This window comes from Levilactobacillus brevis ATCC 14869 = DSM 20054, from assembly GCF_001433855.1.
GTDB classification, from domain to species: Bacteria; Bacillota; Bacilli; order Lactobacillales; family Lactobacillaceae; genus Levilactobacillus; species Levilactobacillus brevis.
The window spans coordinates 215,393-273,063 of sequence record NZ_AZCP01000001.1; the positions used below are offsets into that span (position 1 = coordinate 215,393).

59 protein-coding genes, 1 tRNA gene and 1 pseudogene (1 of these 61 cut by a window edge) are annotated in these 57,671 nt (G+C 45.8%); 48 read left to right on the forward strand and 13 right to left on the reverse strand.

The window, feature by feature from the left end; genetic code table 11:
- Window positions 1-995 carry the 3' portion of a GTPase ObgE gene (obgE, locus tag FC61_RS01215; RefSeq protein ID WP_011668053.1) on the forward strand. The gene continues 301 nt to the left of window position 1, outside the view, so the window shows 995 of its 1,296 coding nt (coding positions 302-1,296); its start codon lies off the left edge, out of view; it ends in the stop codon at window positions 993-995.
- A 46-nt stretch (window positions 996-1,041) separates the two neighbouring features.
- On the opposite strand, the gene FC61_RS01220 is transcribed toward obgE, so the two are convergent.
- Both FC61_RS01220 and FC61_RS01225 read right to left on the reverse strand, forming a co-directional pair.
- Window positions 1,042-1,797, reverse strand: a complete 756-nt coding sequence (locus FC61_RS01220; RefSeq protein ID WP_035464217.1) for a hypothetical protein — start codon at window positions 1,795-1,797, stop codon at window positions 1,042-1,044.
- A gap of 14 nt (window positions 1,798-1,811) precedes the next feature.
- The gene (locus FC61_RS01225) at window positions 1,812-2,087 is read right to left on the reverse strand and encodes a hypothetical protein (protein ID WP_021741137.1); all 276 of its coding nucleotides are present in this window, start codon (window positions 2,085-2,087) and stop codon (window positions 1,812-1,814) included.
- Window positions 2,088-2,259: 172 nt separating this feature from the next.
- Between FC61_RS01225 and rnz the strand changes: the two genes are divergently transcribed.
- The 4 genes from rnz to FC61_RS01245 all read left to right on the forward strand — a co-directional run bounded on the left by rnz (window position 2,260) and on the right by FC61_RS01245 (window position 6,521).
- Window positions 2,260-3,213, forward strand: a complete 954-nt coding sequence (gene rnz / locus FC61_RS01230) for a ribonuclease Z (RefSeq protein WP_011668050.1) — start codon at window positions 2,260-2,262, stop codon at window positions 3,211-3,213.
- Window positions 3,210-3,599, forward strand: a complete 390-nt coding sequence (locus FC61_RS01235; RefSeq protein WP_021741138.1) for a LapA family protein — start codon at window positions 3,210-3,212, stop codon at window positions 3,597-3,599. The genes rnz and FC61_RS01235 overlap by 4 nt, the downstream gene beginning before the upstream one ends.
- Before the next feature lie 64 nt (window positions 3,600-3,663).
- The gene (recJ, locus tag FC61_RS01240; protein ID WP_021741139.1) at window positions 3,664-5,985 is read left to right on the forward strand and encodes a single-stranded-DNA-specific exonuclease RecJ; all 2,322 of its coding nucleotides are present in this window, start codon (window positions 3,664-3,666) and stop codon (window positions 5,983-5,985) included.
- A 17-nt stretch (window positions 5,986-6,002) separates the two neighbouring features.
- A complete protein-coding gene (locus FC61_RS01245; RefSeq protein ID WP_015473849.1) occupies window positions 6,003-6,521 on the forward strand; it encodes an adenine phosphoribosyltransferase in 519 nt (172 codons plus the stop codon).
- Between the two features lie 63 nt (window positions 6,522-6,584).
- Here the strand turns inward: FC61_RS01245 and FC61_RS01250 are convergent, their stop codons facing one another.
- Both FC61_RS01250 and FC61_RS01255 read right to left on the reverse strand, forming a co-directional pair.
- A complete protein-coding gene (locus FC61_RS01250) occupies window positions 6,585-7,040 on the reverse strand; it encodes a universal stress protein (protein ID WP_011668046.1) in 456 nt (151 codons plus the stop codon).
- 37 nt (window positions 7,041-7,077) lie between these two features.
- Window positions 7,078-7,290, reverse strand: coding sequence for a CsbD family protein (locus tag FC61_RS01255; RefSeq protein ID WP_021741140.1), 213 nt, complete (start codon window positions 7,288-7,290; stop codon window positions 7,078-7,080).
- A gap of 350 nt (window positions 7,291-7,640) precedes the next feature.
- Between FC61_RS01255 and FC61_RS01260 the strand changes: the two genes are divergently transcribed.
- On the forward strand, window positions 7,641-8,030 hold the full coding sequence (locus tag FC61_RS01260) for a hypothetical protein (RefSeq protein ID WP_011668044.1): 390 nt from the start codon (window positions 7,641-7,643) through the stop codon (window positions 8,028-8,030).
- Here FC61_RS01260 and FC61_RS01265 read toward each other — a convergent pair.
- Window positions 8,027-8,917 (reverse strand): diacylglycerol/lipid kinase family protein, encoded by an 891-nt coding sequence (locus FC61_RS01265; RefSeq protein WP_021741141.1) that lies wholly within the window; start codon window positions 8,915-8,917, stop codon window positions 8,027-8,029. The genes FC61_RS01260 and FC61_RS01265 overlap by 4 nt on opposite strands.
- Window positions 8,918-9,135: 218 nt before the next feature.
- On the opposite strand from FC61_RS01265, the gene FC61_RS01270 reads away from it, so the two are divergent.
- The 3 genes from FC61_RS01270 to FC61_RS01280 all read left to right on the forward strand — a co-directional run bounded on the left by FC61_RS01270 (window position 9,136) and on the right by FC61_RS01280 (window position 10,498).
- Window positions 9,136-9,534 (forward strand): TIR domain-containing protein, encoded by a 399-nt coding sequence (locus FC61_RS01270; RefSeq protein ID WP_021741142.1) that lies wholly within the window; start codon window positions 9,136-9,138, stop codon window positions 9,532-9,534.
- Window positions 9,535-9,587: 53 nt separating this feature from the next.
- Window positions 9,588-9,675 (forward strand) — tRNA-Ser (locus FC61_RS01275).
- A gap of 385 nt (window positions 9,676-10,060) precedes the next feature.
- Entirely contained in the window at window positions 10,061-10,498 is a 438-nt protein-coding gene (locus FC61_RS01280) for a hypothetical protein (RefSeq protein ID WP_021741143.1), read from the forward strand.
- A gap of 195 nt (window positions 10,499-10,693) precedes the next feature.
- Here FC61_RS01280 and FC61_RS01285 read toward each other — a convergent pair whose 3' ends face one another.
- The 4 genes from FC61_RS01285 to FC61_RS01300 form a co-directional block, all read right to left on the reverse strand.
- Window positions 10,694-10,900, reverse strand: a complete 207-nt coding sequence (locus tag FC61_RS01285) for a hypothetical protein (RefSeq protein WP_021741144.1) — start codon at window positions 10,898-10,900, stop codon at window positions 10,694-10,696.
- 80 nt (window positions 10,901-10,980) lie between these two features.
- The gene (gene ndk / locus FC61_RS01290; protein ID WP_024855595.1) at window positions 10,981-11,445 is read right to left on the reverse strand and encodes a nucleoside-diphosphate kinase; all 465 of its coding nucleotides are present in this window, start codon (window positions 11,443-11,445) and stop codon (window positions 10,981-10,983) included.
- Window positions 11,446-11,587: 142 nt separating this feature from the next.
- Window positions 11,588-11,770, reverse strand: a complete 183-nt coding sequence (locus FC61_RS01295) for a PspC domain-containing protein (RefSeq protein WP_015473842.1) — start codon at window positions 11,768-11,770, stop codon at window positions 11,588-11,590.
- A 12-nt stretch (window positions 11,771-11,782) separates the two neighbouring features.
- Complete coding sequence (locus tag FC61_RS01300; RefSeq protein ID WP_021741146.1) at window positions 11,783-12,445, reverse strand: histidine phosphatase family protein; 663 nt, start codon at window positions 12,443-12,445, stop codon at window positions 11,783-11,785.
- 160 nt (window positions 12,446-12,605) lie between these two features.
- On the opposite strand from FC61_RS01300, the gene FC61_RS01305 reads away from it, so the two are divergent.
- Together FC61_RS01305 and FC61_RS01310 are read left to right on the forward strand one after the other, a co-directional pair.
- Window positions 12,606-13,487, forward strand: a complete 882-nt coding sequence (locus FC61_RS01305) for a polyphosphate kinase 2 family protein (RefSeq protein ID WP_035464222.1) — start codon at window positions 12,606-12,608, stop codon at window positions 13,485-13,487.
- Between the two features lie 151 nt (window positions 13,488-13,638).
- On the forward strand, window positions 13,639-14,802 hold the full coding sequence (locus FC61_RS01310; protein WP_035464246.1) for a hydroxymethylglutaryl-CoA synthase: 1,164 nt from the start codon (window positions 13,639-13,641) through the stop codon (window positions 14,800-14,802).
- 34 nt (window positions 14,803-14,836) lie between these two features.
- Here FC61_RS01310 and FC61_RS01315 read toward each other — a convergent pair whose 3' ends face one another.
- Window positions 14,837-15,427, reverse strand: coding sequence for a hypothetical protein (locus FC61_RS01315; RefSeq protein ID WP_021741149.1), 591 nt, complete (start codon window positions 15,425-15,427; stop codon window positions 14,837-14,839).
- A gap of 226 nt (window positions 15,428-15,653) precedes the next feature.
- Here FC61_RS01315 and FC61_RS01320 point away from each other — a divergent pair, with 226 nt between their 5' ends.
- Window positions 15,654-16,094, forward strand: a complete 441-nt coding sequence (locus FC61_RS01320) for a nucleoside 2-deoxyribosyltransferase (protein ID WP_021741150.1) — start codon at window positions 15,654-15,656, stop codon at window positions 16,092-16,094.
- A 39-nt stretch (window positions 16,095-16,133) separates the two neighbouring features.
- Here the strand turns inward: FC61_RS01320 and lexA are convergent, their stop codons facing one another.
- Window positions 16,134-16,763: a transcriptional repressor LexA gene (gene lexA / locus FC61_RS01325; RefSeq protein ID WP_024855599.1), complete on the reverse strand. Its 630-nt coding sequence runs from the start codon at window positions 16,761-16,763 to the stop codon at window positions 16,134-16,136.
- Window positions 16,764-16,946: 183 nt separating this feature from the next.
- Between lexA and FC61_RS01330 the strand changes: the two genes are divergently transcribed.
- The 4 genes and pseudogenes from FC61_RS01330 (at window position 16,947) to FC61_RS01345 (ending at window position 21,194) form a co-directional block, all read left to right on the forward strand.
- On the forward strand, window positions 16,947-17,195 hold the full coding sequence (locus FC61_RS01330) for a DUF896 domain-containing protein (RefSeq protein ID WP_011668032.1): 249 nt from the start codon (window positions 16,947-16,949) through the stop codon (window positions 17,193-17,195).
- A 99-nt stretch (window positions 17,196-17,294) separates the two neighbouring features.
- Window positions 17,295-17,519: a YneF family protein gene (locus FC61_RS01335; protein ID WP_011668031.1), complete on the forward strand. Its 225-nt coding sequence runs from the start codon at window positions 17,295-17,297 to the stop codon at window positions 17,517-17,519.
- A 131-nt stretch (window positions 17,520-17,650) separates the two neighbouring features.
- Window positions 17,651-19,411 (forward strand): annotated as a pseudogene (locus FC61_RS01340) (ABC transporter ATP-binding protein).
- A complete protein-coding gene (locus FC61_RS01345; protein ID WP_021741155.1) occupies window positions 19,401-21,194 on the forward strand; it encodes an ABC transporter ATP-binding protein in 1,794 nt (597 codons plus the stop codon). Before FC61_RS01340 ends, FC61_RS01345 begins: the two are co-directional and overlap by 11 nt.
- Before the next feature lie 61 nt (window positions 21,195-21,255).
- Here FC61_RS01345 and FC61_RS01350 read toward each other — a convergent pair whose 3' ends face one another.
- Window positions 21,256-21,897, reverse strand: a complete 642-nt coding sequence (locus FC61_RS01350; protein WP_021741156.1) for a lysophospholipid acyltransferase family protein — start codon at window positions 21,895-21,897, stop codon at window positions 21,256-21,258.
- Window positions 21,898-21,983: 86 nt separating this feature from the next.
- Between FC61_RS01350 and FC61_RS01355 the strand changes: the two genes are divergently transcribed.
- The 3 genes from FC61_RS01355 (at window position 21,984) to FC61_RS01365 (ending at window position 24,077) form a co-directional block, all read left to right on the forward strand.
- A complete protein-coding gene (locus FC61_RS01355; protein ID WP_176552866.1) occupies window positions 21,984-22,739 on the forward strand; it encodes a tRNA1(Val) (adenine(37)-N6)-methyltransferase in 756 nt (251 codons plus the stop codon).
- On the forward strand, window positions 22,726-22,995 hold the full coding sequence (locus FC61_RS01360; RefSeq protein ID WP_021741158.1) for a GIY-YIG nuclease family protein: 270 nt from the start codon (window positions 22,726-22,728) through the stop codon (window positions 22,993-22,995). Before FC61_RS01355 ends, FC61_RS01360 begins: the two co-directional genes overlap by 14 nt.
- A gap of 83 nt (window positions 22,996-23,078) precedes the next feature.
- Complete coding sequence (locus FC61_RS01365; RefSeq protein ID WP_021741159.1) at window positions 23,079-24,077, forward strand: D-2-hydroxyacid dehydrogenase; 999 nt, start codon at window positions 23,079-23,081, stop codon at window positions 24,075-24,077.
- A gap of 121 nt (window positions 24,078-24,198) precedes the next feature.
- Here FC61_RS01365 and FC61_RS01370 read toward each other — a convergent pair whose 3' ends face one another.
- The gene (locus FC61_RS01370) at window positions 24,199-24,918 is read right to left on the reverse strand and encodes an HAD family hydrolase (protein ID WP_021741161.1); all 720 of its coding nucleotides are present in this window, start codon (window positions 24,916-24,918) and stop codon (window positions 24,199-24,201) included.
- A 237-nt stretch (window positions 24,919-25,155) separates the two neighbouring features.
- Between FC61_RS01370 and rpsB the strand changes: the two genes are divergently transcribed.
- The 29 genes from rpsB (at window position 25,156) to lepA (ending at window position 57,623) form a co-directional block, all read left to right on the forward strand.
- Window positions 25,156-25,959 (forward strand): 30S ribosomal protein S2, encoded by an 804-nt coding sequence (gene rpsB / locus FC61_RS01375; RefSeq protein WP_011668024.1) that lies wholly within the window; start codon window positions 25,156-25,158, stop codon window positions 25,957-25,959.
- A gap of 149 nt (window positions 25,960-26,108) precedes the next feature.
- Entirely contained in the window at window positions 26,109-26,993 is an 885-nt protein-coding gene (tsf, locus tag FC61_RS01380) for a translation elongation factor Ts (RefSeq protein WP_011668023.1), read from the forward strand.
- 146 nt (window positions 26,994-27,139) lie between these two features.
- Window positions 27,140-27,862, forward strand: a complete 723-nt coding sequence (pyrH, locus tag FC61_RS01385) for a UMP kinase (RefSeq protein WP_011668022.1) — start codon at window positions 27,140-27,142, stop codon at window positions 27,860-27,862.
- A gap of 2 nt (window positions 27,863-27,864) precedes the next feature.
- Window positions 27,865-28,422: a ribosome recycling factor gene (gene frr, locus FC61_RS01390; RefSeq protein ID WP_021741162.1), complete on the forward strand. Its 558-nt coding sequence runs from the start codon at window positions 27,865-27,867 to the stop codon at window positions 28,420-28,422.
- Between the two features lie 26 nt (window positions 28,423-28,448).
- Window positions 28,449-28,871, forward strand: coding sequence for a hypothetical protein (locus FC61_RS01395; RefSeq protein WP_011668021.1), 423 nt, complete (start codon window positions 28,449-28,451; stop codon window positions 28,869-28,871).
- Window positions 28,872-28,973: 102 nt separating this feature from the next.
- Window positions 28,974-29,762: an isoprenyl transferase gene (locus FC61_RS01400; RefSeq protein ID WP_039104486.1), complete on the forward strand. Its 789-nt coding sequence runs from the start codon at window positions 28,974-28,976 to the stop codon at window positions 29,760-29,762.
- A gap of 21 nt (window positions 29,763-29,783) precedes the next feature.
- Complete coding sequence (locus tag FC61_RS01405; protein WP_021741164.1) at window positions 29,784-30,575, forward strand: phosphatidate cytidylyltransferase; 792 nt, start codon at window positions 29,784-29,786, stop codon at window positions 30,573-30,575.
- A gap of 95 nt (window positions 30,576-30,670) precedes the next feature.
- Window positions 30,671-31,948 (forward strand): RIP metalloprotease RseP, encoded by a 1,278-nt coding sequence (rseP, locus tag FC61_RS01410; RefSeq protein ID WP_021741165.1) that lies wholly within the window; start codon window positions 30,671-30,673, stop codon window positions 31,946-31,948.
- Between the two features lie 35 nt (window positions 31,949-31,983).
- On the forward strand, window positions 31,984-33,693 hold the full coding sequence (locus FC61_RS01415) for a proline--tRNA ligase (protein ID WP_021741166.1): 1,710 nt from the start codon (window positions 31,984-31,986) through the stop codon (window positions 33,691-33,693).
- Window positions 33,694-33,785: 92 nt separating this feature from the next.
- Entirely contained in the window at window positions 33,786-38,123 is a 4,338-nt protein-coding gene (locus FC61_RS01420) for a PolC-type DNA polymerase III (protein ID WP_021741167.1), read from the forward strand.
- Between the two features lie 200 nt (window positions 38,124-38,323).
- The gene (locus tag FC61_RS01425; RefSeq protein WP_011668015.1) at window positions 38,324-38,599 is read left to right on the forward strand and encodes a hypothetical protein; all 276 of its coding nucleotides are present in this window, start codon (window positions 38,324-38,326) and stop codon (window positions 38,597-38,599) included.
- A gap of 126 nt (window positions 38,600-38,725) precedes the next feature.
- Window positions 38,726-39,199, forward strand: a complete 474-nt coding sequence (gene rimP / locus FC61_RS01430) for a ribosome maturation factor RimP (RefSeq protein ID WP_011668014.1) — start codon at window positions 38,726-38,728, stop codon at window positions 39,197-39,199.
- 23 nt (window positions 39,200-39,222) lie between these two features.
- Entirely contained in the window at window positions 39,223-40,425 is a 1,203-nt protein-coding gene (nusA, locus tag FC61_RS01435) for a transcription termination factor NusA (RefSeq protein ID WP_021741169.1), read from the forward strand.
- Window positions 40,426-40,451: 26 nt separating this feature from the next.
- On the forward strand, window positions 40,452-40,748 hold the full coding sequence (rnpM, locus tag FC61_RS01440; protein ID WP_011668012.1) for an RNase P modulator RnpM: 297 nt from the start codon (window positions 40,452-40,454) through the stop codon (window positions 40,746-40,748).
- On the forward strand, window positions 40,741-41,043 hold the full coding sequence (locus FC61_RS01445; RefSeq protein ID WP_021741170.1) for a L7Ae/L30e/S12e/Gadd45 family ribosomal protein: 303 nt from the start codon (window positions 40,741-40,743) through the stop codon (window positions 41,041-41,043). The genes rnpM and FC61_RS01445 overlap by 8 nt, the downstream gene beginning before the upstream one ends.
- A gap of 47 nt (window positions 41,044-41,090) precedes the next feature.
- Window positions 41,091-43,433 (forward strand): translation initiation factor IF-2, encoded by a 2,343-nt coding sequence (gene infB / locus FC61_RS01450; RefSeq protein ID WP_021741171.1) that lies wholly within the window; start codon window positions 41,091-41,093, stop codon window positions 43,431-43,433.
- Window positions 43,434-43,452: 19 nt separating this feature from the next.
- Complete coding sequence (gene rbfA / locus FC61_RS01455; protein WP_011668009.1) at window positions 43,453-43,803, forward strand: 30S ribosome-binding factor RbfA; 351 nt, start codon at window positions 43,453-43,455, stop codon at window positions 43,801-43,803.
- An 80-nt stretch (window positions 43,804-43,883) separates the two neighbouring features.
- Complete coding sequence (gene truB / locus FC61_RS01460) at window positions 43,884-44,795, forward strand: tRNA pseudouridine(55) synthase TruB (RefSeq protein WP_021741172.1); 912 nt, start codon at window positions 43,884-43,886, stop codon at window positions 44,793-44,795.
- A gap of 20 nt (window positions 44,796-44,815) precedes the next feature.
- A complete protein-coding gene (gene ribF / locus FC61_RS01465) occupies window positions 44,816-45,763 on the forward strand; it encodes a riboflavin biosynthesis protein RibF (RefSeq protein WP_021741173.1) in 948 nt (315 codons plus the stop codon).
- Between the two features lie 250 nt (window positions 45,764-46,013).
- Window positions 46,014-47,051, forward strand: coding sequence for a heat-inducible transcriptional repressor HrcA (gene hrcA / locus FC61_RS01470; RefSeq protein WP_011668006.1), 1,038 nt, complete (start codon window positions 46,014-46,016; stop codon window positions 47,049-47,051).
- 20 nt (window positions 47,052-47,071) lie between these two features.
- On the forward strand, window positions 47,072-47,656 hold the full coding sequence (grpE, locus tag FC61_RS01475) for a nucleotide exchange factor GrpE (RefSeq protein WP_021741174.1): 585 nt from the start codon (window positions 47,072-47,074) through the stop codon (window positions 47,654-47,656).
- A 39-nt stretch (window positions 47,657-47,695) separates the two neighbouring features.
- On the forward strand, window positions 47,696-49,555 hold the full coding sequence (gene dnaK / locus FC61_RS01480; RefSeq protein WP_011668004.1) for a molecular chaperone DnaK: 1,860 nt from the start codon (window positions 47,696-47,698) through the stop codon (window positions 49,553-49,555).
- A gap of 117 nt (window positions 49,556-49,672) precedes the next feature.
- On the forward strand, window positions 49,673-50,821 hold the full coding sequence (dnaJ, locus tag FC61_RS01485; protein ID WP_021741175.1) for a molecular chaperone DnaJ: 1,149 nt from the start codon (window positions 49,673-49,675) through the stop codon (window positions 50,819-50,821).
- A gap of 301 nt (window positions 50,822-51,122) precedes the next feature.
- Window positions 51,123-51,272, forward strand: a complete 150-nt coding sequence (locus FC61_RS01490) for a teichoic acid D-Ala incorporation-associated protein DltX (protein WP_011668002.1) — start codon at window positions 51,123-51,125, stop codon at window positions 51,270-51,272.
- 39 nt (window positions 51,273-51,311) lie between these two features.
- A complete protein-coding gene (dltA, locus tag FC61_RS01495; protein ID WP_021741176.1) occupies window positions 51,312-52,838 on the forward strand; it encodes a D-alanine--poly(phosphoribitol) ligase subunit DltA in 1,527 nt (508 codons plus the stop codon).
- Entirely contained in the window at window positions 52,838-54,046 is a 1,209-nt protein-coding gene (gene dltB, locus FC61_RS01500; RefSeq protein ID WP_011668000.1) for a D-alanyl-lipoteichoic acid biosynthesis protein DltB, read from the forward strand. The genes dltA and dltB overlap by 1 nt, the downstream gene beginning before the upstream one ends.
- A gap of 37 nt (window positions 54,047-54,083) precedes the next feature.
- Window positions 54,084-54,317, forward strand: a complete 234-nt coding sequence (dltC, locus tag FC61_RS01505; RefSeq protein ID WP_011667999.1) for a D-alanine--poly(phosphoribitol) ligase subunit DltC — start codon at window positions 54,084-54,086, stop codon at window positions 54,315-54,317.
- Between the two features lie 3 nt (window positions 54,318-54,320).
- Window positions 54,321-55,610 (forward strand): D-alanyl-lipoteichoic acid biosynthesis protein DltD, encoded by a 1,290-nt coding sequence (gene dltD, locus FC61_RS01510; RefSeq protein ID WP_021741177.1) that lies wholly within the window; start codon window positions 54,321-54,323, stop codon window positions 55,608-55,610.
- A gap of 180 nt (window positions 55,611-55,790) precedes the next feature.
- Complete coding sequence (lepA, locus tag FC61_RS01515) at window positions 55,791-57,623, forward strand: translation elongation factor 4 (RefSeq protein ID WP_011667997.1); 1,833 nt, start codon at window positions 55,791-55,793, stop codon at window positions 57,621-57,623.
- Window positions 57,624-57,671: the final 48 nt, after the last annotated feature.

Here is a 57,671-nt window from a genome sequence, read left to right on the forward strand (position 1 = left end):
ACCAAGTCATTGGTGATTTGGTGGCACCCGATGATTCCGTCATTGTGGCGCACGGTGGTCGTGGTGGACGGGGAAATATTCACTTTGCCTCGCCTAAGAATCCAGCACCTGAGATCGCGGAAAATGGCGAGCCAGGTGAGGAACGCGAGATTCGTTTGGAATTAAAAGTGCTTGCCGATGTCGGTTTGGTGGGTTTCCCATCCGTTGGGAAGTCAACTTTGCTGTCTACAGTGACGAGTGCCAAGCCCAAGATTGCGGAATATCATTTTACAACCTTAGTACCGAACTTAGGTATGGTGCGGTTGCCAGACGGTCGTGATTTTGTGATGGCCGATTTACCTGGTCTAATTGAAGGAGCCGCTAATGGTGTAGGCTTGGGATTCCAATTCTTGCGCCACGTTGAACGCACCCGGGTCATTCTACATTTAATTGATATGAGTGGTCTCGAGGGACGGACACCTTATGATGACTTTGAAAAGATTAATCAAGAGTTGCAGACCTATGATCCTGACATTTTGAAGCGACCACAAATTGTGGTGGCCAATAAGATGGATATGCCGGATTCTGCCGAAAACTTGGCTCAATTTAAAGAAGATTTGAAGCAGGATACGCTATTAGCGCAAACGCCAGAAATCTTTGCGGTTTCTGCCTTAACCCACGACGGATTGACGCCGCTATTGCAACGTACGGCGGATATGTTGGCAGAAACACCACAATTCCCAGTTAAGCAGCCAGAAGTGGCTACAACGGCGGAATATAACTTCCAGCCGGAAGCCGAATTCACCTTGAATCAGGATGCCGATGGCACATGGATCTTGGGTGGCGACAAGCTGGTTAAGTTATTTAAGATGACCGACGTTAACCATGAAGAAAGTCTCCTACGCTTTGCTCGCCAAATGCGGGGGATGGGTGTCGATGATAGCCTACGTGAACATGGGGCTAAGAACGGCGATTTGGTTAAAATCGACGACTTCACCTTTGAATATATGGCCTAACAAAAAAGACGTGACCGTTGCGTACGGGACGTCTTTTTTGTTTGGGCTAAACGGTTAGTGTTAACCAATCAGTGGGACTAACCACTTGTTTTTGGTTAGCGTAAGCGCCAGCAAAAGCCACTTTAATAGTTTTGAAGGTTGGCTTCGTTTTTTCGCTGGCTAGGCCAGTCGCAAAGGTGGCCAGTTGTCCCTTACCAGCAATCGTTTTACCCGCGCTGGCATCACTTAACTGGTTAGTCGCATTTAGTTGCTGGTTAGCTGATAAGCGAATCGCTTTAATGCCATCGGTTGTGACGGCCTGCTTTCCGTGGTTGTAAATGGTAAACTTAAGTTGAATCGTATAGTAGGGACTCTTCAACGCGCTGAGGTTTAGGGCTTGAGCTGCCATTCGCTTGGCGGCGGCAGTCTCGGCTGTGTTTTTAATCAGGCGTACAGTCGTAATTTTATAAGTTAATTGGCCGCTCTTTAAGGTTGTCTGAGGATGTTTTACTTTGGTTAGTTGTAGTCGTGTGCCGACCTTATCGTAAGTGAACTGTCCCGACTTCTTTAGGTTACCGGACTTTACGTAGCTGGCACGCTTCGTTTGAGAAGCTGCAGGTCGATAAGTTTGTGCTTCTGAGGAACTAGACGATGATGTGGCCGAGACAGCGGCATCGGGATTGGCGGCGCTGTAATGGCGACTGGATTGGCTACTGCTGTTTTTAAAGCTAGTGGTGCTCTTTTGCGCGGATGATTGGCAGCCAGCCAATCCGAGTACTAGAAGACTTAGACCGGCTAACACCAGGGTTTGATGTAATCTCATGAAAAAAACTCCTTTCAACCTAATAAAATAAGATGGGCAACTAAACGATAACCGTATAGTCGTTGTGCTGGGGTGCCGGCGATGAAGAGGGCGGCGTGCGGATCGACTTGCTGACAGCGCGCCCGAAACTGATCGAGTGTTAGGGGACGGCCAGCACGCGTGATTAATAAAAGTTGATGCGGGCCTGTCTGTAGATCAGTAATGGCGAGACGCTGGTCGTGATGCTCCCAGTAAAGGGCCAGTCCGGGATGTAAATCAGCAGTGGAACGGTTAAAGTCAATGAGTTGCATACAACTTCCTCCCCCGAAGCCTGGTTTTTCTTCTTTAAGTATACCGAATTTTGGTGGGGAACCCTAGCAAAATTACTGATTTGGATAAACGGAGCGGGAAAAGTTGCGGTTTGGTCTAAAATCCCCTAAAATAGTGAACGGACTTTAAATATAGAATAGGAACGAAAAAAATATGGAAATTGAATTTTTAGGAACGGGCGCTGGTTCGCCAGGAAAGTTCCGTAATGTAACCAGTACGGCATTACGGCTGTTAGACGAGCGGAATTCCGTTTGGTTGTTTGACGTGGGGGAAGCCACTCAGCATCAGATCTTACGGACAACGCTCAAGCCACGTAAAATTGATAAAATTTTTATTACGCATTTACACGGTGACCATATTTTTGGGTTACCAGGATTGCTAAGCAGTCGTTCCTTTCAGGGCGGCGATGCCCCGCTAACCATTTATGGACCCAAAGGAATTCGAAATTTTGTTGAGGTGAGTCTGCGTGTTTCGGAAACAAAGTTGTCGTATAAGATTCGGTATCAGGAATTAACGACTGATGGCTTAGTTTTTGAAGACGGTAAATTTCGCGTGTATGCGCAACACTTGGACCACCGGATTGAATGTTTTGGTTATCGTATTGAGGAGAAGGATCATCCGGGTGAACTGCAAGTTGAGCAACTTCAAGCGGCTAAAATTCCTTCTGGGCCGGTATATGGGCAATTAAAGGCCGGTAAGACGGTGACTTTACCAGATGGCCGCGTGATTAATGGCGCTGATTTCTTAGGGCCGGCACAACCGGGTCGAATTGTGGCCATTTTAGGGGACACGCGACAAACGCCCAATGCAGAAAAATTGGCGATCAATGCGGATGTTTTGGTCCATGAAAGTACGTTTGCCAAGGGTGAAAGTAAATTGGCCCGATCCTATTACCACTCAACGAATATTCAAGCGGCGGAGTTAGCAAAACGGATGCACGTTAAGCAACTGCTGTTGAACCATATTTCGGCTCGTTACACCGGAAAGATGGCGGCTGAGTTGCAGCATCAGGCGCGTGAAGTCTTTAAACAGACGCGGGTCGTCAAGGACTTTGATGAGATTGAGGTACCATTTGAGAAGCTAACGAAGGAGGGAACGCCATCATGAAAAATCAGTGGCGAATCGTGATCACTATTTTATTGGTTATTGTGGTTGCCGTTTTTGCAATTCTTAACGTGGAGAGTGTCCCAGTTTCATTTGGATTCACAACGGTTCACTGGCCACTGATTCTCATTTTGTTGGTGTCCATTCTGATCGGTGCGGTGCTAATGATCTTGTTCTCCACGATTACGGTTTTTCAGCATAATCGCGCATATAAGGACTTAGAACAAGCCAGTCAGGAGCAGTTAGCTGCTTTACAAAAGGAAAATGATCAGTTGACCAAACGGCTGCAAAACTCTAAGAGTAAGCAGATAACGGGGCAACAAGAAAAGCAAGTGCAGGAACTTCAAGCACAGATTGCTGACTTGCAGAAACAATTAGCAACTAAATAGGTTTATTGAGAAGAGTGGTGCCATTGACACCGCTCTTTACCGTTTTAGAAAGGGTGGTTCGGACGTGATTGCTGCACACTATCATTGGAATATTAAACACGTTGACCGGCCGTCAGCTGAAGCTCAGGCCTTGGCAACTGCGGCGGACATTTCGCCCATCGTGGCCCAAATTTTGTGGAATCGGGGATACCAGACGGCACCAGCTGCACATGATTTTTTAAATCCGGGGCCAGAGCAATTGCATGATCCTTCCTTATTGCATGATATGGATAAGGGAATTGAACGGATTGAGACTGCAATTGGTGAAGAACAACAGATTACAATTTATGGTGATTATGATGCGGATGGTGTTACCAGTACCGCGATTCTATTTGAAACGCTCAATGAGATGGGGGCTAAGGTTAATTACTATATTCCTAATCGATTCAGTGATGGTTATGGGCCGAACGTCGCGGCATTTGAAAAACTAATTGCGGCTGGCACACAGTTATTTGTGACGGTGGACAATGGGGTCGCCGGCAATGAGGCCATTGCAGCGGCTAAAAAAGCTGGGGTTGATGTGGTGGTTACCGATCACCATGAGCTGCCCACAGAATTACCGGATGCTTACGCGATTATTCATCCCCGGTATCCCGGAGCTGAGTATCCATTTGGTGGTTTGTCCGGAGCCGGGGTCGCCTTTAAGGTGGCACAGGCTTTACGAGAAGAAATTCCCCAAGACTTATTGGATTTAGCGGCAATCGGAACGGTGGCGGACTTAGTGCCATTGGTGGACGAGAATCGCGTGCTGGTTTATTTTGGCTTGCAACTACTTAAACAAGATGAGCGACCGGGCTTACTGGCCTTAATGCAAACGGCTGGAATTAAACCCGATGACTTGACGGAACAGTCTATCGGATTTGGGATCGCACCACGGCTGAATGCACTTGGGCGGTTAGATGATGCCAGTCCGGCGGTGGAGTTATTGACAACCGTCGATGAAGCTAAGGCAGAAGAACTGGCCAAGATGACGGAGCAGAAGAATCGGCAACGCCAAGAGCTCGTCCAGTCGATTAGCACCGCGGCTTTACAACAAGCAGTGGATGCTGATCACCAGAACCGGGCCACGCTTGTCATTAGTGGTCATGATTGGCATGAGGGCGTATTGGGAATTGTAGCCAGCAAAGTGGTTGAGGCAACGGGAAAACCGACCTTGGTTCTGAACATTCAAGCAGGTCGTGCCAAAGGGTCTGGTCGAAGTGTGGAAGCCTTTAACTTATTTACGGCTTTAGATGGTCATAGAGACCTGATGACGGCCTTTGGTGGTCATCACATGGCCGTTGGCTTAACGGTCCCTGAAGACCAATTGACAGCCTTAGCCGATGCGTTAGATGATGAGGCTCAAACGCAAGCGCTCGCTCAAAGTGGCCCTAGCGAACTGCCGGTAGCCGCGACGTTACCGGTTGCGGCCGTTACGCCATCCTTATATCAGGAGTTGGCGCAGCTGGCACCGTTTGGGACGGATAATCTACAGCCGTTATTTGCTTTTGAATCGGCGACGGTTACTCAAGTTAAGGTGATTGGTAAAGACCATAGTCATTTGAAATTTCAGTTACAAGAAGGACAACACCAATTGAATGCCATTCAATTTGGCGCGGCAAAGTACGTTGATGATCTTACCGCAGCACCAGATGATGCGGCTGTTTTGGGGACGATTGAGGATAATGTTTGGCAGGGTCGCCATTCATTGCAGGTAATGGTCAAAGACCTCAAAACGAGTGTGGCGCCCATTCAAGATCAACGAACAACGACGTTGCATGCCCAAATGTTTACGACAGTGGGTGTCTACGTTTTCTTTCACCGCAATATCTATCAACAATTGCGGTCACAACTGCCGGAGCAGGCCACGGCAATCCTAGTTGATGGGACGACGCAGGCACCAGTAACGGCTGAACAGCGGGTATTTATCGTTGATTGCCCGGATATGACAGTCGACTTAACGAACGTGCTACAGCAATTACGACCAACTCAGCTGACGGTTTATCTCTATAAGAAAGAAAGTCTTTCGCAATTAGGGATGCCAACTCGCGCCCAGTATGCTAAACTATTTAAGTTCGTTGCAACCCATCAACAAGTTGATGTGGGGCATCAACTGGCCCAATTGGCGACCTTTTTACAAATACCGAAAACCCAGTTGGTATTCATGATTCAAGTGTTCTTCGAGTGTGGCTTTATCACAATCGCACATGGAATGATGAACGGTGTGGCAAACCCGGCGCATAAAGAGTTAACGACGGCACCGAGTTACCAACTACGACAACAACAAATGCAAACGGAAGCAGAACTCTTGCAGTGTCCAACCGCGGCTTTGTTGCAACGTCTACATGCCCCATTTGAACAAAAATAAAGGAGCTACTCAATCTTATGGCAACTGATTTTACGAAATACATTGCAAGTGTTCCAGACTATCCTGAAAAGGGGATTATGTTCCGTGACATTTCACCACTGATGGCAGATGGTCAAGCCTTCCATGCGGCAACTGATGAGATTGTCGCTTACGCTAAGGATAAGGGCGTTGAAATGGTGGTTGGTCCAGAAGCCCGCGGTTTTATTGTGGGCTGTCCAGTGGCTTATGAAATGGGAATTGGTTTTGCACCAGCTCGTAAGGAAGGTAAACTTCCACGGGAAACGGTGAAAGCCAGCTACGATCTAGAATACGGGCAATCAGCCCTATATTTGCACAAGGATGCGATTAAGCCAGGACAAAAAGTCTTGGTCACAGATGACCTGTTGGCCACTGGTGGGACAATTGGCGCAACTATTCAACTAGTTGAAGACCTCGGTGGTATCGTGGTTGGAACGGCCTTTTTGATTGAATTACAAGATCTTCATGGTCGTGACAAGTTAAAGGGTTATGATATTTTTAGTTTAATGCAGTACTAAGTAAAAAAGCGCCAATCAACTTCCGATTAGGAAAGCTGATTGGCGCTTTTGATTAACTTGAAATTATTGGTCGTCTTCTTCGGGAACGTCATTGACAACAAAGACATTCGGCTCGGCGTGCTGAACAATATAGTTAGTGGTTGAACCAATCACTAACCGGGAGAAGGCGTTAGTCCCGGACTTACCAACAACGATTAAATCAATACCTAAATCAGCATCGTTGGCAATCTCCGTAATAATTTGTTTAGGAGCACCCTCCTTGAGGATCATGTCAGCATGAACCCCAGCGTTGTCAGCAACCTGTTTTGCCTTTTCCATCAATTCACGACCGTTTTGCCGCATTGAGGTAACCACTTCGGGATAACCCGCGCCTAATCCGCGGGAGGTAAACTGCGCAATATCAATGACGTGTAAGATCGTAATAGTTGCGTGCCAGTCCTTGGCAAGTGAAACGGCTGTGTTTAAGGCTTCAGCAGCATTGCTGGAACCATCTAACGGAACGAGTAGTCGATTATACATGGTCAAGACCTCCTTGTGGAATTCGGTGGGGGATGAGCTATTTTTTGGCGTTATCTAAATGTTCTTTGGCACTATCGGCAGCACCCTTTAAAGACTCTTTAGCTTGGGCAAATTTGTCTTTGGCCTTACCGGTTAATTGGTCGGCTTTGCCTTCGGTTTCCTTTTGCTTATCACCTGTGACTTTACCTGTGACCTCTTTAGCTTTACCTTGTAATTTATCCTTTGCTGCGTCGCCTTTAGTTGAACTCATAGATATGACCTCCTCTTAATTTACTAATCGTTTGGATTAGCTTATGAGTGTATTATGACAAAATTAATTCGATGTTTCAAGAAATATGCATGGCGAATAATTAACGGTAAGCAGAATAGCAAAAAACCGAGTGGATAGGGCCACTCGGTTTCAAAGGAGACAGTCCGTTGAGGAGGACGGAACTGAAAAAATGGTTACGTTCATCAACGACTAGCAAGTACTTTACAAAGGGGATAATACTGGCAAACTAATTCTAATAATTAGTTTGTAGTTATATTATGCGACAAGTAGTTTTGCGTCGCAATTAATATGCTCAGTGTTAGAATTTAAAAAGGAGAGGGATGATAATCGTGGACTTTATTGATTTAACGCCGATACAACTACGGCATACCCCATTAGGGACGCGTGGACAGCTACCGATATTGCATAATTGGCAGTTGGATTGGCACAAATTGGCGGCTTTGATTCAGGATAATCAGTCGGTGATGGCAGTCGTACAGGCGGGATTAGCCGAAGATTGGTTGAATACGCAAGGGACAATCTGGGATGAACAGATTGGTTATTATCGTTACCCCAATGATAACCGTGAACCGGATGACACGGTCTTTTGGGCGGCTTCCACTTGGGCTACTCCGGCCATATTGGTCACCTTTCACAATGAGCTAACGCAGGCCTTTGCGTGTTATTGTCAGGGGCGAGACCCTGACTTTCATTATCTTGGAAGCCGGGGAATAGATTAGTTCGGGGTCATGACTTGAATGAAATCGGAGCGAATAGCGACTTTGATTGGCAACTTAACACTAGGGTCACCATCAATACGCGTGTGAAGTGGACGATGAGATAAGTTTTCAATGGTAAGCGATGTACTTTTGAAATAACTAACACCGCGAGCATTCTTGAATTTTCCAGCAATGAATAACCGGCCGTAGTTCATGAGCTTACGGGGGGTAAAGCGGCGAAGGACGAAGGTGTGTAGTAAATCATCGTCAAAGCTGGCTTCTTGGTTAAAGGAAATAAAACCACCAACGGAATTAGTCGTGGTTATCAGGATAACTTGTGCCCGTTGGACGTGGGTCTGATCGTTAACAGTTAGCCGAAATTTGTAAGAGCGATTAGTAACTAATTGTTTAAATCCCTTAAATAGATAGATCATGGGTCCCCAACGCTTTTTCTCAGATTGCTTGACGTTTTGAGCGGTTTCGGCTAATTTACCGATGGTGAGACTGCTAACAATTGCTTGGCCAGTATCGGGGAGATAACCTAGGTCAACTGGTCGAGCGGTCCCTGTTAGGATGGTATCAATTGCGGCATCGGCTTCTAGCGGAAGACCTAAGGCTTTAGCAAAGTTATTGACGGTGCCACCGGGGATGATGCCCAAGGTAGTCCCGACGTTGGCTTTTAAAAGGGCCGTACAGGTGGTGTTTAGGGTGCCATCACCACCAATGGTGACGAGACAATCATAGTCTTTGGCGCGTTTTTGAATAGCCTGGAGGGCTTCTTGACGTGATTGTGTGGCTAATAGATCGGCATCCCCATGGGCGGTAGCCTGGCGTTGAAAATGATGGGCAATTTTTTCGTTATCATTGTTACCCGCACTGCCATTGTAAATGACAAGATATTTGGACATGAGGTTCACTCCTTCCGTTCAATTGTGCTGGATAGATGAGTTAATTGTAGGGATTTTTGTGATAGTGGTCAATGAATATACATAATAGGTGAGCGAATGTATCGCTTTTAAGTAAGGCTTGTTATATAGTTTTTATAAGAAATACATATGCTTGTTATGGTTTTGACTTTTGATACCGCTACACTTGTATCAAGTTAATTAAGAAGGGAGTTTGGATAATGAGCGATTTGTTTATTAGCTACCAGTCGGCAGACCCGTTAGCCCAATCATTCCAGGTCCAACTCCATGAATGGGCTGCGCAAAATTGGGCGTTTCCAACAGTGAGCTTTCATGAACAGGTGCCACCAGTCAAATTTCAGGGACGAGGGGCAGCAGCAATTCGGCGGCAGCTACGACGTGAGATTCGACAGACCCATCAATTACTAATTGTGGTTAGTCGTGAAACTTGGCAATCGGAATGGACGGACTGGGAGATTGCGACGGCTCGTCAGGAAGATAAGCGCTTATTAGCGGCAAGGATGGATAGCACTAACATTTCTCCGCTGGGGTTAGTGGATGCCCAAGCGGTGTGGATTGATCCGTTTGATCCGGCCGTCTTGATTCAGGGAGGAATTTAAAATCTAGGCTTGCATTTATGGTCATTATTGGTAAAATATACTAGTAGTGACTTGGAGAGTTGGCAGAGTGGTAATGCACCGGACTCGAAATCCGGCGAACCGGCTAATACCGGCGCGCAGGTTCAAATCCTGTACTCTCCTTTTTAAACCGCGTAAGAAGTATAATAAAAAATAGGAATCCCGTTAAATCAAAGTTTAGCGAGGTTCCTATTTTTTATAACTCGTTAAAAAGTAGGAGAAAATATATGAATTGAGAACGTTTTTAGAACACTCTTACTTGGTCACTTAATAGCTCCTAAAAATTATCCATTAGCGGTAATAAATGGATACACGAGATAATAATCGTTCAGAAGATTACTGTTCTTTAACGTAGCCTACATCCTACACTCATCAGATATGAACGACATTGTTGCATCGTCAAGGACTGATTATTGCAAATGTTATATCCAATATCTGAGAAATCATTGACAACAAAATCTATTTTAGGTATGTTTTAAATAGTAAATCTGTATACAGGGAGATAAGGATGAATAAGATTACGAAGACTATTGTGTTGGTTTTAACAACTGCTCTGGCATTTTGCATGGTGACGGGTTATGTTGCTGAGGCCAGTAGTACGGTTCCTAAGTCACTTAGGCATGAGTGGTATCAGCCGCTAAAAAACGTTAAGGATCCAATGTTCATAAAATTAAAGAGCCATGCGATGGACTCTGGTAGCAAAGCCTTTCATCACAAAATTTCTGGGAAAGATTTACAAGTTATTAAGAAATCCAAGGGATGGTATCAGATCGGTTATACAGGGAACAATAACCCTACTTACAAAGTAACTAGGCGGAAGGTTTCTGGAAAGAAACGAACAGTTCTGCTAAAGAAAAATAGTAGCCACTCTCATTATGCAGATGTCTTTCTCATTGGTAAGAAAACCAAAATGAATTTAGGGGAGTCGTCAGTATATCTTGGTTAAGCAGTACGGCTATATTTGGAAATGGAAGAAAGCAAAGTCTAATTTGAGTGTCAGGCTAGTCAATTAAATGTTCGAAACACACTGGAAATAGGTATTCAGGCAAGCAGCATCACCAAACCGCATTGTTTCAACCCAGTATCACTAAATCCAGATAACTAAAACCGGTCGCCAGCATCAACTAGCGACCGGTTTTAGTTATTTAACGGGTGTTGCGTATAAGATATTGGTTGGATTAATAACAACTGCCGTCCCATTCCAAGTAGTCCCTAACACAACGTCGGTTCGTTCAGCCGCCACACTTCGTAACGTCAAATGCTTCTCAGTATTGGCGAGGTAAACCGCAATCTTATCATTTTCTGTTGCTAATCGATAAAGCTCAGTTACCAGTGGATCTTTTTCCATTATATCAGGCCTCCATTTTTAATAAGTATACACTTTTGGCATATTAAAAAACGGCCAAAGATGGCCGTCGATATTTGAGTTTATTTTTTAGAAGGAGAGGCTTGTTGGTGCGCTTCCACTGCTAACTCAGGGAACCAGATTGCAATTTCGTGGTGCGCGTTTTCGCGACTGTCTGACGTATGCACGATATTTCTTAAAATACCATCAGGATAGGCATGAGCAAAGTCACCCCGAATCGTGCCTGGCTGGGCATCATTCGGCCGAGTTTTTCCAGCCAGATTATGCACAGTTTTGACCACATCAGTTCCTGTTACAATGATAGCAACCAGGGGACCTTCTTGCATATATGTCTGAATTTCATGAAAATAAGGCTTTTCAACTTGCTCACGGTAATGACGTTTGAGTTGATCAGTTGTTGCTGTGACCACCTTTAATGCCGTTATTTGATAGCGCTTACTTTCTAACCGTGAAATAATCTGACCGATATGACCTTCAGCGACACCATCTGGTTTTACCAAGACTAACGTTTTTTCTGAATTTGCCATAATGACGACCTCCTTGTAATTGGGCAAGTGTTGATTCATTGCTCATGGTATAACAAGTTGCTATCTTGAATTGTAGGAGATTCTGTGATGAACGTCAACTAGATCATTAAAAAAGCGCTCGGAAAAACCAAGCGCTTCAAGATTAAGCCGGGTCGCCCATTACCATCCACAAGATTAAATAAGCGATAACTGCTGGAAATGGGGTTAACGCTAAAATAACAAACAGGACGCGAGTAGCGGTTACATTCCAATTGAATTCGGCTGCCAATCCGCCAAGGACACCGGCGAATACACGATCCGTTGCTGAACGATGAATTTTTTTCATGTAGCTTACCTCCTAAGATTGAAAATCAATTTTATTGAAGAAGTCAACGTGAATATTATCGTCGGTAATTTCTAATTTGGTGATGCTACCGTTAATTGTTGCAACACCTTCGTCTAGTTCTGGTGCGTATCGATCAATGATTGAGCGAATGGTCATACCATGGGAGACAACCAAAACTTGGTCACCATCTTTTGAATTAGCCCGTAGCTTATCGAACCCACGATCTAATCGTTGCCAAAACATCTCATTGCTCTCAGCTTCACCGTATAGGTCAGCTTGGTGAATTAAGTCCCGTGCTTTTTCTAAGCCATAAGTTCCCAGCACAGCGGATTCAGAAGTTAACTGTACCTGAGCACCCACGAACTGCCACATCTGGTTTAGATCATTACCTTCAAAATACCCATGACACTGCTCCCGAAATTCAGGGTACTGGTAAGAGACGATATTCATATTTTCTGGATTTTGTTGTAGGGCGATATGTGCAGTTTCAATTGCACGACCTGAATCGCTACTATAGGCTGCAGCAAAGGGGATGTTTTTTAGCTGCTCACCGGCCCGCTTGGCATCAGCCCGTCCCTTCTCAGTTAATGGGGAATCAATCCAACCTTGGACCTTATTATAATGATTCAACATGGTTTGCCCGTGGCGGACAAAGTATGCTGTAATTTTCTTCATGACGTGGCACTCCTTTATAAACGACGTAAGTGGTTACACCTTTAGTATAGCAATGCTGATAAGCTAACGCGACCATTTTGTCGCGGAGATTTAACCCGCAAGTATTTTTTTCTGCGAGAAGTGGGTAAACATGCTATTGTATGGGAAGGAGGCGAGGGTCATGAGTACTGAAAGTCGTTATCGTTATACGGGTGAACCGCTTGAAGATCTGAGTAAGTGGGCAACGCGGGCAGCTCGGGTTCCCGAACAGGCCGTTATTGATGATGCGTTAGCTGCTAATGTGGCAACGCTAAGTGATTTGCAAAGCCGGCTATACGCGCAAAAAGAAACAGGTGTTATCGTTATCTTACAAGGCATGGACACGGCAGGAAAGGATGGACTGATTCGCCACGTGCTGAGTGGGCTTAATCCGGCAGGGACGAGCGTGGTTAGCTTTAAACAGCCAACTAATCGTCAATTGAGTCATGACTTCCTATGGCGGGTTAATCGCGAATTACCCGAACGAGGTGAGATTCGAATTTTTAACCGGTCTCAATACGAAGATGTTTTAATCAGCCGGGTGCACCCAGAGATGCTGCTAACGCAACATATTCCTGGCGTGACGACCCTAGCAGATGTGGGTGATGCTTTTTTTGACCGTCGCTATCGTGACTTGCGTCATTTTGAAACGTATTTACGGCATCAAGGTTTTGTGACAATCAAGTTTTTCCTACACCTTTCACGCGATGAACAAACGCGGCGCTTTGAACGACGGATTGAGATTCCAAGTAAAAATTGGAAATTTTCTCCCAGTGATATGCAGGAACGTGCTTTTTGGAATGATTATCAAGTTGCCTATACCAAGATGCTGACAAATACGGCCACCAAAAAAGATCCATGGTATATCATTCCCGCAGATGATAAGGGGGTCGCTCGGTTAATTGTTTCAAACATTTTAGTCAAGCGTCTTCAAGATTTACGACCGACCTATCCCCAGGTGACACCAGAAACGCAAGCTCAGCTACGGCAGACATTAGCAAAATTAAAAAGCAACGAATTGTAACTAACAAAAAGCCTTATATGTGACTCTAAGGTGAAATCTAAATGTTTAAAATTGTATAATACAATCTTGAAAAAGTTGTCGACCGAGCTTAAAAAATGCTACAGTAGGGCGAGTAACTTTGAACGTTCGAGGAGGCAGTCACATCATGACCGTGAAGGTAGGCATTGACAAAATTGGATTTTACACACCGAATCTGTATCTGGATATGGTGGACTTGGCGCATGCTAGAGGAGCAGACCCGGCAAAGTATCAAGTAGGAATCGGTCAATCAAAACAGGCGGTGATTCCGCCAACCCAGGATGTCGTCACCATGGCGGCCAATGCGGCTGCTCAAATTTTGACACCAACAATCAAAGCGCAGATTGCTATGGTCTTGTTTGGAACAGAATCTGGGATTGATAACTCCAAGGCGACTGCCGTTTATTTGGCCCACCTACTAGAACTTTCACCGCAAACGCGGGCGGTCGAACTTAAGCAAGCCTGTTATGGTGCTACTGCTGGGTTGCAGTTAGCGGCTGACTACGTTCGGGTTCATCCGCAAGCGAAGGTGTTGGTCATCGGTGCGGACATTGCGCGATACGGGTTGCGGACCGCCGGTGAGGTGACCCAAGGCGGTGGTGCCGTGGCAATGTTGGTAGCGGCTAACCCTCAGATTTTAGAATTAGAGGCCACGAGCAGTTATCATACGGCTGATGTCATGGATTTTTGGCGGCCAACTTATCGTACCGAAGCTTTGGTGGATGGTAAGTATTCAACGAATGTCTATCTTGATTTTTTTGCGGCCGTTTGGGCAGATTATCAACGACAGACCAAATTAACAATTGCGGACTTTGCGGCATTTGCATTCCATTTACCATTTACCAAAATGGGGCGTAAGGGATTACGGCAAATTTTGCCAACGGCCACACCTGAGCATCAAGCCCAGTTAACAGCCGCCTTTGAAGCCAGTCAAGCGGATAATCGGGATGTGGGTAACCTGTATACGGGTTCGTTATACTTAAGCTTTTTATCACTATTACGGCATGGTCATTTACAAGCAGGACAACGTATTGGCTTCTTTAGTTATGGGTCAGGGGCCGAGGGAGAATTCTTTAGTGGCCTTATCCAACCCAATTATCGTCAAGGGTTTGACGATGCTGCACTAACGGATCTGTTGGCTAACCGGCGAGCCGTTTCAGTAGCCGAGTATGAACAACTTTATAATCAGCAATTGAGTTCTGACGGCCAAGACGTGCAATTGGCAGTAGGACGAGAACAAGCGCCTTATTATTTAGCTGGTCGTCAACACGAGCAGCGGGTATATCGACGCCAATAACACTAAAAAAGGCCAGAATGTATTCTGGCCTTTTTTATGACTCAAATTTATTCTTAGTGACAAATCCATCTTTGTAAACCAGTACCGGAGATTGGTGACCAACGCGAATGACAAAGGTATATCCACGACCCAAAGCCTGTTTAAGTGATTGACTGGTCTTAGCAAAATTGTTGGTGAACTTAGGCCATTTGGCTGCCTTGGCTTGGCTGGGATCCTGATTGAGTGCAGCAATTGTTTTCTTAAGACTTTGACTGGTGACCGTCAGGGTGTAAGTCTTACTTTGAGCATCAAATGAGACCGATCCAAGTTTTGTCAGTGATTTAATAAGTTGTTGCTTAACCTTCTGCTCATTAGTTTTTTGGGTTGTTGCTTTAGTCGTACTTGAACTAGTCGAAAATGTCTGTGAGCTGGATGTGAGTGACACTTTTTTAGCCGCTTCAGTTGTTTGATGGCTGGGGTGGGACCAGTAAGGCAAGTTCCAAATTGCTAATACTGTCCCACACAGGGCAAGAAGTAAAATAAGACTCGATCCAATCTTCGAGTCGCCGCGTTGAGCAGCTGTCAATAAAGAAAATAGGGCGATAAGACTAATCAGTGCCCCAAATATAGCAAAACCAAGAATCATATTTGGCACCTCTCCGTGTGTAAGATGAGCTTAGTATAGCATGAAACAATTATAGAATAAAAGGCAATTCTGGTGTGCTTGTTTATTTATAGCGACATTTTTAACGATATTGAGCGGAGAAAAGGACCCTAAGTGAATTATAACCGAATATTAATTGAATTGGTGTCGCCAAGAGTTCACTTTTAAGGTATAATACCAATTATTCCAGAGAAATGAGGAGATTAGTGTGACCAACGTTTACTTAGCAGGACCTTTTTTTGATGATGAGCAAATTTCTCGAATTGAGCGTGCCGAGAAGGCTTTAGCCGCCAACCCACAGGTTAATCGTGTCTTTAGTCCACGATTAAGTGAGATCGCCGGACTGACCATGGGGACGCCAGAATGGGCCACGCAGACTTTCCAAATGGATGTTCACCAGATTGATGAAGCTGATGTTGTGGTGGCATTGGTTGATTTTGTGGATGACCAAGTAGATTCGGGTACGGCCTTTGAAATTGGCTATGCTTTTCATAGTGACAAACCAATCATTGTGTTACATGAGAAAGACACCATCTTGAATTTGATGTTAGCGGAAGGGTTACATGCCTATCTGCAGAAAGCAGAAAGTTTGGCCGCATACGACTTTACGAACCTCCCCGAGAGTCATTATCACGGAAAAGTCTTTTAGACGACAAAAAAGCATTTGGCCAACTGCCAAATGCTTTTTTTAATGAACATCATCGCGGAACAGCCCGACCACTTTGCCGAGAATACTAACTTGATTTAAAATAATGGGTGCCATCGTATCATTTTCGGGTTGTAATCGAAAATGGTCAGCTTCTTTGAAGAATCGTTTGCAAGTTGCTTCATTTTCTTCCGTCATGGCAATGACGATATCACCATTGTCGGCGGACTGTTGTCGGCGAACAATCACCTGATCGCCATTCAAGATACCAATGTTGATCATACTTTCGCCACGAATTGTCAACATGAACAATTGATCATCGTCATTTTCAAATTCAGGGGGAACTGGGAAATAGTCGGTGGCCTCCTGCACAGCCAAGATCGGTTCACCGGCTGTGACAGTTCCTAGGACAGGGATTTTGGTTTGTTCTTCATGAACACCCAATTCTTCAAGACCAGCGGAAGTGACTTCTAATGCCCGTGGTTTGGTTGGATCTTTGGTGATAAATCCCTTTTTTTCTAGACGGGCGATATGACCGTGAACCGTTGAGGTTGAGGAGAGCGCCACGGCTTCACCGATTTCCCGAACAGTCGGCGGATACCCTTTCTCGTTAACTCGTTCCCAAATGAAGCGAAGAACGGCGATTTGTTTACTTTCAGAAGCTTTGCTCATCGTTACTGCCACCTCGTTCGTCATTTGTAGTATAGTTTAAGTTGATTGTAGCATAGCCATCGTCGTTTTTCAAACAGATGTTCGGCTTAATTGGTTGAATTTTTGGGGTGACCCTGATATGATGGGGCATGGCTAAATTTGAAGTATTGAAATATAAAAAAGATGAAGTTAGGGGGACTGTTCATGGCAGAACCAACAATGGATAGTTTATTAGCACGAATTAATGAACTGGCACATAAAAATAAAACGGATGGCTTAACGGATGAAGAAACGGCTGAGCGTGACCATTTACGTAAGCAATATCTCAAACTCTTTCGGGAGAGCTTCCGGAGCCAAGTTGAGATGATGCAGGTTTACGACAAGGCTGGGAAAGAAGTCACCCCAGAAAAAGTTCGTCAAATCCAACGTGATAAAGGGTTACGAGACGATTAACCTGATGAGCGAGTCGCTTTTCTAGGATTCGCTCTTTTATTTTGCTTTAAGTTTGTGTAAAATTAAGCTTGAATGTCTTTAACAAAGGAGGGGAACAAATTGGCAACTTGGATTTGGATTCTAATTGTGATTGTCGTAGGCTTAGCTTGTGCAGCTGGTGGCTTCTACGGCGCTCGGAAGTACATGGAAAACTATTTGAAAGATAATCCGCCGATTAATGAAGATCAATTACGTGCGATGATGTTACAGATGGGGCAAAAACCATCCCAACGGAAATTACACCAAATGATGGCCGCAATGCAGCAAAATGCGCGGAAAAAATAACGGTTAATCTCGACTCGTTTCCCATTTGTGGGAGACGAGTCTTTTTATTTGTATTTTAAAAATAGTTCGGTAGAATGGTAAAGTCTGTGCTATATTTTAATCATATTTTAATTTTTTAAGGAGGGTTGTTCGTGAGTATTTTTCGAAAACTAGCTTGGTACTTTCGTTTGGAATGGCGACGGTATCTGATCGGTATTATTGGATTGCTGTTAACGGCAATTGTGGCCATTATTCCGCCACGGATTATTGGGAATATGGTAGACGGCATTCACGGGCAGACCATGACAGGTCGACTGTTGGCACTGGATCTGATGTGGGTGACGGTTGCGGCGGTAGTCCAGTACGGAACGCGTTATATTTGGCGCAATGCCATTTGGGGTGGTGCGGCTCACTTGGAACAACTGTTGAGAAATCAGCTGTTTAGCCACTTTATGCAGATGGATCGGGTCTTTTATCAGAAGTATCGAACCGGTGATTTGATGGCACATGCGACCAATGATCTGGAAGCCATTCAACGGGTAGCTGGCGGTGGAATTTTACAATTTGCCGATGCCATCATTACGGGTGGGACCACCTTGATTGCGATGATGGCACTGGTCAACTGGCGTTTGACCCTCCTGGCTATTTTGCCATTTCCGCTTTTGGCGCTTGTTTCTTGGTACCTCGGGCAAAAGATTCATCGGGCCTTTGGCGAATCTCAAGCGGCTTTTTCACGGCTAAATAATAAGGCACAAGAAAGTATTAGTGGGATTAAAGTCATCAAAGCACTAGGCCAAGATGACGCGGATGTGGCTGATTTTGACCAGCAAGTTGCTCATACAATTAATATTAATCGACGGGTCAATCGGTTGGACTCTTTGTTTGATCCGGCAATCACCTTGATTATCTCAATCTCTTACGTGGCAACAATCGTATTAGGTGGGCTCTTTGTGACCCATCAGGTGATTACCATTGGTAATTTGGTGTCATTTATTAGTTATTTGGCAATGATGGTGTGGCCAATGTTTGCGGTCGGCATGCTCTTTAACACGATGGAACGTGGGAATGCAAGCTACGATCGGGTGATGGAGTTGTTGGATCAGAAAACTCATATTATCGATCAAACAAATGGGCTTCAACAGCGGCCTAAGGGAACTTTAGCGTATCACGTTGCCCAATTTGACTATCCGGACGATGCGGGTGCTAGTCTGCAGCAGGTTGATTTCACGTTACCAGCAGGTCACACGTTGGGAATTGTCGGCCGGGTTGGGGCTGGTAAGTCGACAATAATGAAATTGATTTTACGTGAGTTTGACAATTATCAAGGTCAGATCATGTTTGGTGGTCATGATATTAAGGACTATGCGTTAGATAGTTATTTACCTGCAATTGGGTATGTCCCACAAGAAAGTTTTTTATTTTCGACCAACATTTTTGAAAATATTCGCTTTGCCCGACCAACCGCAACGAAAGCTGAAGTTGAAGCCGCTGCTGCCAAAAGCGATTTAGCTGGACAGATTGCTAAGCTTCCGGCGGGCTATGCGACGGAAGTTGGCTAAGAGGGTATTTCGCTATCTGGCGGACAGCGTCAGCGATTGGCGATTGCCCGAGCGTTACTGATTAATCCAGAATTGCTGATTTTGGATGATGCCTTATCTGCCGTGGATGCAGAAACGGAAGCTGAAATCTTGGCTAACTTGAAGCAAGAGCGGGCGAACAAAACGACAATTATCTCTGCTCATCGGTTAAGTTCGGTGATGAATGCCGATGAAATTCTAGTGCTGGGCCACGGTCAAGTGATTGAACGAGGCACCCATGATGAATTAATGGGGACACATGGTTGGTACCAGCAAATGTTTGAACGGCAACAGTTAGAAACACAAGTGCAAGGAGGGGTGACAGATGGCCGATAAACCACATGAATCAGCGTGGGCACGTAGTATGTCTACTAAAGAACAGCTAGGCGTTATTAAACGGTTATTTAAGTTTGCCGCGCCTTACAAGTGGTTCTTCATTGGGTCAATCATTCTATCAGCTGTGATCAGTGCTGTTAACGTCTTTTTGCCATGGTTATTACAAGTTTACATGGACCGTTATTTGCGGACGAGTCAGGCATCGTTGGCCATTATGTGGATGTTTGCGGGACTCTACCTTTTAGGGATGATCACGAAAGCTATCTTTCAGTTCTGGCAAAATTATACCAGCACCATGGGAGCTGAGTATATGTTGGAAAATGTCCGGCGTCGGTTATTTAATAATCTCCATGCTAAAGGTATGCGATACTTTGATCAAACGCCGGGGGGGTCAATTTTGTCACGACTCATGAATGACACGATGACCTTTGCCAATTTTTGGGCGCTGTTCAATACCCTTGTTTTGGCGCTATTTGCGGTCATTTCATCATTTATTGCTATGTACGTGACGGACGTCACGGTGGCGTTGTGGACGCTAGTCTTGGTGCCATTTTTGGCCTTGACTATTTGGTATTATCAGCGCTTTAGTTCACGGGTTTACCGGCGAATGCGGGAACGCCTCAGTGAATTAAATACGAAACTGGCTGAAGCAATTACAGGAATCACGGTCATTCAAGAATTTCGACAGGAACGACGGACAGCAACAAACTTCGAGAAGACCAACGCTGCCTATTATGGTACGCGGCGGGCAATGATTCGGACAAATTCCTTATTATTGAGCCCAATTATTAATCTCTTTTATGCCTTGGGGACGGTTATTGTCCTGAGTCTCTTTGGGATTCGCGGCTTACATGAGGTTGTGGCGGCTGGTGTTATTTACGCCTTCATTACGTATTTAAATAACTTTTACAGTCCCATGAGTAACATGATGGACAATCTTAGTGATTTTCAAAATGGGATGGTGGCTGGTTCCCGGGTGTTACGAATCTTAGATGATCAGACGCTAGCACCACAGCAACACCCAGTAGCGGATGCTAAGATTACTCGGGGCAAGATAGAATTTCGGCACGTGACGTTTGCTTACGATGCCGAGCATCCCGTCTTACGAGACGTATCATTTGTGGCCGAACCAGGTCAAACGGTGGCCTTGGTCGGGCAAACCGGTTCTGGTAAAACATCAACGATTAATGTATTGATGCGTTTCTATGAATTTCAAGGTGGTCAGGTCTTAATTGATGACCGCGATATTCGGGACTATCCAGCCGAGGAGTTACGCGCCAAAATGGGATTGGTTTTACAAGAACCTCAGTTATTCTATGGTGATATTCAAACCAATATTCGGATGTTTAATCCGGCCATCTCTGATGAGCAAGTGCAACGAGCCGCTCACTTTGTTCAAGCAGATGAGTTCATTGAACAACTGCCACAAGGCTACGCAACGCCAGTGTTGGAACGGGGAACGGAATATTCGGCTGGTCAACGCCAGTTAATTACGTTTGCGCGAACAGTGGTGACGGACCCCAAAATTCTAATTTTGGATGAGGCAACGGCTAATGTGGATACCGAAACAGAAACGATGATTCAGACTGGCTTGGATCGGATTCAAGAAAATCGAACGACCATTGCGATTGCACATCGGCTATCGACCATTCAAAATGCCGATCTCATTTTGGTTTTGAATCAAGGAAAAATTGTTGAACGGGGCACTAATGACGACTTGATGCAGCAGCATGGTTATTACTATGATATGATTCAACTACAAAATTCCGCTCACGTTGAGTAAGTGGGGATTTACAAAAAAATCGGCTCGTTCAGAAGTTATTTCTGAGCGGACCGATTTTTATTTAATCTGTATGCGCGTCTTTTTTCTCAGTGACGTCAACGTAATGAAAAGTTGGGTCAATTTCACGATCTAATTGGTCAAAGGCAGCTTGCATTTGTTGTTCAATCTGTGCTTGGCCTTCTTCATTAAGCTTCAGTTTGCGATCAATCGCAATTGGTTTGCCAAATGCGATGGTCACGGGCTTGCGGGTAAATAATTGCTTGAACGTGAGGGGGCCCTGATACACAGCGGGAACCAGGGGAACGCCAGCCATCTTAGCAATAACGGCCGCGCCACCCTTTAATTCATTTGAGTGACGAGATCCCGAAGGAAACATAATTAGGGATAGATCACCTTGGCGCAGAATGCGCACAGGTGTTTTGATGGCAGAAGGCCCCGGATGGTCACGATTTACTGGAAAACCATTGACATGTTTCAACAACCATCGGAAAATGGGGTTTTGAAATAATTCTTCTTTAGCCATAAAACTAAATTTACGGGGATAGGCCGCCATGGCAAAGTAGACTGGATCAAACCAAGTCCGGTGAGGACCAACGAGAACGTAAGGCCCTTCAGGTAGGTTATCTTGATTAACGTAGCGTGCGCGCCCGTTAACGAGGTACAAGATGGTACAAACAACCCCGCGTAAAAAACGATAAAACATGTGGTGCACTCCTCTCACATGGTACTATTTTATCTAGTATGCAAAAAAAAACGGCTAGTTGCAAGTGATCTTATTGGGAAAAGGATGTGGTGGGGATGCAATTAAACCCCGATGAACGAATCGATCAACTCTATAGTCAAGATATTAAAATCATTCAAAGCCCAGAGGTATTTGCCTTTTCACTGGATGCGGTTTTGCTCGCGGACTTTGCGAAGTTACCGATCAGAGCCACCAGTCAAACAGTTGATTTATGCGCTGGTAATGGGGCAGTCGGCTTATTCATGAGTCACCAAACGCACGGTCAGATTGCTGAAGTTGAAATTCAACCACGGTTAGCAGATATGGCACGGCGGAGCATTGAACTGAATCAACTGAGCGATCGTTTGAGCGTCTATGAAGGGGATTTAGCGGACGTTACGCAATGGATTCCCAAGGATTCAGTTGATGTTGTGACGTGTAATCCACCATACTTTGCGGATTTGCCGGATAGTCAAAAGAACCCGAATCAGTATTTGGCCATCGCCCGCCACGAGATTGCGACTGATTTAGCAACCGTTGTTGCGACAACGAGTGGGTTGTTAAAAATGACTGGCAAGGCCTACTTTGTGCATCGGCCGGATCGGTTGGGTCAGCTATTTCAATTGTTTTCTGAAAATCGGTTGGCACCGAAAAAAGTTCGGTTAGTTTATCCTAAACCGCACAAGGAAGCCAATATGGTATTGGTTGAAGCCATTAAGGACGGTAAGACAGGTGGCTTACGGTTTATGGAACCACTGACGGTTTATGACGCACAGGGACATTACACACCTGAAGTGGAGGCGTTGCTGTATGGACGAGCCTAAGCAGTATTATTTTTATGTTCTGTTATGTGCAGATCAGTCCTTATATGGTGGTTTTACCACTGATGTGGCGAAGCGTTTTGCCACGCATCTAGCGGGTAAAGGGGCTAAATATACTCGGGTTCATCGCCCGTTGAAGGTTCTGTATAGTGAGGCCTTCGATAATAAACATGATGCCTTACACGCTGAGTGGGCGTTTAAGCATCAAAGTCGACAAAAGAAGGTCACCTTCCTAGCCAATCATGGCGTAAGCATTTAACACGTCATATGGTATTGACTTATGTTAAACTAACGGGTAGAACGTGGAACATGTTCAAAGATTAATTTGAGGAGGAACTTACTGTGAAAATTATTGCTTATGGCATTCGTGACGACGAACAACCTTACTTAGAACAATGGTCTAAGGACCAAGGCATCGAAGTCAAAGCGGTTGCGGAACTGTTAGATGAACAGACCGTCGACTTGGCTAAAGGCTATGACGGGGCAGTAGTCTACCAACAAAAGCCTTATACAGCGGCCGTGTTGGATCAATTGGCAGCTAACGGTGTGACGAACCTATCCCTACGGAACGTTGGGGTGGATAATGTGGATGCTGATGCGGTCAAACGAAATGGGTTCAAGGTGACCAACGTGCCAGCCTATTCACCGGCGGCAATTGCTGAATTAACGGTGACTCAGTTGATGCGGCTGTTGCGGCGGACACCCACATTTGACCGTAAACAGGCACAAGGAGATTTGACTTGGGCACCAGATATCGCCGATGAATTAAATCAGATGACGGTTGGTATTGTAGCTACGGGTCGAATTGGACGTGCGGCCATGCGTATTTACCAAGGCTTTGGTGCAAAAGTCATTGCTTACGATGTTTTCCACAATCCGGAATTAGAAAAGCAAGGCATTTATGTCGATACCTTGGATGAATTGTATGCCCAAGCCGATGTCATCTCCTTACATGCCCCTGCAACTAAGGATAATGACCATATGCTAGATGATGCGGCCTTTGCTAAAATGAAGGATGGCGTGTGGATTTTGAACCCCGCCCGTGGTGCCTTAATTGATACCGATGCGTTAATTCGGGCCTTGGATAGTGGCAAGGTTGCGGGTGCGGCCCTTGATGTTTATGAGGACGAAGTGGGAATCTTTAACGCCGACTTTAAGAACTTTGATGCCATCCCAGATGAACGGCTCAAGAATTTGATGAAGCGTGAAAATGTTTTAGTGACGCCGCACATTGCTTTTTATACCAAGACGGCGGTTAAGAACATGGTGCAATTTGCTTTAAATAACAATAAACAATTGATTGAAACGGGTCAGGCTGAAAACGAAGTCTCGTTCGACTAAATTACAACCAAAAAATCGGTACCTTCAGCGTTTGTTGCAACTGAAGGTACCGATTTTTTGTTTTTATGATTAGATGTTGCGGCATAGACGATTATGCCATGTTCTGGCACATTCATCAGTTCTATGAGCATTCAGCCACGGCGGTAAGCGCCAGTAGAAGATCTTGAAGCTCAAGCGAATCGCCAACCGTTTGATCGGGAATCCAATCGCCGTCTGGCGTTTCTAAATTACGGTGGTTAAACCAAAAGGCATGCCAACCAGCTTGCTTAGCACCCTTGACATCCATACCGTAACAATCGCCAACGTAGGCCACTTCACTGGCTCGTAAGTTGAGCCGATGATTCATGAGGGTGAAAATCTGTGGATCAGGTTTCGCCAGACCCACTTCCTCAGATGTGATAATTGCCTCGCGGTCAATCCATCGATGCATCTGTAACTGCATCACCTTGTCTAACTGGTGTTGCGTTTTACCATTGGTAATGATTCCCAATTGGAATTGATCTTTAAGCTGATCTAAGGCAGTTGGTAAGCCAGGGAATAATTGGATGCGCTGCAAGCCAGTTGCGTAGGCTCGTTCAAAATCAACCGCTGCTTCTGTACTGACAGGGGCTAATCCTTGCTGGTGTAACGCGTGATTGAGCCGCTTAACGGCCATTTCTTCATGAGACCAGTGACCAGCAGCTACTTTGGCGTAGACGCTAGCACTCTGGCAACGATAAGCTTGGAAAAGTTGATTAATATCAGCGTCAACCGTTGGCATAAGTGACTTTAAGGCTGCCGCAAACGGCGCCCGTTGATCATAGAGCGTGTCATCGACATCAAAGACGACCGCTTTTATCATTGCGTTTCCTCCTCGGTTAAATCCATAGCAGTTTACCACATTACCAGAAAAAAGCCAATTTAATGCAAAAAAGTGCGGATTTAGCTTGTGTTCGCTCCTGGCATTTTGTATAATAACTTTCGGTGCGTATGCGCCAATTCACACCTCGAGTGATGATTGAAGGGGTGCTCGCTTGCGAGTTCTTCGATCGTGCGATCTCGGGGGAGGAAATCAAAAACTATTTGGAGGCATTTTATCATGGCTGTTATTTCAATGAAACAACTGCTCGAAGCCGGTGTCCACTTTGGTCACCAAACCCGTCGTTGGAACCCTAAGATGAAGCAATACATCTTTACGGAACGTAACGGTATCTACATCATCGACTTACAAAAGACGGTGAAGTTAATCGATGCTGCTTACAACTACATGAAGGACGAAGCTGCTAAGGGCGCCGTTGTTCTGTTTGTTGGGACAAAGAAGCAAGCACAAGACTCTATCGAAGAAGAAGCAACTCGTGCAGGTCAATACTACGTTAACCACCGTTGGTTAGGTGGGACTTTGACTAACTGGGAAACCATCCAAACTCGGATCAAGCGTCTGAAGAGCTTGAAGAAGATGGCAACTGATGGCACGTTTGATGTTCTTCCTAAGAAGGAAGTTTCCTTGCTGAAGAAGTCTCAAGACAAGTTGGAACGCTTCTTGGGCGGTATCGAAGATATGCCTAAGTTACCTGACGTTATGTTTATCGTTGACCCTCGTAAGGAACAAATCGCTGTTCACGAAGCACAAAAGTTGAACATTCCGATTGTTGCGATGGTTGATACGAACACTGACCCAGACGAAATTGACGTGGTTATCCCATCTAACGATGACGCTATCCGTGCCGTTCGTTTGATCACTTCAAAGATGGCTGATGCAATCGTTGAAGGCCGTCAGGGTGAAGACCAAGTTGACGAAAAGACCTTTGAAGGTCAAAAGTCTGAAGCCGCTGAAGGCGACAAGAAGACCGCTGACAACTCAATGGAAGATATCGTTAACGCGGTTGAAGGCGACAACAAGTAATTAAATGCAAGGTGTCAGTACTGACACTTTCCAAATATAAGATTTAAAGCACCTTAGGCTGGCTTAATGTTTAGGACCGATAATGGCCTGAGATTGAGTCAGTCTTTTTTGATGTTTTAGACGAATCAATAAAAGGAGGCCATTACACTATGGCAAGCAAAATCACGGCAGCACAAGTTAAGGAATTACGTGACAAAACTCAAGTTGGGATGATGGACGCAAAGAAGGCTTTGGTTGCTTCTGAAGGCGACATGGACAAAGCAATTGATTTCTTGCGTGAAAAAGGAATTGCTAAGGCCAAGAAGAAGAGCGGCAATGTTGCGGCTAACGGTTTGGCTCGAGTTAAAGAAGACGGTAACACAGCAGCTATTATCGAAGTGAACTCAGAAACAGACTTCGTGGCAACTAACGATACGTTCAACGCCTTGGTTGATACGATTGCTGACACGATTGCTGAAAAGCAACCTGCTGACTTAGATGCTGCTTTGGCCTTGACGACGGCTGATGGGTCAACCATCAACGATGCTATTGTGAAGACGACACAAGTTACTAGTGAAAACGTGCAATTACGTCGTTTTGCTGTTGTTAAGAAGACCGATGGCCAAGTATTCGGTTCATACTTGCACCAAGGTGGTCAAATCGCCGCTGTTGTTGTCTTAGATGGCGCTGATGAAGCGACGGCTAAGGACGTTGCCATGCACGTTGCAGCTATCAACCCAGAATTTGTTTCTCGCGATGACATTCCAGCTGAACGGTTGGATCACGAACGTGAAGTATTGAAGCAAGAAGCTTTGAATGAAGGCAAGCCTGAAAAGATCGTCGAAAAGATGGTCGAAGGTCGCCTACACAAGTTCTTGTCAGAAATCAGCTTAGCTGACCAACCATTCGTTAAGGATGGCGATCAGACAGTGAGCCAATTTGTTGCTAGCAAGGGTGGTAAGTTAGTGACCTTTGTTCGTTACGAAGTTGGTGAAGGTATCGAAAAGCCAGTTGCTGACTTGGCAAAAGAAGTTCAAGACCAAATCAACGGCTAATTTGTCAGAAAAGCGTAGGTTTCCGTTGGGAAACTACGCTTTTTTGTTAGCAATTTGACAAAATAGGCGGTTTTCCTAACCCCTGACTATCACTAGCCCGGGGTTTATGATAGAATTATTGTCAGAATACAATAGGAGGAAACACAATGGCGGACGTAAAGTATAAACGGATTATGCTAAAACTCAGTGGTGAGGCTTTGGCCGGTGACAAAGGGTTTGGCATTAATCCGCCAGTCATCAAGACCGTCGCAGAAGAAGTCAAGGATGTTTATAACCTGGGCATTCAGATTGCGATTGTGGTTGGTGGTGGCAACATGTGGCGCGGTGAAGCTGGTGCCCAAATGGGTATGGAACGTGCCCAAGCTGATTACATCGGAATGTTGGCAACCATTATGAATGCGTTGGCCTTACAGGACAATTTGGAGTCAATTGGTGTACCAACGCGGGTGCAAACTTCTATTGAAATGCGGCAAATTGCAGAGCCTTATATTCGACGCAAAGCGATTCGGCACTTAGAAAAAGAACGCGTGGTTATTTTTGCCGGAGGAACGGGTTCCCCGTACTTCTCTACGGATACGACTGCTGCGTTACGGGCAGCTGAAATCAATGCTGATGCGATCTTAATGGCGAAAAATGGTGTTGATGGCATTTACTCTGCTGATCCTAAGAAAGATCCAGCAGCAGTGAAATTTGATCAACTAACGCAACTTGATATCATCAATAAGGGCTTGAACGTCATGGATACAACGGCAAGTTCACTTTCTATGGATAATGACATTCCGTTTGTCGTTTTCAATTTAAATGAGAGCGGGAATATCCGGAAAGTCGTTGAAGGCGAAAATATTGGAACGACAGTTAGGGGTAAATAATAATGGCTGATCAGATTATTGAAACAGCACAAGCAAAAATGACAAAGGCAGAAGAGGCCTTAAAGCGCGAATTGGGATCTATTCGGGCTGGTCGGGCTAACGCCAGCATCTTAAATCGGGTGATGGTTGAGTACTACGGTGCACAAACACCATTGAACCAAGTGGCCTCAATTACGATTCCGGAACCACGGATTTTAATGGTGACGCCTTATGACAAGTCAGCACTAGAAGACATTGAAAAGGGTATTTTGGAATCCGATGTGGGGATTACACCAGCTAACGATGGGACGGCCATCCGACTCGTTGTCCCACAACTGACTGAGGAACGGCGTAAGGAAATTGCTAAGCAAGTTAAAGCTAAGGCAGAAGAAGGCAAGGTTGCCGTTCGAAACGTTCGTCGAGAAGCCATGGATAACATCAAAAAGGGTCACAAGAATGGTGACTATACGGATGATGACCTGCATAACTTAGAAGACCAAGTTCAAAAAGTGACGGATAAGGCCATTAAAGGTGTAGATGCTATCGCGGCCGAGAAGGAACAAGAAGTGTTGACTGACTAAGCTCAACTAGACAAGGAGTGCTGAAAATGGCAGAAGACAAGCAAAACAACCAAGATAATATTGAAATTACCCCCGGTTCTAAAGAATTTGGCAAGATGGTTTTTCGGTTGAATAATCCAGTTAACGCTGAAAATGTCTCAATCTTGAACTATAATGGCGCTGAATTGGAAGAAATTCAAGAAGGCGTTTATGCGCAGCCAGCGTTCGTTAGCGATGATTTCAACCTCTTCTTTGTGGTAACACAATTGATCGGTGATGACTGGATCGTGGCGTTCTCAAAGGCCACGATTGAAAATGGTAATGAGATTACCGATTTGTCGGACCCACTGCCAACGGGTGAAGGCTTGAACCTGTTGGGTCAAGTAAGTGCAGATGATGCCAACAACTTGTTGAGCTACTTCGGCACCTTGGCTGATGCGAAACGCGGCGAATGGCGGTTAATTGAGTAGCCGTTCAAAAACTAAAGTTTTCGCTCAATTTGGGGGCCGGGATAGTTTCCCGGTCCTTTTTTTGTTATGATGAATGGTTGTAAAGACCAATGGAGGTGCGCCGTGTTTTCATTTTTTAGTAAAGATCAAACGACTGGCGAAGTCGCGGAACATCAATTAGACGAAGCCAACATTCCCGCCCACATTGCCATCATCATGGATGGTAATGGTCGGTGGGCTCAGCAACGGCATTTGCCCCGGATTGCCGGACACAAACAGGGGATGAATACTGTGAAGACGGTGGCGAAGGCTGCCAGTCACCTGGGCGTTAAGGTATTAACACTCTATGCGTTTTCAACCGAAAATTGGAAGCGACCCAATGCAGAAGTGAATTACCTCATGAAATTACCAGTGGATTTCTTTGGGACGTTTGTGCCTGATTTGATTAAAAATAATATTCGCGTGAAGGTCATGGGCTATACGGATCAATTACCGGCTGCGACACAAAAGGCGGTGGCTGATGCTATTGCAGATACGCGGCATTGTACAGGGATGGTTCTGAACTTTGCGCTAAATTATGGTGGGCGAGCTGAATTGGTGACGGCGGTTCAACACGTTGCTCAGCAAGTTCAAAGTGGTCAACTAGATCCAGCAGAAATTGATGAGACAACGTTTGATCGACAATTGATGACGGCGGATTTAGGTGAACTTCGCGACCCGGATTTGTTGATCCGAACGAGTGGGGAGAAACGTTTGTCTAATTTCATGCTCTGGCAGGTCGCCTACAGCGAATTTGTCTTTATGCAGCAGCACTGGCCTGATTTTGATCAAACGGCCCTAGAAACGGCAATTTATGAGTATCAACAGCGACACCGGCGATACGGTGGACTGACTCCTGACACGGAGAAATAATTTTATTGAGGAGTTTTTAACATGAGACAACGGGTTATTACGGCAGTTGTGGCGTTAATTATCTTTATTCCGATTATCGTTGCGGGCGGTATTTGGGTAGACATTGCGGCATTTGCCTTAGGATTAGTGGCATTATCAGAAGTTTTGATTATGCGTAAGAAGTTATTGGTAAGCCCGGAAGCCATCATTTCCGGCATTGGTATTTTGGCAGTGATTGCGCCTCAGAGTTGGTGGGGTGAACTGCTACCAAGTTACTTGAAGCCTTGGTATATTGTTTATTTATTTATCTTATTGCTCCTGATGCGAACGGTGGTATCGCGAAATCGCTTCTCCTTTGACGATGCTGGTGTGATTACATTAAGTATGCTTTACATTGGGGTCGGTTTTCATTTCTTTATTGCCGCCCGGGCGATTAGCTTGGTAGCTCTGTTATACGCGCTGTTCATCGTGTGGACGACAGATTCTGGTGCCTACATGATTGGCCGGAAGTTAGGTAAACATAAATTAGCGCCGCACATTAGTCCTAATAAGACGTGGGAAGGTTCCATTGGTGGGTCACTAGTGGCCACGATTGTGGGGAGCGTGTTTTGGTATTTCTTCCCAATTGGGCACTTTAGCCTAGGGATTATGATTATTTTGACGCTGATCTTTTCTGTGGTTGGTCAATTTGGCGACTTGGTTGAATCGGCACTTAAACGGTACTACGGTGTGAAAGATTCTGGGAAGATTTTGCCCGGTCACGGTGGTATCTTAGATCGGTTTGATAGCCTCTTACTGGTATTACCGGTTATCCATTTGTTTGGATTGATTTAGCGCGGCTGCTGACTTGCGTCGTCTGGGGTCCTAGGGTATGCTAGGGAGCAGATAAAAAGCGCAGGCTACTCACGACTGAAGAAGGGACGACATCTGTGATTACAACGATTATTACCTTTATCATTGTCTTTGGGATTTTGGTCATTGTCCATGAATTCGGGCATTTTTACTTTGCCAAGCGAGGCGGCATTCTCGTCCGTGAATTCTCGATTGGGATGGGGCCAAAATTGGTTTACCATCGTGGCAAAGATGGCACGACCTACACACTACGGTTATTGCCAGTGGGCGGTTACGTCCGAATGGCGGGTGCCGAAGATGACGAAGAAGAGCTGAAACCGGGAACGCCAGTCAGCTTGTACGTGGGCATTGACGAAAAGGTTGAACGAATCAATACCAGCAAAAAATCCACGTTATTTAACGGTATTCCGTTAGAAGTTACCGCAACAGATCTAGAGAATGAATTGTGGATTGAGGGCTATGAAAATGGTGACGAGAGTGCCATTAAGCGTTATGCGGTTGCTCACGATGCCACGGTGATTGAAAGCGATGGTACGGAACTGCAAATTGCCCCTAAGGACGTTCAATTTCAGTCGGCATCGTTAGGCCGGCGATTGATGACGAATTTCGCTGGGCCGATGAACAATATCTTATTAGCGATTGTCACCTTTATGTTGATGTCCTTTGCCCAGGGGGGCGTTTCAATGGGCACGAATCAGGTTCAAGTAGCTGATTCACCGGTATCAGTGGCGAAACAAGCCGGCGTGAAGACCAACGATAAGATTACGGCAGTCAATGGTCGAAAGACCACCAGCTGGACTGATCTTAGTACAGCGATTCAGCCATTGGCTAACAAGAAAACAACGCTGACGATTCAAAGGGGATCGACAACCAAACATATTACGGTGACACCTAAAGGTGAAACTTCTAACGGTAAGACGGTGGGAATGATTGGGATCACGCAAGCCCAAGATAAGAGCATTGGGGCCATCTTAGCTTCTGGATTTACACAGACGTGGACGATGACCAAAGCGTTGTTTGGGGCTTTGTGGCACATGGTTTCTGGTCACTTTAGTTTGAACGATTTAGGCGGACCAGTCGCCATTTTTGCCACAACCTCACAGGCAACCAAGTTTGGCTTGGTTGGCGTGTTGAATTTCTTAGCCTTTTTATCAATTAATTTGGCAATTGTGAACTTACTGCCAATTCCAGCCTTGGATGGTGGTAAAATATTATTAAACTTTATTGAAGCTATTCGGCGTAAGCCGCTTTCAGAAAACGTGGAAGCCGCAATTACGTTGATTGGTGTGGGGTTCTTAGTTCTGCTCATGCTACTGGTGACGTGGAATGATATTGAACGCTACTTTATTCATTAAGGAATTCGGTTATTACGAGAAGGGACTATTTGACTATGAAACAATCACAACTACTCATTCCGACGTTAAAGGAAGTACCGAATGACGCCGAAGCTCTGAGCCATCAGATGATGCTACGTGCCGGGTACATTCGCCAGGTTACCGCCGGTATGTATGCTTACCTACCGCTGGCATTTCGGGTGTTGACGAACATTGAAACGATCATTCGTGAGGAAATGGAAAAAATCAATGCCGTTGAAATGCTGATGCCAGCTGTATTGCCAGCATCACTATGGCAGGAGTCCGGTCGGTATGAAACGTACGGTCCCAACTTGTTTAAATTTAAGAATCGGCACGACAGTGATTTTATTTTGGCACCGACTCATGAAGAGACGTTTACCATGTTGGTTCGTGACGCGATTAAGTCGTACAAGCGACTACCACTGGTGATGTACCAAATCCAGCCTAAGTATCGGGATGAAGATCGACCACGTTATGGGTTGTTACGCGGCCGCGAATTTATTATGAAAGATGCTTATTCATTTTCTTTGAGTGATGAAGATCTTGATCGGATTTATAACCAGATGGAGCAGGCTTATGAAAACATCTTTGATCGGATTGGTTTAAACTATCGGGCCATTGTTGGTGATGGTGGTGCTATGGGTGGTAAGGATTCTAAGGAATTCTCTGCAATTGCCCCTGTTGGTGAAGATACCATCGTTTATTCTGATTCGTCAGACTACGCGGCTAACTTGGAGATGGCTAAGAGTCTCTTCGTTAGCAAAAAATCACATGCCCAACTGGCTGATCTCGAAAAGATTGCCACACCAGGTGTCCATAGTATTGCCGAATTGGCCGAATTCTTAGACGTTAAACCAGCGACGTTAGTCAAGAGTATGCTTTACGTCGCGGATGACCAACCAGTAATGGTCTTGGTTCGTGGCGATCATGAAGTTAATGAAACGAAACTAAAGAACTATTTAAATGCTGATTTCTTGAATCCAGCAACACCAGAAGACGCACAGAAGTATTTAGGCGCAAACTTCGGTTCATTGGGACCTGTTGGTGTCAGTGAAGATGTTAAAATTTTGGCTGACCAATACGTGGGCGACATGGTTAACGTGGCTGTTGGTGCTGACGAAGATGAGCACCACTACCTTAATGCCAACCTCGACCGTGACTTCCGGGTAGATGCGTTTGCTGATCTTCGTGAAGTTCAGCCGGGGGATTTATCACCAGACGGTTCCGGTGTCTTGAAGTTTACTAAGGGGATTGAGATTGGCCATATCTTTAAGCTGGGGACCCGGTATTCCGATGCCTTGGGTGCGACAGTGCTTGATGAAGGCGGCCGTCAAAAGCCCGTTGTGATGGGATCGTATGGTATTGGAGTTAGTCGACTCTTATCAGCCATTGCTGAACAACAAGCTGATGACAAGGGCTTGGTTTGGCCCCGGAATATTGCACCATTTGATATTCATTTAGTTCCGGTCAACTTGAAGAAGGCTGACCAGGCACAGCTGACCAGTGAGTTAGAAGAACAATTAACGGCTAAGGGTTACCGCATCTTAACGGATGATCGAAAGGAACGACCTGGCGTTAAGTTCGCTGATTCTGATTTGATGGGGATTCCAGTTCGAATCACTATCGGTAAAAAAGCTGGTGAAGGGATTGTCGAAATTAAAATTCGGAAAACTGGTGAAACCGTCGAAGTGATTAAAGACGAAGTTGCTAGCACCGTTGAAATTCTCTTTAAAGACATTGACTAGCTGTTAATGTCGTTTAGCAATTATGAGTTGTGGATATGAGAGGTCGGGACAAACGTCCTGGCCTCTTTTAGCCAGACGAAAGGAGTTTAATTGTGGACGAAGATCGCCATGCTTTATTTGAAAAGCTACTACAACAATTAGATTTGACTAGTGAAGCCGATCAGCCTTACTTCCAAACGGCCACGGTGGATCGTTTAACCGTACATGAACAATCGCGTCGCTGGCAATTTTTATTGAAATTACCAAGCATGTTGCCTTTTACGGCGTTTGTAGACTTTCACAATCATTTACAGGTCGCTTTCCGGGAAATTGCGACGGTTGAGGCGACCATTGAAGTGGACCAGCCAGAGTTAACCAACCGGTTACTGGGTGACTACTGGGAGTGGATCGTTAAGAATAGTGGACTGACCAGTAATTTGATTCAGGAGCTTTGTCAGTCGCAAGTACCAGAGTTAGATGAGAACAATCGGGTCTTACTCTATGCCCAAAATGAAGTGGTTAAAGACTTCTTGAGCAATCAGGCACTAGGGCCGATTGAATCGGCTTACCGTCGTGCGGGATTTCCGAAGTTCAATATTCATGTGATGATTGACGAATCTAAATCTCAGGCCAAAATTGATGAATTCAAAGCGCGGCAAGAAAAGACGGATGCGCAACTGGCGCAACAGGCCGCTGCGGCGATTGAAAAGGCTAACCAGAAACGCCAATCACAAGGGGATACGCCAGCTGCTGAAGGGCCAACCCAGATTGGTAAGGCCATTAAGGGGGATCAGCCAGTCACTAAGATGATTGACATCACCCAAGAAGAACGGTCAGTCGTTGTGGAAGGCTATGTTTTTGAAAAAGAAGTTCGGAAGCTACGCTCGGGACGCCAGCTATTGACACTAAAAATTACTGACTACACCTCGTCTTTTGCGGTGAAAAAGTTCTCGCGTGGGGCTGAGGATGAGGCGCAATTTGCCGGTGTTGAAGAAGGTAGTTGGGTCAAAGTCCGGGGGAACGTTCAGGAAGACACGTATATGCATGATTTAGCGTTAAATGCCTATGATATCAATCAGGTGAAACATGCTAGTCGGCAAGACACGGCACCCGAAGGAGAAAAACGGGTGGAACTGCATTTGCATACCAGCATGAGCCAAATGGATGCGACGAATCCCATTGGCGATTACGTCAAGCAAGCTAAAAAGTGGGGAATGCCGGCACTGGCAATCACGGACCATGCCGATGTTCAAGGGTTCCCAGCGGCGTTTAATTCGGCGGCTAAGGCCGGTATTAAAATGCTTTATGGGGTCGAAGCCAACTTGGTGGATGACGGTGTACCTATCGGGTATAACAGTGCGCACGTTCCCTTAGATGGGGCGACCTATGTGGTCTTTGACGTGGAAACGACCGGGTTATCTGCCATTTATGACAAAGTGATTGAATTATCAGCGGTCAAAATGGAGCATCAAAACGTGGTTGATCAGTTCGAAGAATTCATTGACCCGGGCTTCCCACTGTCGGAACAGACGACCAACTTAACGAGTATCACCGATGATATGGTGGCCGGGTCCAAATCTGAAGAAGAGGTCTTCAAACTTTTCCGTGAGTTCTGTGGTGATGCAATTATCGTTGGGCATAACGTCACGTTTGACGTGGGGTTCATGAATACCGGGTACCAACGTCACGGAATGGCAGAGATTAGCAACCCAATCATTGATACCTTAACGTTGGCACGTTTCTTGTACCCAACGTTAAAGAGTTATCGACTAAATACATTGGCTAAACGTTTCCATGTCAGCTTGGAGCACCATCACCGGGCCGTGTATGATGCGGAATCCACTGGACATTTGAATTATCTATTCTTAAAGGATGCCGAGGACCGTTATGACATTCAATATCATGACCAGTTAAACGATCATATGACTGATAATGATGCTTATAAGCATGCCCGACCGAATCACGCGATTCTGTTAGCTAAGACCCAAGCGGGGCTTAAAAACATGTTTAAATTGGTGTCGGCTTCTAACGTTGACTACTATTATCGGGTGCCACGGGTCCCTCGCAGTGTTCTAGAGGAGTATCGAGAGGGAATCATCGTTGGTTCCGCCTGTTCGTCGGGAGAAGTCTTTACGGCGATGATGCAAAAAGGTCAAGTAGAAGCGGCCGCTAAAGCTAAATTCTACGATTACCTTGAGGTTCAGCCCTCAGCTGCCTATCAACCGTTGATTGAGTCAGGACTTATCGCCGATCGGGAAAATATGGAAGAAATCGTGCGTAACATGGTGAAACTTGGTCATGATTTAAACAAACCGGTGGTTGCGACGGGGGATGTTCACTTCTTAAATCCCGATGATTATATTTACCGTAAAATTCTGATTCATTCGCAAGGTGGCGCCAATCCATTGAATCGGCAAGAGTTGCCAGACGTCCATTTTATGACGACTGACGAGATGTTAACCGATTTTGCTTACTTGGGCGAAGAGACGGCTAAAGAAATTGTTGTAACCAATACGCAAAAGATTGCTGATGACATCGATGAAGTTCATCCGTTAAAAGATAAGCTGTACACACCGCGAATGGAAGGGGCCGAAGATGAAATTCGGCAACGGACGATGGATACGGCACACGCGATGTATGGCGATCCTTTACCCGAACTGGTTCAGCATCGAGTGGACCGTGAACTTAAGTCAATTATTGGTAACGGGTTCTCTGTTATTTACCTGATTGCGCAACGGCTGGTAGCCAAGTCCAATAAGGATGGTTACTTAGTTGGGTCACGGGGGTCTGTGGGGTCCAGTCTGGTTGCGACGTTAACCGGAATTACTGAGGTCAATCCTTTACCGCCACATTATCGGTGTCCAAAGTGCCAGTATTCGCACTTCTATACCAAAGGGGAATATAGCTCAGGGTATGATTTGCCTGAAAAAGATTGTCCTGAATGTGGCACACTGATGATTGGCGACGGCCATAACATTCCGTTTGAAACGTTCTTAGGTTTTAAGGGGAATAAGGTTCCGGATATTGATTTGAACTTCTCCGGGGACTATCAACCGATTGCCCATAACTATACGAAAGTATTGTTTGGTGAAAAGAATGTGTACCGGGCCGGAACGATTGGTACCGTGGCCGACAAGACGGCTTACGGCTATGTGAAGGCTTATGAGCGAGATACTGAGCAAACCTTCCGCGGCGCTGAGATTGATCGGCTAGCCAAAGGGGCTACTGGGGTCAAACGAACGACTGGGCAACATCCAGCGGGGATTATTGTTGTGCCAGATTATATGGATATCTTTGATTTCACACCGATTCAGTACCCGGCTGACGACCAATCGGCAGCTTGGCAAACGACCCACTTTGATTTCCATTCGATCCATGATAATATTTTGAAAATCGATATTTTAGGGCATGATGATCCAACCATGATTCGGACCTTACAAGATCTTTCAGGTGTTGATCCAACGACGATTCCCATGGATGATCCCGGTGTGATGGGGTTATTCTCCGGGACAGATTCGCTGGGGGTTACGCCGGAACAAATTCAATCGAAGACCGGAACGTTAGGTGTTCCTGAATTTGGGACGCGGTTCGTGCGGGGGATGTTAGAGGAAACGCATCCCCAAAATTATTCGCAGCTACTGCAAATTTCCGGACTTTCTCACGGAACTGATGTGTGGTTAGGCAATGCTGAAGAGCTCATCAAGAACGGAACGGCAACGATTGCTAACGTGATTGGTTGTCGGGATAACATTATGACCGACTTGATTAACTTCGGGTTGGATTCTGAAACGTCATTCCAAGTGATGGAACACGTGCGGAAGGGCCGGGGAATTCCCGACGAGTGGCAAGAAAAAATGAAAGCCACCGACTGTCCGGACTGGTACATTGATTCTTGTTTGAAGATCAAGTACATGTTCCCCCGGGCCCATGCGGCTGCTTACGTTTTGATGGCGTTGCGGGTGGCGTATTTCAAGGTCTATTTCCCAATTATCTATTACGCGGCTTACTTCTCTGTGCGGGCCGATGATTTTGATGTTGTGGCGATGTCGCAAGGAAAGACAGCTGTCAAAGCCGCCATGAAAGCGATCAACGATCAAGGGATGGACGCGTCTGCCAAAGATAAAAATCTGTTGACAGTACTGGAATTGGCTAATGAAATGCTTGAGCGGGGCTTTAAGTTCAAGATGATTGATTTGGAAAAGTCCGACGCTGCTGATTGGATTATCGATGGGGATACGTTAATTGCACCGTTCAAAGCAGCACCTGGGTTAGGATTAAACGTGGCGAAGCAAATTGTGGCGGCGCGTAATGATCGGCCATTTATCTCTAAAGAAGATTTGGCCAAGCGGGGTAAGGTCTCAAAAACATTGATTGATTTTATGACAGAAAACGGTGTATTAGCCGGTTTGCCAGACGAAAATCAACTCAGCTTGTTTGATGACTTAATGTAAGGTAACGGTATACTTGAAATTGGCTAACTGGCTGGATATTTTAATACCAGATAGTTAGAACGTAAAACCAGCCCAAGACCCACGTCTTGGGCTGGTTTTAAAGATGCGTAGTAAGCGCTTACAAACCCGACAAAATATGGTATACTTAGGCTGTGGAAATGAGAACCAGAAATAAACTCTAGCGAAAGCGGGTGTTCACCATGTTACGGCGGTTCGTACGGTTACCAGATGGGTGGATTTTTCTAGCAGGTTATTGTTTGATTGGTCTGGGCTACATTTTGTTTGGGACACTGGCCACGGTCGTATCAGCACCGTTTTTGGCATTAGTCATTGCGTACTTTCTGGCGGCCTTTGTGTTAACCGTAATTAAGGCGATTAGTTTGCGAAATATGGCAACGACCCGGCTGAATTTTCTGGTTTTTGAATTTATCACAATTGTTGGTTTTATTTTACTCTTAGTGACTGCCGAGTCATAAGTGGTCAAACAGTTGCAATCGCGGTGAAACTGTAGTAGAGTGGTGTTTGTAGTTAAACTCGTTTTTAAATGAGTGAGCAGTCATTGCTCACTCTTTTTAATGGAAAAATGTAGGAGGCGGAATTCTTTGAGTACTGTCGTCGAGACCGTGACGGCCTTAGCCCAGCCGATTGTGGCGCAGCATCAGTTTGAATTAGTTGACGTTGAATTTGTCAAGGAAGGCAAGAGTTGGTACCTGCGGCTCTACATTGATAAACCCGGAGGCATTAATATCGAGGAATGTGCGTTGGTTAGTGATGAAGTGTCTGAGAAGATGGACGCTTTAGATCCTGATCCCATTCCTCAAGCTTATTTCTTAGAGGTTTCTTCACCCGGCGCAGAACGTCCTTTGAAGAAGCCAGCCGACTTTGAAAAGGCCGTGGGTGATTATATTCACGTGTCGTTGTACCAAAAGATTGGTAACAGTAAAGTTTATGAAGGTACGTTGTTGTCATTAACAGCGGATAGCCTGGATTTAGAAGTGAATCTCAAAGGGCGCATCAAGACCTTAACGATTCCTCGCGATGCCGTTGCCCAAGCTCGGTTAGCCATCAAGTTCTAACTAAATAAGGAGCGAAACAGAACATGAGTAAAGAATTATTGGGTGCCTTAGATGTACTCGAAACGGAAAAAGGTATCGACAAGCAAGTTGTGATCGATGCTTTGGAAGCCGCATTAGTTTCTGCTTACAAGCGTAACTATGACCAGGCCCAAAATGTTGAGGTCGAATTCGATCAACGTAAGGGTGATATTCACGTTTATGCGGTCAAAAAAGTGGTCGATCAAGTATATGACTCACGTTTGGAAGTTGGTTTAGACGAAGCTTTGACGATCAACAAGGGCTATGAATTGGGCGATGACATTAAGTTTGAAGTCACTCCCAAGAATTTTGGCCGAATTGCCGCTCAGACGGCTAAGCAAGTGATTTTACAACGGGTACGAGAAGCCGAACGTAATATCATTTACAATCAATACAGCCAATACGAAAATGAAATCGTCACTGGTGAGGTTGAACGTCAAGATTCACGGTTTGTCTATGTGAGTTTAGGCAAGGTTGAGGCCGTTATGGGTCGTCAGGATCAAATGCCTAACGAAACCTATCGGATTCATGACCGGGTTAAAGTATACGTAACGCGGGTGGAAAATGCGACGAAGGGTCCCCAAGTCTTTGTTAGCCGAACTCACGCAGACTTGTTAAAGCGGTTGTTTGAACAAGAAGTTCCGGAAATTTATGACGGGACCGTTGAAATTATGGCTATTGCGCGTGAAGCTGGCGACAGAGCCAAGGTGGCAGTTCGTTCTAATAATCCAGATATTGACCCAGTGGGAACAAGTGTTGGTCCACGGGGGCAACGGGTTCAAACGATTGTTAATGAACTAGGCGGCGAAAACATGGACATTGTCGAGTGGACTGATGATGAAGCCAAGTTCATTGCCAATGCGTTGAATCCAGCGGAAGTTTTAGATGTGATCTTTGACCCGAACAACGAGCGTGCTTGTGAAGTCATCGTGCCAGATTACCAGTTGTCATTGGCGATTGGTAAACGGGGACAAAATGCCCGCTTGGCTGCTAAGTTAACCGGTTATAAGATCGATATTAAATCAGAATCCGAAGCATCTGCTATAATGGAAGCTGACCAGGCTGCTGATGAAGCAACAACTGGTGCTACTGTTAGCGAGGAAGATGCCACTGAACCCGCAGAAACAGTTGCTGACGATACCACTAGCGAAGAAACGCCAGTCAATGATGCAACGACGGATGTGGCGAGTGACGAATCAGCTGAGTAGCGAACAGTCCAAGGAGGGTTAAGCCCATGAAACAGCGAAAAATCCCGATGCGTAAAGACATCGTAACGGGTGAAATGGCACCCAAAAAGCAATTGGTTCGGGTTGTTCGGAACCAAGATCAAGAAGTCAGCATTGATCCGACTGGGAAGCAATCTGGCCGGGGAGCTTACATTAGCCTCGATGTTGAAATCGCAAAACGGGCTAAAAAGGAGCGGACTTTTGACCACGCTTTTAGTCTTAAAATCGATGATCAATTCTACGATGATTTAATAGCGTACGTTGATCATCAGCAAGCACGGCGGGAATTATTTGACCATGACTAATTCTGAACGTGCTTTACAATTATTAGGACTTGTCCGTCGAGCTGGTAAGTTAGTGACGGGTGAATCCTTTGTGTTAGCCGCTGTGCGGGACGGCTCGGCGAAGCTGGTCTTACTGGCTAGTGACGCGGGTCAAAGTAATCAAAAACAGTTCCGCGATAAAACAACGAGCTATCACGTTGAATTGAATGAATCGTTTTCTAAGGACCAGTTGAGCACGGCAATTGGTGCCGCGCGCACGGTCATTGCCACTACCGACGCGGGATTTGCCCGGAAGTTACAACAGTTACTCGCGTAGCCGCCTGACGTTCTCGCGCTCGGTGAAAGATAAAGGAGTGTGAAGATATGGGGAAAAAGCGAATTTATGAACTCGCCAAAGAAATTAATGTCTCCAGTAAACAAATCATCGCAAAGGCTGAAGAAAAAGGCTTTCCGGTGAAAAATCACATGTCAACGCTCGGCGAGAACGAAGAACGTCAGTTACGGGAGGCTTTTAAGCCACAGGCTAAGACCAGTCATGAACAATCGGCTGCGTCAGCACAACCGCAACGCAAGGCGCAACAGCCTCGGCGAGAAAAATCGCAAGGGACTGCGCGGACACAAACAACAGCACAAAAACCAGCAGGAAAACCTGCTAATCAAACACAACGTAACAACAATAATAAAAATAACGGCCAAACCGGGAATCGTCAGCATGAGCAACAACATTCCGGTACTGGCAGATTTGGTGGAAGCTTGAATAATAATACGAATAATAGCAACGGCCGGCGTAATAGCAACAATTCAAACAGTCGTGGTGGCCGTAATAGCCGCAATAACCGCAACAATCGCCGCCGTAATAATAACAATAATAACCGATACAAGAAGAACCAACGGATTAAAGACACGAACCAGCATAAGGGTGCGCCAGAACGGAAGAATAAGGCATTACCAGAAGTCTTAGTTTATACTGACGGGATGAATGCCCAAGATTTAGCTAAGATTTTACACCGTTCTTCGGCTGAAATTGTTAAGAAGCTCTTTATGCTTGGCGTGATGGTTAATCAAAACCAATCCTTGGATAAGGACACGATTGAAATCTTAGCCGATGACTATGGCATTCAGGCGCAAGAAAAGGTTGAAGTTGACGTGACCGACATCGATAAGTTCTTCGATGCGGAAATGGCTAATAAAGACTTTGAAGCACCACGAGCACCAGTTGTGACCATCATGGGACACGTTGACCATGGGAAGACAACGTTGTTGGATCACCTCCGGCACTCACACATCACGGATGGTGAAGCTGGTGGGATTACCCAGGCTATTGGGGCCTATCAAGTGCACTATAATGATAAGGTCATTACCTTCTTGGATACGCCAGGACATGCGGCCTTTACTGAAATGCGGGCACGTGGGGCTGAAATTACCGATATTACGGTCTTGGTTGTCGCTGCCGATGATGGTGTGATGCCACAGACTATCGAAGCCATTCACCATGCGAAAGCCGCAGGCACGCCAATTATTGTGGCGGTCAACAAGATTGATAAGCCAGGGGCTAACCCGAACCATGTGATGGAACAATTAACGGAATACGAATTGATTCCAGAAGACTGGGGTGGCGATACCATCTTTGTTGAAATCTCGGCGAAGTTTGGTAAGAACATCGACGAATTATTAGATATGATTCTGTTGCAGTCTGACGTGTTGGAATTAAAGGCTAACCCTAAGCAAAATGGGGTTGGGTCTGTGATCGAAGCCCGGTTGGATCAAGGTAAGGGGTCTGTTGCCACTCTGTTGGTTCAACAAGGAACCCTTCATGTTGGTGACCCCATTGTTGTCGGGAATACCTTTGGCCGTGTACGGACTATGGTTAACGAACGGGGTCGTCGGATTAAGGATGCTACGCCGTCAACACCCGTTGAAATTACCGGTTTGAATGACGTCCCAGAAGCTGGGGATCGCTTTGTCGTCTTTGATGATGAAAAGACGGCTCGGGCGGCTGGTGAAGAACGGGCCAAGGAAGCCTTGGTCAAAGAACGTCGGAACACGAGTCACGTCACGTTGGATAACCTCTTTGATTCCCTTAAGGAAGGTGAAATGAAAGAAGTTGACGTGATTATTAAGGCGGATGTTCAAGGTTCCGTTGAAGCCTTGGCTGGGAGCTTGAAGAAGATTGATGTATCCGGTGTTCGGGTCAACATCATTCATTCGGCCGTTGGGGCAATCAATGAAAGTGATGTCACTTTGGCAGAAGCTTCTGATGCCATCATTATTGGTTTTAACGTACGGCCAACACCACAGGCCCGGGCACAAGCTGATAGTGACAAAGTGGATATTCGCTTACACAACGTGATCTACAACGCTATTGATGAAATTGAAACGGCGATGAAAGGGTTACTTGAACCAACTTACGAAGAAGAAATTATCGGAGAAGTTGAAGTTAAGGATATCTTCCATGCGTCTAAGGTTGGTACCATTGTCGGTGGGATGGTAACGGAAGGTTACGTGACCTCTGAAAGTGATGTACGCTTGATTCGTGATGGCGTTGTCATTTATGAAGGTAAGTTGGGTAGCCTGAAGCGTTTCAAAGATGATGTTAAGCAAGTGAAGATGGGTTATGAATTAGGTTTGACGATCGAGAACTATAACGATGTCAAGGTGGGCGACGTTATCGAAGCCTACGTGATGAAGGAAGTTCCGGTTAAATAAAGTTCGGAGGCAACCAGCAATGGCACAATATCGAGTTGGCCGGTTGGAACAAGAAATCCAACGGGAAGTTACGGATATTTTACTAAAGCGCGTCCGCGATCCACGGGTCGAAGGCGTGACCGTTACCGGTGTGGAAGTCACAGGTGACTTGCAACAGGCAACGATTTACTACAGCATTTTATCGGACAAAGCCTCTTCTGCTGAAAAAACGGCGGCAGGGTTAAAGAAGGCCACCGGATTGATTCGTTCTGAGTTGGGCTCACGGTTAAGTATCTACAAGACGCCTGAGTTGACGTTTGAACAGGATGGATCTGTTCGGTATGGTAGCCGGATCGATGAATTGTTGAATGATCTTCATCACCAAGACTAATTGGTAATGGGAACATGAAGACGCTGATCTAGCTGGATCAGCGTCTTTTTATAACGGTAAAGGTTTAGGAGGCGTCAAAAATGAACGGGATTATTCCGTTGTACAAAGAGCGAGGACTTACCAGCTTCGATTGTGTCGCAAAATTGCGTCACATCTTGCAGACTAAAAAGGTTGGTCATAGTGGGACCCTCGATCCAAGTGTGGATGGGGTGTTGCCCATTTGCATTGGTTCGGCAACGAAAGTGGTGCCGTATTTGATGGCGTCCGGTAAGGTGTATCGCGGGTCAGTCACACTAGGATTGGCCACGACAACTGAGGACTTGGATGGTGACGTGATCGAGCGACAGCCACTTGAACGGCCGTTCACTGCTGATCAGGTGGCTGCGGCTGCCCAAGCACTGACGGGAACAATTCAACAAACACCGCCCATGTATTCTGCAGTGAAAGTGAATGGACGTAAATTGTACGAGTATGCGCGTGCTGGTGAAACGGTCGAGCGACCAACCCGTACGATTACGGTGGATCGATTCGACCTGCAAGGCGCCGGAACCTTCGATGCAACAGCGGGGACCCAAACGATTGATTTTGAAATCGCCTGTTCTAAGGGGACCTATGTCCGGACACTAGCGGTGGACCTTGGCCAGCAATTAGGCGTGCCAGCCGTCATGGCTACTTTGACGCGTCTAAAAAGTGGTGGCTTTACTTTGTCACAGACGGTCACGTTGGCCGACGTTGAAGCCGCAATGGCTGATGACCAGATTGAACGTATTTTGCGGCCGATTGACTACGCCTTGCAAGACTATCCCCATGTTGCCCTTGATGAGCACTTGTGGGCACTCGTGAAAAATGGGGTCTTTTTATCAGCGGCGGAGTTAAATCAGGCCACGGAACCAGAATTGGCCTTAACTTATCAAGGTGAAACCAAGTGTTTGTACCGCTGGTCAGATGAGAAAAAGCAGTATCGACCATTAAAAATGTTTGCGGTGAATTAAACTGAGGAGAGAAATTCTTTATGGACGTTATTCGTATACACCATCCCTTAGATGCCCGGCGGATTCCAGATGAACCTGTCGTATTGGCGATGGGCTTCTTTGATGGGGTTCACCGGGGGCATCAAGCGGTGATTGCGCGAGCCAAGGCGTTGGCGCAAGAAAGACAGGCTAAACTGGCAGTGTTAACTTACGATCATCATCCAGCCTTGGTCTATCGGCCATTGGAAGCAGATGATCGAAAATATTTAAGTACCCCAACCAGAAAGCTCCAACAGTTGGAACGATTAGGGGTTGAACGGGTCTTTTTAGTGAACTATACGGGTGAATTCGCGTCGCAGTCGCCACAAGAGTTCGTTGATCATTATTTAGTGGCCTTCCATACGGTGGTTGCTGTCGCTGGTTTTGATCACACCTATGGTAAGAAAGATGTGGCGACGATGGACCGCTTAGCTGATTATGCTAAGGGCCGTTTCACGGTCGAAACGGTGGCTCAAGAAGCCCAAGATCAGCAAAAAATAAGTTCAACGCGGATCAGGCAGGCAATGAAGCAAGGCGACATTGATCTGGCTAATCAGTTACTGGGTTATCCTTATCGTTCAACGGGCGTGGTCGTTCATGGCGAGGCGCGTGGCAGGACGATTGGCTATCCCACGGCTAATATTTTAACGCCAGAGAATCAATGGCTACCGGGAATTGGAATTTATACCGCACGGCTAAAGGTGGGCGCTATTTGGTACCCAGGGATGGTCTCAATTGGTCGCAACGTGACCTTTGGGGATGGTCGGCCGGTTACGGTAGAGATGAATCTGCTAGACTTTCAAGGGAACCTATATGGCGAACCAGTGGAAGTTGAGTGGCAGCATCGTTTACGCGGCGAAATAAAATTCGCTGATGCCGACGAGCTAGTTGACCAATTACAGCAAGACGAACGGGAAACGCGTGCGTATTTTCAGCGGTTAACGCAATAAGCTTAGGTGGGTCTGGGACAAAAGTCTCAGACCCTTTTGCGTTTTCAAATATCTGGTGGTGAATAGCTAAGTGCCTTTTGCCCTACGCTTATTTGTTATTGAATAACGGTTTTAACGAAGAAATTAGCACTTAATTACGTTGATTGCTAAAAATTCTGTTAGATTTCTTGACTTCAAAACGCGGTTTTGCTACATTATATATGTGTCTTAGCACTTGTATTGTTTGAGTGCTAAAAAAGGGGTGATTGTGATGCTTTCAGATAGACAGATGATGATTCTGCGAGCGGTTGTCCGCGACTTTACGAACACGGGAGTGCCAGTTGGGTCAAAGGCATTAGCTAAGCAGTTACCCATCCACGTAAGCTCAGCAACGATTCGCAACGAGATGGCGGCCCTAGAAGAGCAAGGCCTCATAAAAAAGACCCACTCGTCTTCCGGACGGATTCCGTCGGTTGAGGGGTATCGCTATTACGTTGATCATTTAGTTAAGCCAGATCCTTTGCGACCCAACGATATTGATGTGATTCAGTCATCGTTAGGCGGCGATTTTCATAAAATTGATGAGATCATTTCGCAGTCCGCGACAATCCTGTCGAACTTGACGAGCTATACGGCGTTCACGTTGAAGCCGGAGCTTAAGGATAGCCGTTTGAGTGGCTTTCGGTTAGTGCCATTGGGCAAGCGGCAAGTGATGGCTATCTTGGTTACCGATAGTGGTGATGTTGAGAACCAAACATTTGACGTGAGCGAAGCGGTATCGGGTGATCAGCTTGAAGCCGTAGTACGTTTAATCAATGACCAGTTGGTCGGACTGACGTTACCGGAAGTCTTACAAAAGCTGCGAACGGATATCCCAATGAAAATTACTAACTATATGCAAAGCCCCGCTGGTTTTCTCGATATTTTCGGGGATGTCTTGACCCGGGCCGCGCAAGAGCGATTTTATGTTGGTGGTCGACTGAATTTATTGAATTTCTCGCAGGATAGTGACGTTGATTCACTAAAATCGTTGTATTCACTGATCGACAAGACCGATGATATTGCAAACGTGTTGGGTCAACCAAGTGATAATATTTCCGTACAGATTGGTAACGAGATGACGAATGATGCGCTACGCAATTTCAGTTTGATTACCGCCACCTATGACGTTGATCAACATGGTAAGGGCATGATTGCCATTCTCGGGCCAACGCGAATGCCATATTCGCGGATGTTGGGAATTGTTGGTGCGTTTCGTGAAGAACTCGCGAAAAAATTACTGGATTATTACCGGTACTATGACGAGTAAAGAAAGGGAGGGTTTTTATCGTGGCTGAAGAACAACAACCATCCACAGATGATGAAACTGCGGCAAAGTCCGCCACAACGAAGCAAGCGTCACCTAAAGCTGAGACAGATCAATCGGCAACTCAGCCGGTTGAAGACCAGCCAACCGCAACGCCTGAAGAAGTCGCTGCTTTAGAGAAAAAGGCAGCTGACTTTGAGGATAAGTACCTGCGGGCGGAAGCAGAGGTTCAAAATATGCAAGCACGCTTCCAAAAGGAACAGGCGACGTTGATCAAGTATGATGGTCAACAACTGGCTAAGGACGTGCTCCCCGTCATTGATAATTTGGAACGGGCGTTAGCTGTTGAGGCGAGTGATGACGTTGCCGCACAGATCAAGAAGGGGGTTCAGATGACTTATGACCATCTGGAAGATGCCCTGAAGCGTAACCATGTGACGGAAATTGCGGCGTTAGGTCAGACCTTTGATCCAACGTTACATCAAGCCGTTCAATCCGTTCCAGCAGAGGATGGTCAAGCTGCTGAAACCGTGGTGAATGTCCTACAAAAAGGCTACCAGCTAAAGGATCGGGTTTTACGGCCAGCCATGGTGGTTGTCGCACAATAACTTATTCAAACCAAAAACTAAAAAAAGAGGGAATTTTTGATGGCAAGTAACAAGATTATCGGAATTGACTTAGGAACGACTAACTCAGCCGTTGCCGTTCTTGAAGGTAGTACCCCAAAGATTATTGCAAATAAGGAAGGCGCTCGGACGACGCCATCCGTTGTCGCTTTTAAAGACGGCGAAACGCAAGTTGGTGAAGTTGCTAAGCGTCAAGCTATTACCAACCCGAACACGATTTCATCCATCAAGAGTCACATGGGTGAAGCCGGCTACAAGGTGAGTGTTGATGGCAAGGATTACACGCCACAACAAGTATCAGCCATGATCTTACAACACTTGAAGGCATTTGCTGAAGATTATATTGGGGATACAGTTGAAAAGGCCGTTATCACGGTACCCGCTTACTTTAACGATGCGCAACGTCAAGCAACTAAAGATGCTGGTAAAATTGCCGGTTTAAGCGTTGAACGGATCATCAACGAACCAACGGCCGCTGCTTTGGCTTATGGCCTGGACAAGCAAGACAAGGACGAAAAAGTCTTAGTTTATGACCTTGGTGGTGGGACCTTTGACGTTTCTGTTTTGGAATTAGGTGATGGGGTCTTTGATGTTCTCTCAACCAACGGTGATACGCACTTAGGTGGGGATGACTTTGACCAAAAGATCATGGACTGGTTAGTCGCTGGTTTCAAAGAAGAAAATGGCGTTGACTTATCTAAAGATAAGATGGCATTACAACGATTGAAGGATGCTGCTGAAAAGGCTAAGAAGGATCTCTCTGGGGTTACTGAAGCACAAATCAGCTTGCCATTTATTTCTGCCGGTGAAAATGGACCACTGCATTTGGAAAAGAGTTTGAGTCGGGCAAAGTTCAACGAATTGACGGCTGACCTGGTTGAAAAGACCCGGATTCCTGTTCAAAATGCGTTGAAGGATGCTGACTTACAAGCTAGTGATATTGATGTTGTGATCTTAAACGGTGGTTCTACTCGGATTCCAGCCGTTCAAGAAGCTGTTAAGAGCTGGACAGGTAAGGAACCTAACCATTCTATCAACCCTGATGAAGCCGTTGCCTTAGGTGCTGCCGTTCAAGGTGGGGTGATCACTGGTGATGTGAAGGACGTTGTCCTATTGGATGTTACGCCATTGTCCTTGGGGATTGAAACCATGGGTGGTGTCTTTACTAAGTTAATCGATCGCAACACGACGATTCCAACTAGCAAGTCACAAGTCTTCAGTACGGCTGCTGATAACCAACCAGCTGTTGATATTCACGTCTTACAAGGTGAACGGCCAATGGCTGCTGACAACAAGACGTTAGGTAACTTCCAGTTGACTGACATTCCAGCTGCTCCTCGTGGTGTTCCTCAAATCCAAGTGACGTTTGACATCGATAAAAACGGGATCGTAAATGTTTCTGCTAAGGACATGGGGACGAACAAGGAACAAAAGATTACCATCAAGAGTTCCGACGGCCTATCCGATGAAGAAATTGAAAAGATGATGAACGAAGCTAAGGAAAACGAAGAAGCCGACAAGAAGCGTAAGGAAGAAGTCGATACCAAGAACGAAGTCGACCAATTGCTCTTCCAGACCGACAAGACGTTGAAGGACGTTAAGGGTAAGGTTTCTGATGACGAAATCAAGAAGGCCGAAGATGCACGTGATGCCTTGAAGAAGGCCCAAGAAGCTAACAACTTGGACGACATGAAGGCTAAGAAGGATGATTTGACGAAGATTATCCAAGACCTTTCCGTCAAGCTTTACCAACAAGCCCAAAGCGAAGCCGGTGACGGTAACGCTGCTGGTGCCGATGGGGCGACAGCGGACGCTGATAAGAAAGATGATAATACCGTTGATGGTGACTTCCACGAAGTTAACGACGACGATAAGAAGTAAAAGCCGATAAGATGCGGCTTGGCAAAAAGTCAGAGTCCGTGGGGCTTTGGCTTTTTGTTTCGAGTATGCTATTCTTATGAGTAGCAAAAAACAGCGGTATGGATTGGGAGGAAAAAGATGGCGCAAAGTGACTTATATGGCGTATTAGGTGTCGCAAAGGATGCCAGCCAAGATGAAATCAAAAAAGCCTATCGGAAATTGTCAAAGAAGTATCATCCGGACTTAAACAAAGCCCCCGATGCGGCGGAAAAGTTCAAAGAAGTTCAGGACGCCTATGACGTTTTGGGCGATGAACAAAAACGGGCCAACTATGATCAATACGGATCAGCAGATGGCGCGCAAGGTGGTTTTGGCGGCTTCGGCGGCGGTCAACAAGGTGGCTTCGGCGGCTTTGGTGGCGGCGGTGGTTTCGACGACATCTTCAACCAATTCTTTGGTGGTGGCGGTGGTCAACGAAATCCAAATGCGCCGCGGCCTGGTCGTGACTTGCAGTATCAGATGGATTTGACCTTTGAAGAAGCCATTTTTGGTAAGAAGACTAAAATTAAATATAACCGAGAAGCACAGTGTCACACGTGTGGTGGCAATGGTGCTAAGCCAGGGACGTCACCCGTGACGTGTCACCAATGTGGTGGGTCAGGTTATGTGACGACCGAAACCAACACTCCATTAGGACGGATGCGTAGCCAACAGCCATGTCCTGTTTGTCATGGAACGGGTCAAGAGATTAAAGAAAAGTGCCCAACCTGTGGCGGCTCCGGACATGAAGAGGAACGGCATGAAGTTGAAGTCACGATTCCAGCCGGAGTGGATGATGGTCAACAAATGCGGCTGCAAGGTCAAGGTGAGGCTGGCCAAAATGGCGGTGGTTACGGTGATCTATTCATTATCTTCGAAGTTCAGCCAAGCAAGGATTTCCGGCGTGATGGCACAGAAATTTACTTTGACCAAGACATTTCGTTTGTCCAAGCAACCTTGGGTGACGATGTGACAGTCAAGACGGTTCATGGTGACGTTAAGTTAAAGGTCCCCGCTGGGACTCAAGGCGGGACAACCTTCCGTCTTCGCGGTAAAGGGGCACCACGGCTGCGCGGTAACGGCAATGGTGATGAACATGTGACAATTAAGGTTGTGACGCCTAAAAACCTTAATAAAGGTCAACGTGATGCCTTACGTGACTTTGCGAAGGCTAGTGGCGAAAGTGTCACAGGCAGTGGCAAAGGAAATTTATTTAACAAAATGCGCGACAAATTTAATGAAAACTAGGATTCGAGTTTTAGTGGGTTCGTAGTTGATATATCAAGGCTGCTGAGTATTTTCAGCAGCCTTTTTTGTGGCTAATAATTAAGGGGATAACTTAAGAATGAAAAGAAAGCGTTAAGGTTGAGTGGCGTTGTTTGCAATCATGTTTTGTCAATGATAATCTCAACTTATAGGGAATGTGGCGGGGGCCACAATTCTCCACTTGACTAAAACGATTCGTCGGGGAATAATTAGTTCTAGTCGGGTTTGGACGGACGTCGGTTTCGGGGACGAATGAACCGGCAAACTTTGGGGGTGAATTTTCATGAAAACAAAGTGGCTGGCGATTTGGCATCAACCGGTCGTCGCATTTGTTGGCTGGACCATCTTCTATTTTGTTATCTTGATGGCACTGGTTTATTTATACGGTTATAGTGGCTTAAATAATTCGACGTTTATTTACACCGAATTTTAGGATAGCAATGACCGTGATACTTTTTGGGGGGGATAGACAATGATTGATAATATGATTCAAGCAATGGATCACTGGGCCGTAACGGAACCAAATCGATTAGCTTATGATGATTTGGGACACACGAATACGTACGGAGAGTTAAAACAACGTTCTGACGCGTTAGCAGCGCATCTGGATCACATGCAGTTACCAGCTGGGTCGCCGATTATGGTTTTTGGTGGTCAGACCTTTGATATGATGGTGACCTTCCTAGGCGTTGTTAAGAGCGGTCACGCTTATGTACCAATTGATACACACTCGCCACTAGAGCGGGTAACCACGATTAACGAGATTGCCCAACCGGCAGCCGCAATTGGGGTTGCCGACTTGCCCACGACTTTAGGGAACACACCGATTATTACGGCAGCAGATCTGCAGCAGATTTGGGCAACACCAGTAGCTTATGACGTGACCCATGCCGTTCAGGGAGATGAGACGTATTACATCATCTTCACGTCGGGAACTACCGGAAAACCTAAGGGCGTTCAAATTTCGCATAATAACTTATTGAGTTACGTGAATTGGATGCTGAGTGATGATTTCGCGTTGCCCACAGCTGCTCGAACTTTATCACAAGCACCATATTCTTTTGACCTGTCTGTAATGGACTGGGGACCAACATTGGCTTCTGGTGGTACGTTAGTGGCCCTACCTAAGACGGTGACGGATAATTTCAAACAGTTGTTTGAAACACTGCCTACTATGGATTTAAATGTTTGGGTCTCGACACCATCCTTTATGGATATTTGCTTACTTGAACCAACATTTGACGGGGAACATTATCCAGAACTGACGCGCTTCTTATTCTGTGGTGAAGAACTGACTCATGCAACGGCTTCGGCATTGCATCAGCGGTTCCCAGCAGCACGAATTTTCAATACCTATGGCCCAACTGAAACTACGGTTGCGGTTACTCAGGTTGAAATTACGGCTCAACTGTTACAGGATTATCCACGATTACCAATTGGCTATGTCAAAGCAGACACAACCATTCAGGTTGTGGATGAGCAATTACAACCTGTTCCAGCGGGTAGTGAAGGCGAATTGTTAATTAGTGGGCCGTCAATGTCCAAGGGTTACCTGAACAATCCAGAAAAGACGGCTAAGGCTTTTGTCACGCTGAATGGTCATCAGGTGTATCGGTCAGGTGACTTAGGGGTGCAATTGCCTAACGGCTTGATCATGTACCGTGGCCGGACAGATTTTCAAATTAAACTTCACGGTTACCGCATCGAGTTAGAGGAAGTTAACCACTACCTGTCACAAGAGGACCACATTCAAGTAGGGGTTGCCGTTCCACGGTATGATCGCAACCACAAGGTCAGCCAACTGATTGCTTGGGTGGTGCCAAATGCGCAAACGTTTAGCAGTGAATTGGCTTTAACCAAGGCGATTAAGGACAATTTACAGGGCGGCGACATGATGGAATATATGATTCCACAACGCTTTGTTTACAAGGATAGCTTACCGATGACCCCCAACGGCAAGGTTGATATTAAATCTATTATTGCTGAGGTTAATCAGTAATGCTGTCATTTGAACCATACGGCAACCCAACTTATTTCGCCTTGTTGGGTGTGGCACTATTGCCGTTGATGATTGGTCTCTTGTACGGTAAGCGGTCGCGGCTATATGAGACACTCATTTCTATCTTCTTCTTAGTCCTGACCTTTGGTGGTCCGAAGTGGACCCAAGGAGTTGCCCTGATTGTTTACGTCTTGTATGAAGTGGCTTTGACCTGGGGGTACGCCGTTTATCGTAAACAGAAGAACTCTGGACCGGTTTTCTACCTGTTGGTCATTTTGGCTATTATCCCGTTGACGCTGGTAAAAGTTACGCCGGCGGTTGAGAATGGTCAGGGATCATTGATTGGATTTATGGGGATTAGCTACCTGACATTTCGGGCAGTTCAAACGATTATGGAGACTCGCGATGGTAGCTTAAAGAACTACCAGGTTATGACTTTCCTACAGTTTATGCTGTTCTTCCCAACAATTTCTTCTGGGCCGATTGATCGTTATCGACGGTTTGAACACGATTATCGAACTGTACCAGATCGAGAAAAGTATTTAGGCATGGTCCAAAAGGGAATTCGTTACATTTTCGTGGGCTTCTTGTATAAGTTTATTATCGCGTATTACTTGGGAACCCTGTTAATGCCCAAACTGTTACTCATGGCAATGCATTCACGAGGCGGCTTCTTGGATTTATCGTGGCCAGTCTTGGGATACATGTACGCGTGGAGTGCGGATCTATACTTTGATTTTGCCGGCTACTCACTGTTTGCTGTCGGCACCTCGTATATCATGGGGATTGAAACACCGATGAACTTCAAACAGCCATGGCGTTCGCCAAACATCAAGGATTTCTGGAATCGGTGGCACATTACGCTATCATTTTGGTTCCGAGACTTTATCTACATGCGCTTAGTCTTTTGGTTCATGAAGCATAAGGTGTTCAAGAGTCCAACGACGACGGCAAATGTTACGTATATTATTAACATGTTGGTCATGGGTTTTTGGCACGGTGTAACGTGGTACTACATTGCCTACGGGCTGTTCCATGGGTGTGCCTTAGTTATTAACGATGCCTGGTTACGGTACAAGAAGAAACATCGGGAGAGTATCCCGCATAATTGGTTGACGCAAGGATTTGCCATCTTTTTGACGGCTAATCTGGTCTGCTTTAGTTTCTTACTCTTTTCCGGGTTATTTAACACATTGTGGTTTAAGTAAAAATTAGAGAAACATATTTCAGAGGGGGATATATATTATGGATATCAAAGCAAGTGTTTTAGCAATTTTAAACGATTTAACGGGGAACGATGTTAGTGGTGCTATGGACGACAATTTATTTGACAGTGGACTATTAGACTCAATGGGGTCCGTGCAACTGTTATTGCAATTACAAAGCGAATTAGGGATTGATGTGCCAGTTTCTGAATTTGAGCGGTCAGAGTGGGACACGCCCAACAAGATCATCGCGAAAGTCGAAAGTCTGGCCTAGCCGATGACCAAGCGACTACTACGGATCTTTGGTCCGTTAATTCTCGCGGCGATTTTAGTTTTTGCGGTGTTGGCAATGCCGATGAAGTTAGGTTTTAGCCATGTGAGTGCTGAGCGTGAACGTCAAGCAGCAGTTTCATTGTCGCCAAACGTCTTGCGTGGTAAGCATATCAAGCAGGAAGCCTTAAAAGACGGTTATGTGCCGTTCTTTGGCTCATCAGAATGGTCTCGAATTGACCCGATGCATCCGTCTGTGTTGGCCAAGAAGTATCACCGATCTTACCGACCGTTCTTGTTAGGGGCTCGTGGTTCGCAGTCATTAACCCAATACTTTGTGATGCAAAACATTCAAAACGAACTACGAAATAAAAAGGCGGTCTTTGTGATCTCGCCACAATGGTTCGTCAAGGATGGGACGCGAAAGGATGCCTTTGGGTTCTACTATTCACAGTTGCAGACGACTGAATGGTTGACGCATTTCCGACGGGATGCCATTGACCGGTACGCGGCTAAGCGCTTGTTACAAATGCCAGTGGCTAAGTCAGATCACTTTATCTATGCAGCCTTGCAACGAGTTGCGGCTGGTAAAAAGCTGACGGACTTCCAACGCTTCTATTTGCAAACCCGTAAAAATATGTTGACGCAAGAGGATCAATTCTTCTCTGGCATCGATTTACCGTCGCAGAATCTAAATCGGGTGAACCAACAAGCCAAGCAGTTACCCACTCATTATTCATACTCGGCGTTGGATTCACTTGGTGGACGATTAGGAAAAGCGGCTACTAATGATAATCACTTCCAGATTAGTAATAAGTTCTATCATCAAGGCCTGGAAAAGGAACTGAAGACGGGGCACTTGAAGAACTTCCAGAAACATCTGTCCTATACAGAATCACCTGAATTTGCAGATTTTCAATTATGTTTGGATCAGTTTGCCCGACTCAATACGAACGTGTTATTTATCATTCCACCAGTCAATGCGCGGTGGCAAAAGTACACGGGCTTGTCGGCGACGATGCTCAAACAATTTGACCAAAAGATTCATTACCAGTTACAGTCACAAGGGTTCAACAATATTGTTGACTTGAGTGATAAGGGGAACGTCCCGTACTTTATGACGGATACGATTCACCTAGGCTGGCGTGGGTGGTTAGCAGTCGATCGGCGGGTTAACCCGTTCTTATCGAAACAGCAACCACAACCGCATTACACGATGAATGACAAGTTTTATTCAACAACCTGGCAACAGTTACCACCAAGTCAGTTAGCACAATATCAACAAACGAATAAGTAACTAACTAGCCGCTACGCCACCACTATCTGATGACGTAGCGGTTTTGCGTATGGTCAAATGGACGCCAGATTTTAGGTAAATGGCGCTAGTCAAAGGATTGGGGACACACATGGGTATCAAAAAAATAGAAATCTTGGTATAATTGTCGAGACATGGCGTTTAAGAAAGTAGGAAATCAACATGGATCTTGAAAAATTAAAAAACCACCAAAAGTACATCCGGAATTTTTCCATCGTGGCGCATATTGACCATGGGAAATCGACATTAGCGGATCGGATTTTGGAATTAACAGATACAATCTCCAAACGCGATATGCAAGATCAAGTGTTGGACGATATGGACCTCGAACGTGAACGCGGAATCACGATTAAGCTCAATGCGGTTGAGTTGACGTATCACGCTAAGGATGGACATGATTACGAATTTCATTTAATCGACACACCGGGGCACGTGGACTTTTCTTATGAAGTGTCACGGAGCCTAGCAGCCTGTGAGGGTGCGGTATTAGTCGTTGATGCAGCGCAAGGGGTTGAAGCCCAAACGTTGGCTAACGTCTATTTAGCGCTTGACGATGACTTGGAAATTGTACCGGTCATCAATAAAATTGATTTACCCGCGGCCGATCCGGATAAGGTGAAGAATGAAATTGAAGAGGTGATCGGCTTAGATGCCTCCGATGCAGTTTTAGCGAGTGCCAAGCAGGGAATTGGGATTCCAGAACTTTTGGAACAGATTGTGACGAAGATTCCAGCACCTGCGGGCGATTTAGCGGCACCATTGAAGGCGTTAGTATTTGATTCTGTTTATGATGATTATCGAGGAGTAGTGTTAAGCATCCGGCTGTTTGAAGGAACGGTCAAACCCGGAGATAAGATTCGGCTAATGAATAGTGGTAGTGAGTATGAAGTCACAGAGGTGGGCGTTAACTCACCTAAGCCAATTGCTCGAGACTACCTAATTGCCGGGGATGTTGGTTATATCACGGCTAGTATCAAGGACATTACGGATACACGAGTTGGGGATACGGTGACGAGTGCGGATCAGCCCGCGGATAAGGCACTCCCTGGGTACCGGGAAATGAGTCCCATGGTATATGCTGGTCTGTATCCTACTGACAATGCGAAGCTCAATGATTTGCGTGAGGCATTGGAAAAGTTACAGTTAAATGATGCAGCATTAGAGTTTGAGCCTGAGTCATCACAGGCGTTAGGTTTTGGTTTTCGGTGTGGATTCTTGGGGATGCTCCATATGGACGTTATCCAAGAACGACTGGAACGAGAATTTAATTTAGACCTGATTACCACGGCGCCGTCGGTAACGTACCATGCTTACCTAACCGATGGGACGATGAAAGAGGTTGAAAACCCTGCCGAAATGCCAGAGGCGTCCGCGATTAAACGAATTGAAGAGCCAATCGTCAAGGCGACAATCATGGCACCGAATGACTATGTTGGTGCGGTGATGGACCTGTGCCAACACCGACGGGGACAGTTCTTGACGATGGAGTACCTGGATGATTATCGGGTGAATATTATCTATAACATGCCACTGTCGGAAATCATTTTTGATTTCTTTGATAAACTGAAATCCAATACGCGGGGGTATGCGTCATTAGATTATGAAATGAACGGATATCAAGGCGCTGATTTGGTCAAGATTGATATCCTGTTGAATGGTGACAAGGTGGACGCATTGAGCTTCATTGCGCACCGGACGTTCGCACCAGCACGGGGCCGAGAGATTGCTTCACGGTTAAAGAAGATCATTCCTCGACAAAACTTTGAAATTCCAGTTCAAGCAGCCATTGGGGCTAAGATTATTGCCCGGACGACGATTAAGGCTTATCGTAAGGACGTAACGGCTCATCTGTATGGTGGGGATCGTACGCGGCGAATGAAGTTGCTAGAAAAACAAAAAGCCGGTAAGAAACGAATGAAGGCAGTCGGGAAAGTGGATATTCCGCAAGAAGCGTTCATGGCTGTTTTACAAACCGACGAAGACGAAACTAAGTAAGAAACGTTGTTATATCAATGCTAAGGTCTGGTTATGGTTGGTAAATTA

Coding starts and splice junctions, on each gene's coding strand:
- FC61_RS01255 (WP_021741140.1), bottom strand. CDS start 7,290: ATGAGTTCAACTAAAGGCGACGCAGCAAAGGATAAATTACAAGGTAAA.
- tsf (WP_011668023.1), top strand. CDS start 26,109: ATGGCAAGCAAAATCACGGCAGCACAAGTTAAGGAATTACGTGACAAA.
- dnaK (WP_011668004.1), top strand. CDS start 47,696: ATGGCAAGTAACAAGATTATCGGAATTGACTTAGGAACGACTAACTCA.
- FC61_RS01425 (WP_011668015.1), top strand. CDS start 38,324: ATGTTACGGCGGTTCGTACGGTTACCAGATGGGTGGATTTTTCTAGCA.
- FC61_RS01415 (WP_021741166.1), top strand. CDS start 31,984: ATGAAACAATCACAACTACTCATTCCGACGTTAAAGGAAGTACCGAAT.
- FC61_RS01305 (WP_035464222.1), top strand. CDS start 12,606: ATGAGTACTGAAAGTCGTTATCGTTATACGGGTGAACCGCTTGAAGAT.
- frr (WP_021741162.1), top strand. CDS start 27,865: ATGGCTGATCAGATTATTGAAACAGCACAAGCAAAAATGACAAAGGCA.
- FC61_RS01315 (WP_021741149.1), bottom strand. CDS start 15,427: ATGATTCTTGGTTTTGCTATATTTGGGGCACTGATTAGTCTTATCGCC.
- rbfA (WP_011668009.1), top strand. CDS start 43,453: ATGGCACAATATCGAGTTGGCCGGTTGGAACAAGAAATCCAACGGGAA.
- pyrH (WP_011668022.1), top strand. CDS start 27,140: ATGGCGGACGTAAAGTATAAACGGATTATGCTAAAACTCAGTGGTGAG.
- FC61_RS01395 (WP_011668021.1), top strand. CDS start 28,449: ATGGCAGAAGACAAGCAAAACAACCAAGATAATATTGAAATTACCCCC.
- dltD (WP_021741177.1), top strand. CDS start 54,321: ATGACCAAGCGACTACTACGGATCTTTGGTCCGTTAATTCTCGCGGCG.
- FC61_RS01370 (WP_021741161.1), bottom strand. CDS start 24,918: ATGATAAAAGCGGTCGTCTTTGATGTCGATGACACGCTCTATGATCAA.
- FC61_RS01330 (WP_011668032.1), top strand. CDS start 16,947: ATGGCAGAACCAACAATGGATAGTTTATTAGCACGAATTAATGAACTG.
- lexA (WP_024855599.1), bottom strand. CDS start 16,763: ATGAGCAAAGCTTCTGAAAGTAAACAAATCGCCGTTCTTCGCTTCATT.
- FC61_RS01445 (WP_021741170.1), top strand. CDS start 40,741: ATGACTAATTCTGAACGTGCTTTACAATTATTAGGACTTGTCCGTCGA.
- dnaJ (WP_021741175.1), top strand. CDS start 49,673: ATGGCGCAAAGTGACTTATATGGCGTATTAGGTGTCGCAAAGGATGCC.
- FC61_RS01345 (WP_021741155.1), top strand. CDS start 19,401: ATGGCCGATAAACCACATGAATCAGCGTGGGCACGTAGTATGTCTACT.
- FC61_RS01295 (WP_015473842.1), bottom strand. CDS start 11,770: ATGAAAAAAATTCATCGTTCAGCAACGGATCGTGTATTCGCCGGTGTC.
- ndk (WP_024855595.1), bottom strand. CDS start 11,445: ATGGCAAATTCAGAAAAAACGTTAGTCTTGGTAAAACCAGATGGTGTC.
- FC61_RS01250 (WP_011668046.1), bottom strand. CDS start 7,040: ATGTATAATCGACTACTCGTTCCGTTAGATGGTTCCAGCAATGCTGCT.
- infB (WP_021741171.1), top strand. CDS start 41,091: ATGGGGAAAAAGCGAATTTATGAACTCGCCAAAGAAATTAATGTCTCC.
- rnz (WP_011668050.1), top strand. CDS start 2,260: ATGGAAATTGAATTTTTAGGAACGGGCGCTGGTTCGCCAGGAAAGTTC.
- rnpM (WP_011668012.1), top strand. CDS start 40,452: ATGAAACAGCGAAAAATCCCGATGCGTAAAGACATCGTAACGGGTGAA.
- FC61_RS01350 (WP_021741156.1), bottom strand. CDS start 21,897: ATGTTTTATCGTTTTTTACGCGGGGTTGTTTGTACCATCTTGTACCTC.
- FC61_RS01360 (WP_021741158.1), top strand. CDS start 22,726: ATGGACGAGCCTAAGCAGTATTATTTTTATGTTCTGTTATGTGCAGAT.
- FC61_RS01405 (WP_021741164.1), top strand. CDS start 29,784: ATGAGACAACGGGTTATTACGGCAGTTGTGGCGTTAATTATCTTTATT.
- dltA (WP_021741176.1), top strand. CDS start 51,312: ATGATTGATAATATGATTCAAGCAATGGATCACTGGGCCGTAACGGAA.
- FC61_RS01220 (WP_035464217.1), bottom strand. CDS start 1,797: ATGAGATTACATCAAACCCTGGTGTTAGCCGGTCTAAGTCTTCTAGTA.
- truB (WP_021741172.1), top strand. CDS start 43,884: ATGAACGGGATTATTCCGTTGTACAAAGAGCGAGGACTTACCAGCTTC.
- FC61_RS01280 (WP_021741143.1), top strand. CDS start 10,061: ATGAATAAGATTACGAAGACTATTGTGTTGGTTTTAACAACTGCTCTG.
- hrcA (WP_011668006.1), top strand. CDS start 46,014: ATGCTTTCAGATAGACAGATGATGATTCTGCGAGCGGTTGTCCGCGAC.
- FC61_RS01265 (WP_021741141.1), bottom strand. CDS start 8,917: ATGTCCAAATATCTTGTCATTTACAATGGCAGTGCGGGTAACAATGAT.
- FC61_RS01490 (WP_011668002.1), top strand. CDS start 51,123: ATGAAAACAAAGTGGCTGGCGATTTGGCATCAACCGGTCGTCGCATTT.
- FC61_RS01270 (WP_021741142.1), top strand. CDS start 9,136: ATGAGCGATTTGTTTATTAGCTACCAGTCGGCAGACCCGTTAGCCCAA.
- FC61_RS01235 (WP_021741138.1), top strand. CDS start 3,210: ATGAAAAATCAGTGGCGAATCGTGATCACTATTTTATTGGTTATTGTG.
- FC61_RS01245 (WP_015473849.1), top strand. CDS start 6,003: ATGGCAACTGATTTTACGAAATACATTGCAAGTGTTCCAGACTATCCT.
- dltC (WP_011667999.1), top strand. CDS start 54,084: ATGGATATCAAAGCAAGTGTTTTAGCAATTTTAAACGATTTAACGGGG.
- nusA (WP_021741169.1), top strand. CDS start 39,223: ATGAGTAAAGAATTATTGGGTGCCTTAGATGTACTCGAAACGGAAAAA.
- FC61_RS01285 (WP_021741144.1), bottom strand. CDS start 10,900: ATGGAAAAAGATCCACTGGTAACTGAGCTTTATCGATTAGCAACAGAA.
- dltB (WP_011668000.1), top strand. CDS start 52,838: ATGCTGTCATTTGAACCATACGGCAACCCAACTTATTTCGCCTTGTTG.
- FC61_RS01300 (WP_021741146.1), bottom strand. CDS start 12,445: ATGAAGAAAATTACAGCATACTTTGTCCGCCACGGGCAAACCATGTTG.
- FC61_RS01225 (WP_021741137.1), bottom strand. CDS start 2,087: ATGCAACTCATTGACTTTAACCGTTCCACTGCTGATTTACATCCCGGA.
- lepA (WP_011667997.1), top strand. CDS start 55,791: ATGGATCTTGAAAAATTAAAAAACCACCAAAAGTACATCCGGAATTTT.
- ribF (WP_021741173.1), top strand. CDS start 44,816: ATGGACGTTATTCGTATACACCATCCCTTAGATGCCCGGCGGATTCCA.
- rpsB (WP_011668024.1), top strand. CDS start 25,156: ATGGCTGTTATTTCAATGAAACAACTGCTCGAAGCCGGTGTCCACTTT.